This is a genomic window from Saccharopolyspora sp. NPDC045839, from assembly GCF_056431645.1.
On record NZ_JBWKKH010000055.1, the window covers coordinates 1 to 43,461 of the forward strand.

Annotated in this window: 34 protein-coding genes, 4 tRNA genes and 5 pseudogenes; 20 read left to right on the forward strand and 23 right to left on the reverse strand. The window is 66.6% G+C overall.

Going from position 1 to position 43,461, the window contains the following annotated elements; translation table 11 throughout:
• A pseudogene (locus AC07EQ_RS41090) lies at positions 1-135 on the forward strand (IS110 family transposase); the annotation flags it as partial.
• 278 nt (positions 136-413) lie between these two features.
• Here AC07EQ_RS41090 and AC07EQ_RS41095 read toward each other — a convergent pair.
• The 3 genes from AC07EQ_RS41095 to AC07EQ_RS41105 all read right to left on the reverse strand — a co-directional run bounded on the left by AC07EQ_RS41095 (position 414) and on the right by AC07EQ_RS41105 (position 2,563).
• A complete protein-coding gene (locus AC07EQ_RS41095; protein ID WP_478393206.1) occupies positions 414-683 on the reverse strand; it encodes a hypothetical protein in 270 nt (89 codons plus the stop codon).
• A gap of 224 nt (positions 684-907) precedes the next feature.
• On the reverse strand, positions 908-1,108 hold the full coding sequence (locus tag AC07EQ_RS41100; protein WP_478393235.1) for a transposase domain-containing protein: 201 nt from the start codon (positions 1,106-1,108) through the stop codon (positions 908-910).
• Between the two features lie 366 nt (positions 1,109-1,474).
• Positions 1,475-2,563: a GRAS family protein gene (locus AC07EQ_RS41105; protein WP_478393207.1), complete on the reverse strand. Its 1,089-nt coding sequence runs from the start codon at positions 2,561-2,563 to the stop codon at positions 1,475-1,477.
• A gap of 304 nt (positions 2,564-2,867) precedes the next feature.
• Here AC07EQ_RS41105 and AC07EQ_RS41110 point away from each other — a divergent pair, with 304 nt between their 5' ends.
• Entirely contained in the window at positions 2,868-3,530 is a 663-nt protein-coding gene (locus AC07EQ_RS41110; RefSeq protein WP_478393208.1) for a tyrosine-type recombinase/integrase, read from the forward strand.
• A 115-nt stretch (positions 3,531-3,645) separates the two neighbouring features.
• Here the strand turns inward: AC07EQ_RS41110 and AC07EQ_RS41115 are convergent.
• Together AC07EQ_RS41115 and AC07EQ_RS41120 are read right to left on the reverse strand one after the other, a co-directional pair.
• Positions 3,646-3,717 (reverse strand) — tRNA-Val (locus AC07EQ_RS41115).
• A gap of 57 nt (positions 3,718-3,774) precedes the next feature.
• Positions 3,775-4,185, reverse strand: coding sequence for a TIGR02611 family protein (locus AC07EQ_RS41120; protein WP_478393236.1), 411 nt, complete (start codon positions 4,183-4,185; stop codon positions 3,775-3,777).
• Positions 4,186-5,113: 928 nt separating this feature from the next.
• Between AC07EQ_RS41120 and AC07EQ_RS41125 the strand changes: the two genes are divergently transcribed.
• From AC07EQ_RS41125 to AC07EQ_RS41140, 4 genes are all read left to right on the forward strand, one after another.
• Positions 5,114-5,539, forward strand: coding sequence for an SsgA family sporulation/cell division regulator (locus AC07EQ_RS41125; RefSeq protein ID WP_093261194.1), 426 nt, complete (start codon positions 5,114-5,116; stop codon positions 5,537-5,539).
• A gap of 143 nt (positions 5,540-5,682) precedes the next feature.
• Positions 5,683-5,755: transfer RNA gene (locus tag AC07EQ_RS41130), tRNA-Gly, on the forward strand.
• A 47-nt stretch (positions 5,756-5,802) separates the two neighbouring features.
• Positions 5,803-5,874: transfer RNA gene (locus tag AC07EQ_RS41135), tRNA-Cys, on the forward strand.
• 1 nt (position 5,875) lies between these two features.
• A tRNA-Val gene (locus AC07EQ_RS41140) sits at positions 5,876-5,950 on the forward strand.
• A 278-nt stretch (positions 5,951-6,228) separates the two neighbouring features.
• On the opposite strand, the gene AC07EQ_RS41145 is transcribed toward AC07EQ_RS41140, so the two are convergent.
• From AC07EQ_RS41145 to AC07EQ_RS41155, 3 genes are all read right to left on the reverse strand, one after another.
• A complete protein-coding gene (locus AC07EQ_RS41145; protein ID WP_478393209.1) occupies positions 6,229-7,326 on the reverse strand; it encodes a helix-turn-helix domain-containing protein in 1,098 nt (365 codons plus the stop codon).
• Positions 7,327-7,446: 120 nt separating this feature from the next.
• Positions 7,447-8,511, reverse strand: coding sequence for an integrase core domain-containing protein (locus AC07EQ_RS41150; RefSeq protein WP_478393210.1), 1,065 nt, complete (start codon positions 8,509-8,511; stop codon positions 7,447-7,449).
• 703 nt (positions 8,512-9,214) lie between these two features.
• Positions 9,215-9,367: a hypothetical protein gene (locus AC07EQ_RS41155; protein WP_478393211.1), complete on the reverse strand. Its 153-nt coding sequence runs from the start codon at positions 9,365-9,367 to the stop codon at positions 9,215-9,217.
• Positions 9,368-10,024: 657 nt separating this feature from the next.
• Here AC07EQ_RS41155 and AC07EQ_RS41160 point away from each other — a divergent pair.
• The 3 genes and pseudogenes from AC07EQ_RS41160 to AC07EQ_RS41170 form a co-directional block, all read left to right on the forward strand.
• The gene (locus AC07EQ_RS41160) at positions 10,025-11,362 is read left to right on the forward strand and encodes a wax ester/triacylglycerol synthase family O-acyltransferase (RefSeq protein ID WP_478393212.1); all 1,338 of its coding nucleotides are present in this window, start codon (positions 10,025-10,027) and stop codon (positions 11,360-11,362) included.
• Positions 11,363-11,453: 91 nt separating this feature from the next.
• Positions 11,454-11,861 (forward strand): hypothetical protein, encoded by a 408-nt coding sequence (locus tag AC07EQ_RS41165; RefSeq protein WP_478393213.1) that lies wholly within the window; start codon positions 11,454-11,456, stop codon positions 11,859-11,861.
• A gap of 1,607 nt (positions 11,862-13,468) precedes the next feature.
• Positions 13,469-14,147 (forward strand): annotated as a pseudogene (locus tag AC07EQ_RS41170) (transposase family protein); the annotation flags it as partial.
• Positions 14,148-14,321: 174 nt separating this feature from the next.
• Here AC07EQ_RS41170 and AC07EQ_RS41175 read toward each other — a convergent pair.
• Positions 14,322-18,941 (reverse strand): HAD-IC family P-type ATPase, encoded by a 4,620-nt coding sequence (locus AC07EQ_RS41175; RefSeq protein ID WP_478393214.1) that lies wholly within the window; start codon positions 18,939-18,941, stop codon positions 14,322-14,324.
• 1,022 nt (positions 18,942-19,963) lie between these two features.
• Between AC07EQ_RS41175 and AC07EQ_RS41180 the strand changes: the two genes are divergently transcribed.
• A complete protein-coding gene (locus AC07EQ_RS41180) occupies positions 19,964-20,248 on the forward strand; it encodes a hypothetical protein (protein ID WP_478393215.1) in 285 nt (94 codons plus the stop codon).
• Positions 20,249-20,304: 56 nt separating this feature from the next.
• Here the strand turns inward: AC07EQ_RS41180 and AC07EQ_RS41185 are convergent, their stop codons facing one another.
• Both AC07EQ_RS41185 and AC07EQ_RS41190 read right to left on the reverse strand, forming a co-directional pair.
• Entirely contained in the window at positions 20,305-20,781 is a 477-nt protein-coding gene (locus AC07EQ_RS41185; protein WP_478393216.1) for an NUDIX domain-containing protein, read from the reverse strand.
• Positions 20,782-20,920: 139 nt separating this feature from the next.
• A pseudogene (locus AC07EQ_RS41190) lies at positions 20,921-21,163 on the reverse strand (manganese efflux pump); the annotation flags it as partial.
• A gap of 441 nt (positions 21,164-21,604) precedes the next feature.
• On the opposite strand from AC07EQ_RS41190, the gene AC07EQ_RS41195 reads away from it, so the two are divergent.
• On the forward strand, positions 21,605-25,936 hold the full coding sequence (locus AC07EQ_RS41195) for an HAD-IC family P-type ATPase (RefSeq protein WP_478393217.1): 4,332 nt from the start codon (positions 21,605-21,607) through the stop codon (positions 25,934-25,936).
• Positions 25,937-26,092: 156 nt separating this feature from the next.
• A complete protein-coding gene (locus AC07EQ_RS41200; RefSeq protein ID WP_478393237.1) occupies positions 26,093-26,299 on the forward strand; it encodes a three-helix bundle dimerization domain-containing protein in 207 nt (68 codons plus the stop codon).
• An 811-nt stretch (positions 26,300-27,110) separates the two neighbouring features.
• Here the strand turns inward: AC07EQ_RS41200 and AC07EQ_RS41205 are convergent.
• The gene (locus AC07EQ_RS41205) at positions 27,111-27,458 is read right to left on the reverse strand and encodes a hypothetical protein (protein WP_478393218.1); all 348 of its coding nucleotides are present in this window, start codon (positions 27,456-27,458) and stop codon (positions 27,111-27,113) included.
• A gap of 417 nt (positions 27,459-27,875) precedes the next feature.
• Between AC07EQ_RS41205 and AC07EQ_RS41210 the strand changes: the two genes are divergently transcribed.
• Entirely contained in the window at positions 27,876-28,151 is a 276-nt protein-coding gene (locus tag AC07EQ_RS41210; protein WP_478393219.1) for a hypothetical protein, read from the forward strand.
• A 573-nt stretch (positions 28,152-28,724) separates the two neighbouring features.
• Here AC07EQ_RS41210 and AC07EQ_RS41215 read toward each other — a convergent pair.
• The 8 genes and pseudogenes from AC07EQ_RS41215 to AC07EQ_RS41250 form a co-directional block, all read right to left on the reverse strand.
• Positions 28,725-29,027: an MmyB family transcriptional regulator gene (locus AC07EQ_RS41215; RefSeq protein WP_478393220.1), complete on the reverse strand. Its 303-nt coding sequence runs from the start codon at positions 29,025-29,027 to the stop codon at positions 28,725-28,727.
• Positions 29,028-29,291: 264 nt separating this feature from the next.
• A complete protein-coding gene (locus AC07EQ_RS41220; RefSeq protein WP_478393221.1) occupies positions 29,292-29,918 on the reverse strand; it encodes a hypothetical protein in 627 nt (208 codons plus the stop codon).
• Positions 29,919-30,037: 119 nt separating this feature from the next.
• Complete coding sequence (locus AC07EQ_RS41225) at positions 30,038-30,502, reverse strand: hypothetical protein (protein WP_478393222.1); 465 nt, start codon at positions 30,500-30,502, stop codon at positions 30,038-30,040.
• Positions 30,496-30,735, reverse strand: coding sequence for a three-helix bundle dimerization domain-containing protein (locus AC07EQ_RS41230; RefSeq protein WP_478393223.1), 240 nt, complete (start codon positions 30,733-30,735; stop codon positions 30,496-30,498). The genes AC07EQ_RS41225 and AC07EQ_RS41230 overlap by 7 nt, the downstream gene beginning before the upstream one ends.
• Before the next feature lie 250 nt (positions 30,736-30,985).
• On the reverse strand, positions 30,986-31,429 hold the full coding sequence (locus tag AC07EQ_RS41235; RefSeq protein ID WP_478393238.1) for a hypothetical protein: 444 nt from the start codon (positions 31,427-31,429) through the stop codon (positions 30,986-30,988).
• A 106-nt stretch (positions 31,430-31,535) separates the two neighbouring features.
• Positions 31,536-32,198 (reverse strand): annotated as a pseudogene (locus tag AC07EQ_RS41240) (alpha/beta fold hydrolase); the annotation flags it as partial.
• On the reverse strand, positions 32,086-32,847 hold the full coding sequence (locus AC07EQ_RS41245) for an alpha/beta hydrolase (protein WP_478393224.1): 762 nt from the start codon (positions 32,845-32,847) through the stop codon (positions 32,086-32,088). The pseudogene AC07EQ_RS41240 and the gene AC07EQ_RS41245, both read right to left, overlap by 113 nt.
• The gene (locus AC07EQ_RS41250; protein ID WP_478393225.1) at positions 32,844-33,062 is read right to left on the reverse strand and encodes a hypothetical protein; all 219 of its coding nucleotides are present in this window, start codon (positions 33,060-33,062) and stop codon (positions 32,844-32,846) included. The genes AC07EQ_RS41245 and AC07EQ_RS41250 overlap by 4 nt, the downstream gene beginning before the upstream one ends.
• 1,198 nt (positions 33,063-34,260) lie before the next feature.
• Between AC07EQ_RS41250 and AC07EQ_RS41255 the strand changes: the two genes are divergently transcribed.
• From AC07EQ_RS41255 to AC07EQ_RS41280, 6 genes are all read left to right on the forward strand, one after another.
• Positions 34,261-34,509 carry a hypothetical protein gene (locus AC07EQ_RS41255; RefSeq protein ID WP_478393226.1) on the forward strand — a complete coding sequence of 83 codons (249 nt, stop codon included), beginning with the start codon at positions 34,261-34,263 and terminating at the stop codon, positions 34,507-34,509.
• A 73-nt stretch (positions 34,510-34,582) separates the two neighbouring features.
• Positions 34,583-37,099 carry an FxSxx-COOH system tetratricopeptide repeat protein gene (gene fxsT / locus AC07EQ_RS41260; protein ID WP_478393227.1) on the forward strand — a complete coding sequence of 839 codons (2,517 nt, stop codon included), beginning with the start codon at positions 34,583-34,585 and terminating at the stop codon, positions 37,097-37,099.
• A 134-nt stretch (positions 37,100-37,233) separates the two neighbouring features.
• The gene (locus AC07EQ_RS41265; RefSeq protein WP_478393228.1) at positions 37,234-37,446 is read left to right on the forward strand and encodes a DUF4158 domain-containing protein; all 213 of its coding nucleotides are present in this window, start codon (positions 37,234-37,236) and stop codon (positions 37,444-37,446) included.
• Positions 37,425-38,027, forward strand: coding sequence for a hypothetical protein (locus tag AC07EQ_RS41270; protein WP_478393229.1), 603 nt, complete (start codon positions 37,425-37,427; stop codon positions 38,025-38,027). Before AC07EQ_RS41265 ends, AC07EQ_RS41270 begins: the two co-directional genes overlap by 22 nt.
• A gap of 33 nt (positions 38,028-38,060) precedes the next feature.
• Entirely contained in the window at positions 38,061-38,531 is a 471-nt protein-coding gene (locus AC07EQ_RS41275) for a hypothetical protein (protein WP_478393230.1), read from the forward strand.
• A gap of 737 nt (positions 38,532-39,268) precedes the next feature.
• Entirely contained in the window at positions 39,269-40,528 is a 1,260-nt protein-coding gene (locus AC07EQ_RS41280) for a hypothetical protein (RefSeq protein ID WP_478393231.1), read from the forward strand.
• Between the two features lie 18 nt (positions 40,529-40,546).
• Here AC07EQ_RS41280 and AC07EQ_RS41285 read toward each other — a convergent pair whose 3' ends face one another.
• From AC07EQ_RS41285 to AC07EQ_RS41295, 3 genes are read right to left on the reverse strand one after another with little or no spacing between them, the layout of a single operon-like run.
• Complete coding sequence (locus AC07EQ_RS41285; RefSeq protein WP_478393232.1) at positions 40,547-42,049, reverse strand: hypothetical protein; 1,503 nt, start codon at positions 42,047-42,049, stop codon at positions 40,547-40,549.
• The gene (locus tag AC07EQ_RS41290) at positions 42,046-42,381 is read right to left on the reverse strand and encodes a helix-turn-helix domain-containing protein (RefSeq protein WP_478393233.1); all 336 of its coding nucleotides are present in this window, start codon (positions 42,379-42,381) and stop codon (positions 42,046-42,048) included. The genes AC07EQ_RS41285 and AC07EQ_RS41290 overlap by 4 nt, the downstream gene beginning before the upstream one ends.
• Positions 42,378-43,277, reverse strand: a complete 900-nt coding sequence (locus tag AC07EQ_RS41295) for a tyrosine-type recombinase/integrase (protein ID WP_478393234.1) — start codon at positions 43,275-43,277, stop codon at positions 42,378-42,380. The genes AC07EQ_RS41290 and AC07EQ_RS41295 overlap by 4 nt, the downstream gene beginning before the upstream one ends.
• Positions 43,278-43,359: 82 nt before the next feature.
• On the opposite strand from AC07EQ_RS41295, the pseudogene AC07EQ_RS41300 reads away from it, so the two are divergent.
• Positions 43,360-43,461, forward strand: a pseudogene (locus AC07EQ_RS41300) (transposase family protein); the annotation flags it as partial.

Genomic DNA, 43,461 nt, shown 5'->3' on the forward strand with positions numbered 1-43,461 from the left:
GGCGCCGGGCACAACGCCGCCCTGCGCCAACTCGCCAACCGACTCGTCGGCATCCTCCACGGCTGCCTCAAGACCGGCACCCGCTACGACGAGACGACCGCCTGGTCGCATCACGCCGAGAACATCGCGGCTTGACATTTCAGCTCCTGGGATGTCTTTCAACGCGGTGATGTCCCACGGCCACACCTGGGAAGGTCCGTGCGCGACCAGCTCGGGTCGTGTCCGGGGGTCCAGCACCGCCGTCCGCTCGGCCTCGCTCAAGGTGCCCGGCGGCGGCGTGCGCGGCAGCCACGGCCCATGCACCGGGCCCCGCGGCCTGACCCGCCGGTAGTGGGTAGCGCGGGCGATCCCGGTCAGCTCACACGAGCGCTTCACCGACATTCCCCAGTCCCGGAATTCGGTGAACGCGGTGGTCATGACGTCCTCGGCGGCTCGTCGTTCTCCGCGCTCTCGGACAGTCCTTCCAAGAGCGCGTGCGCTTTTCCCATGATGTCCAGCGCCATCCGGGTCTTGCCCAGATCAGACTTCAGTTTCTCGTTCTCCCGGCGCAGTTTCTCCAACTCGAGCTGCTCCGCGGTCTTCTTCGCCCGCTTCGGCGCCGCCCCACCAGTCCCGGCGGACTGGGCGGTTAAGACACCGGCGTCGCGGGCGCGTGTCCACTCGATGATGTGGGAGGAATACAAGCCCTCTCGCCGCAGGATCGCGCCCTACTCACCATTGGGCGCATTCTCATACTCGGCAACGATCGCCAGCTTGTATTCCGGGCTGAACACCCGCCGCGACGGCCGCGCGGCAGGATCAGCCTGCCCGCCCGGCCGGCCTGTCATCGGATGAAGTCGACACGTCTATCAGGATCTCCGATCCCGCCCTCGCACTCGAACCCGGCACTCACACCAGGTGTCTCAACTCATCCTGACAAAGAGGGCACCAGTGCCATCCCCAGGTGCGGGAACAGACTCAAGGCGGGCACAAAATACACGCCGCAGAGGGATGGCAGCAGGCGCAGTCGTTGCTGGAGCCGACCGGTCTCCGTCAGGACCGGATGGCGTCCCTCCTGAACGACGGTCTGGCTATCGGGCGGCCCGGGAACCTCCGGCGCCCTGGGGATCTCGACGCACGGTCATCGTCCCCAGGGCGCCGGAGGTTGCGGCGTCAGCGTCCCCCTGGCCCATTACGTGACGTTCCGGGTGGGGAATTGGCTGACCGTCGACACATGTACAGCCGTGCGCGCTTCCAGCCGCTCCTGCATACCCGGATCTCACCCAGCCATAAAGAGTGCCGGCAACGGCACGGCCCGGCCGGAACCCGGAGCCGACATCCCGCTGTTCGTCGCCTCCTGCGTGTTCACCGAGCAAGGCCGCGCGTTCGGTTGTCCGAAGGCCGCGAGCGCCACTTGAGGTATGGATAAGCAACCGCGGAGAGCACAGACAGGTGCTCGGCAGGTGCGGTCAACCGCGTAGGCCCCCGGGATGTCTCATCCGGCAGGACGCGCGCCGATGACTGAGCAGACCGTGGCGTCGCGATAACCGAGCCGGACCTGCTCGGGCAGGACGCGAACCGTGAAGTCCGCGGGAAGCGAGGGTACCGGAAGCCCCGGGGCGTCACCGTAAGGCTCGAAGCCGCAGCGGCGCAGCCGGTTGATCCAGGTAGCGGCCGCCTCGTGCCGCTCGAAACGCTGGGCGTCGGTGCGCGAGCCGACGATGTTCATGACCTCGCGGGCGAAGAACGTCTTCATGTGGTCCTTCTCCTGCCGGGTGGCAGGCGCGGCCTCGATGGCGCGAAGGATGGTGCCGAAGAACCGCCATGAGTTGAAGAACCGCTGCGGGAAGGACACCTCATGGTGGTCGGTGTCGAACTCGTTCAGCACCACCCCGCACGGGACCAGCATGCGCAACCGCTGGAAGAACTCGTCCCGGGCGTCGTGACCGGGACTCGGGTCCTGCATGTGGTGGAGCGCCAAAGAGGCGTTGACCACCAACGGGACGTCAATGCGGGACAGGCTCATCCAGTCGTCATCGTCAAGTTCCTCAGCCACCTTCGCCACGGGGAGGAAGTCCAGATCGACACCGTGCTCGGCCGTGGCCTGCCGCAGGGTGCGCTCGGCTGTGGCCAGGCTTTCCCGGTCGGGGTCGACACCGATGACCGTGCAGTGACGCAATCCCGGGTTTCTGGCCGCGAGACCGTGCAGCAGCGCGCTCTCCTGGCGGCCGTGCCCAATGCCGACCGACATCAGGGCGAAGTCGTCCGCAGCGCCCACCTGCCCGGCGAGCAGCTCGTTGACGACCCGGCTCGTGTCCATGAACGGCAGGTGGGTGGTGAGCAGGTAGTACAGATCGATCTGCGGCTGGTCGTAGGCCTGTGTGTACAGGTTGGTCTCCGAGGGGCTGCCGTGCTCCTCGACACGGTTGACCAGTGCGGCACGGTAGAGCTCGTACGCCGCGTCCTGCGGCCGCACCTCGGGCCCGATCAGCTTCTGCAAGGTCTCCAGCGCGGGACGGGCCTGCGCGGGGCGGCCGGCGTGGATGTGGGCGACGGCGTCGCACAGCAGGGCGAACTTCTCCATGCCTGTCCGCGGCAGGGGCTCTGCGCCTGTCCGGGGCGGGGGTGCCGTGGTCTCCGTCGCAGTGGTGCTGCCGCCGATGAGATGGTGTGCTGCGCTGGCCACAGTCGTCTCCTTAGGGAACTTCGACCACCTGGGCACACCAGGTGATCCCACTTGGTCACTGACTTTCGTACAAGTCGGGAGCGAGGTCACGTGGAGTGCCCGTTAGGACACCGGAGAATGTGCAGCTGGGCAAATGAGGAACATCGTGACTGCGCCGAGACACTCATCCGTCGGTTTTCGAGGCCAACTCGACCACTGCCAGATGCGCCGCTACGACGCCCGGCACCGGCACAGCACCCTCGCGATGCTCGCCCCACCTTCCTCGCCGTCACAACAGCCATCGCTTGCCACCACCGACGAAGTCGACGAGCTGGCCGGGTTGCAGTGGATCCGCACCTACCTCGACGACGACTCGCGTATCGAGGTCGACCCGGAATTCGGCGCCCTGCACGAGGTTCGGGGGCGGCTCGAACTCGGTTCGCCGAAGACCCCGGCCAGCGTCCGCACCGCGCACCTTCCACCGTTCCTGGCTGACCAGCTTGCCGGGCACCGGGAGCGCAATCCCGACGCGCGGTTCGTGTTCACCGGTGCCGACGGGGGACTGCATCGCCGGTCCAACTTCCGCCGTCGGGTCTGGCTGCCCGCCCTCGCCGGGGACGAGGAGCGGGGGTGGACACCGCTGAACCAGGAGATGCACTTCCATGATCTTCGCCATACTCACGAGACGTGGCTGATCGAAGACAAGGTCCCGCGCATCCTGCGACTGGTGCGCCTCGGGCACAAGCGTAAGGACACGGACGACCTCTACTCACACGTGACTGATGTGATGGTCGAGGAGATGCTCGTCGTCCTGCAGCGGCGGTGGGAGCAGGACGGTGGATGGACTTGGGACGGCAGCCAAGGTCAGAGGTGGGCTGCGGCGTGACCATTTCGGATTGCGTGTGTGGTCAGGACGCTGTGCTCCCAATCTGCTCCCAAAAACACCGATGGCCTGTCGATGAAAATCATCAACAGGCCATCTGACCAGGCAAAACACACTGTGGGCGATACTGGGATCGAACCAGTGACCTCTTCGGTGTGAACGAAGCGCTCTCCCCCTGAGCTAATCGCCCTTGTTCTGTTGTTTCGTCCCCGTTCCCGGCGACGAGAAGAACAATACACGATCGTTTTCAGGGGCCGAACAGGGGGGAGGCCAACCACGTCCAGTGCAGGCCGAACCACCCGCCGACAGTGTTGAACAGCCCCAGCAGCCACAGCGTCGCGAGGACGACGAGGCAGGTGGCACCCATGATGGCGAGCTTCGTGGAGAGGTGCTGGCGGGCGAGCCACCGCACCCAGCGCTGGTAGTAGCGCTTGGCGAACATGTTGACCCGGTGGGCCCAGTGGAACTCGGTGGCGAGGATCCCGAGGCCGGCGAAGACGACGAGCCAGCCGGGGCCGGGGTAGGGGATCATCAGGATGCCGGCGAGGAGCACGGCGGTACCGAAGACGCCGAGCACGACGCGGTAGGTGATGTTGAGGCCCGGCTTGCCGCGGACGCGTTCGCGGAAGGCGTGCAGGCGCTGTCGCAGGGCGTGCAGTCTGGGCGCGCGGTGCTGGTCGGTGGTGGGTTCCGCGTCGGTGTCGCGGGGTCCCGACTTGGTCGTGTCGTTCAGGGCTGTCCACCTGCCGGTTGCGAACGGTCGTCGGTGCTGGACACCTCTCGTCGGGCGGTGGTCGCCCCGGTGTCCGATGTGCGTCAGAATACGGGCCGGGGCCGGTCGCGGCCGTCGCCGTGCGGCTGGGGTGTCAAGCGCGCAGTTGGCCGGTGCGGGTTCGCCCGCCGCGGTTCGGATGTGACCGGAATCATCACCGGTCGTGGGTGGCGCCGGGTCTTTTGGCCCTGTTGCCGGTCTTCGATCCTGGTCACAGTGTGACGCCACTCTCGATCGGGCGTTCGGGTGCACGCGTGACCGATAACGGAGACGGTTCGGACCATTAGCCCGATACGGGGAACTGTGGTGGCGAGCGTCTCAGCAACGTGTCTCGCTGCGAGAATGCCGGGTGGTCCGATCGCCTATTCTTAAGCGGACGTCAAGCGAGCTCGACGAAGCGGTAAACCCGGTGGTCAGGCCGGGCGCGGCAGCGGGTTCCGCAAGGCAAGGGCGACGGATCGAAGGCCGGTGCAAGAACGATTCGCTCGGTTACGGAACGTAGTGAAGTTCGGTCACTGAGTGGAGTGCTGGTCCTGCGGCTCAACGTCCTGGAGTCGAGTTCGTTCGCGGCGGATCTTCCTCCGGTGTGGACTTCGGTTCCGGTCCGTCTCGCAATGGGGTGACCGGATCCGTGTTCGCCCCGAAACCGGAGTCACGCGAACACGCTGCGCGTTCGCGTGGTTGCCCAGCGAATTGGGGCCTGCCCCGTACGGGTGATCTATGCGGGAGTTGCGAGCGTTTCAGCCCGATGAGGCGTCACAACTGTGTTGCTCGGTCGATAAGCGGACCGGGAAGGAGCGGAAAGGGGAGGACAATGCGTAACGATCACGTGACACTCCGTTCGACGGCCGTGTTCGATCTGTTGGCTCCGCAGGCACCTGCCGTGCCGGTTCAGGTCGAGCTGCGTTACGACACCCGGGATCCGTACGCGGTGGTGGCCGCGTTCCGCACCGGCCGCGCCGGCTGGGTCGAGTGGGTGTTCGCCCGCGACCTGCTCGCCGACGGGCTGATCGCACACGCGGGCGAGGGCGACGTGACGATCCGGCCGGTGGTCGACGACCCCGAGGTCGTGGCGATCGAGCTGAGCTCGCCGTCCGGCCACGCGGTGTTCGAGGCGTCCGCGCAGGAACTCGCGGACTTCCTCGACCGGACCTACGACGTCGTGGTGCCGGGCAACGAGAACCTGTGGGTCGATGTGGACGAGGCACTGACCCGGCTGCTGCCCCACGACCTGGGCTGATCCGGGGGGAAGATCGGCCCGGCGCGGCGGCGCGCCGGGCGATGGGACCCCCCTTTGATCGCGGTCGTGGGTGTGGTCTAGAGTTCACTGTGCAACGCGGCGGACGGGCCCGGAGGTTCTCCAGGCTTCGAAGTCGCAGGCAGGCGGACGTAGCGCAGCTGGTAGCGCATCACCTTGCCAAGGTGAGGGTCGCGGGTTCGAGTCCCGTCGTCCGCTCTGGATTCTCTGGCTGTCCAGCCGACTTCGGTGTGGATGCGGAGTCCGGCGGAGTGGCCGAGTGGCTTAGGCAAGGGCCTGCAAAGCCCTGTACGCGGGTTCGATTCCCGCCTCCGCCTCGCGCGATTAGCTCAGTGGGAGAGCGCTACCTTGACACGGTAGAGGTCACTGGTTCAATCCCAGTATCGCGCACCAGCAATATTTCCAGGTGAGAGTCCCTTCTGATGATCTTCATTAGTTGGGGCTCCTACTATTTTGGGAGCACGGTGGGAGCAGTTGATCTTGGCTTACTGTGTTCAACCAATCTGTGTTCATCGTTGCTGGGCGTGGGTGTGGCCGTCGTTTTGATCACGATGCGCGTCTCGCTGGCCGGTGCCGAGCGGGGCGAGTCGTGTCTGCCAGTGCCTCCCAGTAACCGATCTGTATCGAACTGGGCTGGGCAGCGCCCTTGCCGAAAACCGCGTCCGTGCAGGTCATGCTGCGCGGTGGTACTCGTGGAGGATGCCACCTAGTCGATCGTGTCGGCGTATGTTGAGGGGCTCGAGCTGCTCTGGATCCGTGACCGGTATGGGCAAGGGGCGTAGCGGGCGGGCGTACGCGATGCCTTGGTGAGGCCGGTGGGAATTGTAGAACTGTTCGAACTCGCGCAAGGCGTGGAGCAGGTGGCGCTGGTTCCAGATCAAGGTGCGGTCCAGCAGTTCGAGTCGGCAGGTCTGTATCCACCTTTCCATGATTGAGTTCATTCTCGGCATCTGGACGCCGCTGAGTACGACCTCGATCCCAGTATCCGACAGGACGGTCTCGAACAGGGCGGGGAACTTCCCGTCCCGATCCCGGATTAGGTACCGCGCCCGGCACCCGGTGTCTTCGAGGTCCATGACGAGATTCTTTGCGGCTTGGGTGACCCACGATGCTGTCGGGTGCGCGGTGGCGCCCAGGATCCGGATCCGGCGACTGGCGTGCTCGATCACCGCCAGAACGTACATTCGCGCGCCAGAAAGGGTGATCGTCTCGAAGAAGTCGCACGCCAGCAAGGCATCGGTCTGGGAGCGCAGGAAGTCGGCCCATGTGCTGGAGTTGCGTTCGGGTGCGGGGTCGATCCCGGCCGTCTGCAAGATCTCCCAGACGGTGGACGCGGCCACCTTCACGCCCAGGACAAGCAATTCGCCGTGAAGTCGGCGGTATCCCCAACTGGGGTTCTCCTTTGCCAGGCGTAGCACCAGAGCCCGGATGGAGCGGACGGTGCGTGGCCGGCCAGGGCGCTTCGGCTTGGAAAGGGCCGCGTGGCGGCGTGCGACCAGGTTGCGGTGCCATCGCAGCACGGTGTCCGGGCGCACCAGCAACCGCAGCCTGCGTAGCAGGTTCCGTGGCAGCCGGTGCAGTAGCGCCGCCAAGAACGCTCGATCAGCTGGGGCGAACCGCACCCTTTGCTTACCGAGTTGCCGCTCCAGCACAGTGATCTGATGGCGCAAGGCGAGGATCTCGACGTCCTTGTCTCGGTCGCTCATCGGCAGAAGGCGCAGCATGGCGAACGCATTCGTCACGCCGAGATAAGTCAGTCGCAGCAGCACGGTCGATCATCATGCTATGCCCACCGCCGGCCGCGTGAGAGCGCCAACTTAAGCGACGATGGACGACTGTAGGGTGCCAAAACTCGATGCACAGCGTTGACCTTGGTTTTCTGACGGTCATCAAGCGGCTCGGGTGTACTCGTTGATCAGTCCGTTGAGGACTTTTCGACGCCGGATGGGGGCGTCGATCGGGATCGTTGTCGTCGAAACGTGGTCCGGCGGGTGTTGGTCGAGGCTCTGGTGTGGGCGGTGGGAGTTGAAATGGTCCGAGTACTCGGTTAGCACTGTCATGGCGTGCCGTTCGTTGTAGATCAGGAGTCGGTCGGTGCATTCTTCGCGGACGGTGCGGATGAATCGTTCGGCGTAGCAGTTCGCCCGCGGTGTCCGCGGCGGGGTCTTGATGACCCGCAAGCCCTCGGAGGCGAACACCGCGTCGAACGCTGCGGTGTACTTGGTATCGCGATCACGGATCAGGAACCGAAACGATGCGGCTCGGTTGCCGAGGTCTATCAGCAGGTTGCGGGCGGCCTGCGTGGTCCAGGCACCAGTCGGGTGGGCGGTGACGCCCAGGACATGAACGGTGCGGGTACGGACCTCGATGACGAACAGGACATACAGCCGGCGGAGGCTGATGGTGTCGACGTGGAAGAAATCGACTGCGAGCAGTCCGGATGCCTGGGCGCGCAGGAAGCTGCGCCACGAGGTGTCCGTGTGACGGGGAGCGGGGCCGATGCGGGATTGTCGGAGGATGCGGCGGATCGTGCCCGCGCCGACGTGATGCCCCAAGCCGATCAGCTCGCCCTGGATGCGGCGATGGCCCCACCTGGGATTTTCTCGGGCCAGGCGAACGATCAGATCGCGGAGTTCGGGGTTGATCGGTGGCCGACCAGGCCGTGAGGGATAGGTCCACTTCTTGGTGATCAGACGCCGGTGCCAGGCCAGCAGTGTGCCGGGTGTGACGATCCGGGCCCGTCGCAGGGCGCGGGGGAGTAAGCGGACCAGCGCGGACAGAGTTGCTCGGTCCGGCCAGGATAAACGGGGTCGGCGCCCCAGCTGGCGGCGTAACACCGCCACTTCATGTCGCAACACCAGGATCTCGATGTCCTTGGCCGCCGTACGCCGGGCGGTCAGTCTCAGCCAGGCGAACACCGTCACCGACGCCAAGTACATCAGTCGAAACACCATGATCCGCGATCATGGCCTGATCGCGGAGGTCAACGAAACCCCTGGTCGCCGACCGAGGATAGTTATGGCACGGTACAGGCGGTAGCAGAAGCATCCGCCCGACCACCGCAGCGGCCACTCCAACGGTGTTGAGCGCTACTGTCATGGCGGCGATCCGGGCATCACCGAGATCGCCCGGGTGTGCCGGCCGGGCGCCGTCCGGCTTCCGCATGGTCAAGCCGCTTTGCTTCGCAGCTGCGGCAATGGTGTCAACGGCCCGGGCCGTGGCCGCGTCGTCGATGCCCTGAACTACCAGGCGTTGCAAGCCAGGGTTCCAGTACGCCAAGCGCACATCCGAATGACCGGCGAGTTGGTGTGCTATCGCGTTAGCTTCGCGCTTCGGTACCTCCCCGCCGTCCCTGCCGCGTGTGGCGAGGGGAACGTGCACCCACCCGTCCTGTTGCCAAACTGCTGGGTGTGAGCGTGGTACGACTGCGTCACGGACGACGTCTCTCGCTCGAGCTGCGGATGTCGCTGTGCCTGACGCGGCTTTCACGGCCCCTCCGGCCGCTTGAACCGCGGTTGCAAGGTGATCAGCCAATGCTAGCGAAGTGCCGATCACGACACCGACACCGGTGACAGAAAGACCCACCACTGAACGCAGGATCATTGATGCCACCCCCTTCCGGCCGGACTCCCGCGAAGGTCACCAGGAAGTCAGTTACTACTCGACGCTGCCGTCGTGTTCGACGGACGCCAGCTTGTCGAGCACGAAGGTGAGCACCTCCGCATGAGCGGCGAACTGTGCCCGGCGGGTTTCCCACTCGGACTCACCGTAGATGCCGAGGTTTTCGGCGGCCAGTGAGGGCGCATTCATACGCACCGCACCGCGAGAGATGCCGCGCCGGTTATCGAGATTCCCCCTTTTCGGTGACATACTCCCCGAGCGCCGACAGCGGCGTCGGCTCTCCCGTCGGCGAGATGTACGACCGCGCGTTGCAGCCCACCATGGCCTACGTCGCCAGCGCGGTGAGCGAAATGAGCCGACCGTCAGGACATCTCGGCCCAACAGAGCGCCGATGAACGTGCTCTTGCCCCGCTTGGCCTCGCCCACCACCAGCACCCGCAGTCATCTCACACCGACATGACCGCGGCGAGTCGGGAACAGCGCGGTTCATCAGGGCTGGCCACCGCGCCCACGAAGCCAACTCCGCAACACTTCGGCGGTCACGGAGGTCAACGATGCGCAGCAGTTTGCGTCCCTTGCCCCGGGGATGTACGACGAGATCGCCCTGGCTACACGACGACCGCGGGATGAGCCTCTGTCGGCCAACACGGGAGTTTCACAACGAGGTTGCTCGCGACCACTTCCCGACACACCCATCTGAGTGACGATCCCAGGATCATTTGCGGACTCCCACGAAAGTGTCCTCCGATAGCGATTTCGGAGCAGCAACGAGCACTGCTTGACAGGTCGCGGCGGCAGAACGAACACGATGTGGGGTAGGCAATGGCGAGGCAGACTATCAGCGCGTTGGACATGGTGTTCCTGTGCCTGGAGCGGGACCTCACGCCTATGCACCTCGGTGCCGTCGCGGTCTTCGAACCTGGTCGGCCGGTCGACGGAGCACGGCTGGCAGAGCTGATCGCCGACCGGGCCTCACGTCAACCCCGCCTGCGCCTGCGCGTCAACAAATCATGGCTCGTACCCGGCCACGCCCACTGGGAACCCCAGCCCGGCTTCGACGCGGAAAACCACGTAGTCGCACACCACCTGCCCGACCCGGGCGGGGAGCCCGAGTTGGAAACGCTGGTCTCCGAACTCATGAGCTCTCCGCTGGATGTTTCCCGACCGCTGTGGGAAGTCCACGTGATCACGGGTCTAGAGGACGGCCGCTTCGCGGTGTTCGTCAAGCTCCACCACGCGCTGGCCGATGGCGCGAGTGCCGTCGAGCTCGGCCTCGGCCTGCTGGACGGCTTCACCCCGAAGGACACCCCGCCCCAGCACACGAGCCCGCCAAGCAACCTCGGCTCCGCTGCCTCAATGCTGAGCAACCCGGGGAAAGCGCGTCAGATCTTCGACGAGACTCTCTCTGCCGCGACCGACTTCCTGCAGGTGTTGCGTCGGCCCGAGACGGTCGAGATCGCCACGTCCGTGCTCGGCCACCTTCGGCCGGCCCACCGCTCACCCTTGGCGGCGCCGCACACCGCTGCCAAGCGCGTCGACATGCTCACCCTGCCCCGAGCAGATCTTCGCCGCATCAAGCGTCGCTACGGCGGCACCACGAACGATATCGTGCTCACCATCGTCACCGGAGCCCTGCGGCAGTGGCTGGCCACCCGGGGACACCCGGTCCACGAACTCAACCTGCGCGCGCTCATTCCCGCCCAACACCGCCAGACCAACGACTCAGGCAACAACCAGCTCTCCGCCTACCTCTGCGACCTACCCGTCCACGAGCCCGACCCTTCCGCCAGGCTCGCACTGATCCAAAGCTCCATGCGCCGCAACAAGTCCAACGGGCCCACCCGCGGCGCCGGTGCACTGCCCGTGCTGGCCTCCCAACTGCCACCGCTGCTGCACCAGTTCCTCACTCCGATCGCCGCACACGCCGCCCACCTGCTATTCGACACCGTGATCACCAACGTGCCCCTGCCCGACATGGAGGGCTCCCTGGACGGCGCCCGCCTGCACCAGCTCTACCCCCTGGTGCCGTTGCCCGCCGGGCACGCCCTGTCCATCGCCGCCTGCCCCTACCGTGACAACGTCCATATCGGACTCCTAGCCAACCGAAGTGCACTGCCCGACATCGAAAAACTCCACCACGCCCTGCTACACGCCCTCGCTGAACTCGACGACCTCGCGCAATGACGCCCCGTGCGTCAACCTCGAGATCGAAGTCAGGCTTCGGCGGCGGGTTCGCTGGTCTGCAGGGCGCCGCCGCGCAGGGCGGGATCGCAGGGTGCTGGCGAGCCCGGGGCTGTCGCACTGGTTGAACCGGGAGATGGCCGCCTGTATCAAGCGCGCCGAGAGCGTGGCCGTCTCTCACAACTATGTGGCGAAACTGTGGCGCGACAACGGGGTGCGACCGCACCGGCAGGGCACGTTCAAGGTCGGCAAGGATCCCGAGTTCGCCGACATCGTCGGGCTGTACCTGGAGGAGCCCCGGGTACTTTTTGGCATCCGCCTCGTGGTTCGGGAGGGGCCAGCTGCGGGGAATCGGACGGTGCGTGTTCAGATGAGCCCTGAGCGAATCGCGAAGGGGACGGCGTGTGCGGCGCAGCCCGTAACGCGCCATGATCTGGTAGAGGATGTTCTTGATGGTGCGTTCGGAATAGGTTTATGCAGTTGGTCAGGCCGACACGGGTGAGGTCGTCCGTGGCGTGGAGGGCCACGCGGACTGTCGCCACGGCCGCGTCGTGCATGAAATACCTCCGTTTGGCGGTATGAGCCGACAGCTGATTAGGCGTGGTTGTGTATTTCCGCGGGCACAGATGAGGAGTCGGCCGATATCCGCAAGTGTGGGCGCAATGGCCGGGGCCGGTTGTGCTGATCGGCGGCCCGGTTGGACTGTCGCGGGCCGGCATGTGTCAGGTCGTGCTCCGCCGAGGTTCCCGTTGGCCGCCTTTCGGTCGACTTTCAGTCCCGGTCCCGGGCAAGCCGTGTAACCGCCGCGCTTCGCTTGTCGAAACGAGTACCCCGGCTCCTCCACTATGCCGCCCGGCATCCGCACGCCCGTGAGCACCCGGGTTCATGGGCGTTGCTCTAGTCGAGTTGGGTGATCGGCCCTGTCCGCATAGTCGAGTCTTTGTCAGAAATGACGACGGAGTCAAGGGAGAGGGGCAATGGACACCCGAAGTTGGCGCTGTGGCAACCGGCACCGCCGCTGTGCGTCGCCGGAGTGATGATTCACCGGATGATCTGCGCTATCTACACCCGTCATGGCGAGTTGCGGAAGAGGCGTCCGATAGAGTAAGTGCGGCCGTCATGCGGCGCCGGTTGCGAGAGGTTGCCTGGGCTGAAAGCGTGTCGGCATCATCAGCGAGCAGACTGAACCCAGTGACATCCGCATGAAATGGCGTTGGCGATTCTTCGGATTCTAGCGGAAATCTCTACGCAGGCGCGGCGATCACGGCCGTGTCTCGTGTCCGTCGGCGGCCAGGAAGGACTGGGGGCCGCAGTCCCGGGCAGTCGTCGCAGGTGTGGACGGCGTGGACGAAGCAGCTGCGGCAGATCGGCCCTTCCCAGTTTGCGGCCTTGGCCGCTCGGCGTCCGCAGCGGATGTACCAGCGCTCGAACTGTGTCCTCGTGTGTAGGTTGGGCTCATCGCTGGGGGCGTAGTCCATTCATGTCGTGGGCGGGTGAATCCTGGCTCTGGCTGCCGTTGACTCGGACCCTTCCACCCCAGGCAGGCCGCGTGCCGGGTTGCTGGGGCAGTCCCGCTCGCCGAGCCGGGCGCACAGGTGCACTTCGCCTCACCATCGGCGCCGGGGTGTCGCGTGGCCGGCAGATCCCGTCCGGCAGCGGCGCTACTGCGAGCTTTCACTGCCACCATCGGCGGGAAGATTTTTAGGCCGTTGCGAGGCCAGGTCGACAGTCCTCAGTAATCGGTAACGAATGGCAATGCGACGGAATCCAGCCTGTGGCCACGCTCTGGTAGGGGGAGGTAACCGGGCGGTGACCAAATGTTCCCTCGTAGTCTCTTGCCTGCCAGGCCGACAACCCTGAGTATTGCTACACGCATGGCGCTGAGATGGCTTCAACGGCTGGCGCTTGCGCCTGGTGAGGGATCGGGGACCTTCCCGGGGAACGGGGATGGGATGGGGCGGGCGACGGGGCGCCCGCCCCATTGCACTTGGCCTGGATCCGTGGATCGGGTAGGTCGGTGTTCCGCGGGTCGACAGGGAAAGTGCCTTCTGGGTCGGAAGAATCGGGGTGTCGAAGTCCGCGTTCACCGGATCCAAGAAAGCACTGTTGGTGAAGGTACCTGATGGTTGGTCTCGAGCCCAGGCTTTGTTTGATGATGAGAACTGCGGGTCGTGTGCGGGGCTGGTGCCGGTGATGGCGTTGGCTGAGCAGGCTGGGCTGTCGGAGCTGGTCTCGGGCAAGGTCGCGATCAACGAGACCGCGGTGGTTTCGGCCGGGGCGAATCCGGCGGGCAAGATCACCTCGACTGTTGCGGGTATGGCCGCCGGGCCGACAGTATCGACGATCTGAACGTGGTCCGCTCGGGAGGGATGCCGCGGCTGTTCGGTGAGGTGTACGCGCCGGCCACATTGGCCCAGCTCTTGCGGGAGTTCACCCACGGACACAGCTTGCAGTTGGCGTCGGTCGCGCGCCTATCTGGTCAATCTCGTTGCGCGGCCGGGCTTTTGCCCGGTATACCCACCCAGGCGTTCATCGACATCGATTCGCTGTTGCGGCCGGTCTACGGACGCCGCAAGCAGGGCGCCGGTTTCGGCCACACCAAGATCGCCGGCCGACAGGTGTTGCGTCGGGGCTTGTCCCCGCTGGCCACCACCATCAGCACTGCCGACGGTGCTCCGGTGGTGGCTGGGATCCGGTTGCGCGCCGGGAAGACCGGCTCCGGCAAGGGTGCGCCGCCGGGGCCACTGGCGAGATTCTGGTGTGCGGGGATTCGGCCTATGGCAACAGTGCCGGGGGGTGTCTGGGTTGAGATCAACGCGTCGCGGGACGGATGTCATCGGGCACGATCCGGATCGGGTCGGGGTCGCCGGGCTGGTGGGCGCGATGGAGGATGCCGAGGCGGAAACGGGGCTGGACGGCGAACCGTTCGCCACGGTCAGCGCGAGCCACCCGGACAATCCGGTCAAGGTGGCGCATCTTCCGCGAGGGCAAGGGACGGCATCTCCGGCGGCTGCCCGTTGGCATCGTCTCGGCGGGCGGGGCGGTCGTGTTCGTCCGGTTGGGTGTGGTCGGCCTGGACCGGCGTTTGCCTGTGTGTGAAGGAAAGGGCTCGATCTTCGCGGCCATCGTGATCGTGGGTTGTGGTTTCTGGGTCGGGGTGGTGGTGATCGGCCACGGTCTCGACGATGTTGTCGGTTTCTGACCGCATGTTCTGTTGGTGGCGTGTCCGTGGTTGGAGGAGGAGGCCGGCTGCGCTGGCGGCGGCGGTGCAGCCGACGGCGATGGCCCAGCCGTGGGGCAGTAGGGGTGTGGAGCCGAAGAAGTGGCTGAGGCCGGGGGTCTGCACGACGGCGGCCAGTGCCGCCATCGACAGGAGCGAACCGGCTACGACCAGTGGGGTGCGTCCGCGGATGACCAGGGTCTGGCCGAGTTGGGCGCCGACGAGTGCGACGAGTGCGACGGTGTCGGCGTGTCGTCGGGTTCCCGAGATTCGGCCGAGGACCCAGGCGGTGAACGCGGCTGTGGCGGTGATGATGCCGCGTCGGTAGATGTCGCGGTGCAGTGCGGCACCGAGGGAGGCGTCGGGCCCTTCCTCCAGGAGCATTTCCGGTGTGATCTCCGGTGGGGGGCGTACTGCGATCGCCATCGCCGGGATGACGTCGGTGAGGAGGTTGACCAACAGCATTTGGCGGGCGTTCATCGAGCCGCCGGGGGTGAGCAGGCCGGTGGCGACGGTGAAGAGGACCTCGCCGAGGTTGCCGCCTAGCAGCAGGGCCAGGGAGTCGCGCACTGAGGCCCACATGGCGCGGCCTTCGACGATGGCGTCCACGATCGTTTCGATGCGGTCGTCGGTGACCACGACGTCGGCGGCTTCCCGGGCGGCCGGTGTGGCGCGTTCGCCGAGCGCGATGCCGATGTCGGCGACCCTGATCGCGGGTGCGTCGTTTGCCCCGTCGCCGGTGACGGCGACAACGCGGTCGGTGCGCTGCAGTGCCTGGACGATGCGTGCCTTGTGCGCCGGGGTGGTGCGGGCGAAAACCGCGATATCGGCGGCCTTGGCGGCTAGTTCGTCGTCGTCGAGGGTGTCGAGTTCGGCGCCGGTCATCACCTGGTGGCCGTTTAGGATGCCGAGTTCGGCGGCGATGGCTTCGGCGGTGCTGGGGTGGTCACCGGTGATCATGATGATCTGCACGCCTGCCTGCTGCAGCTGGTCCACTGCGGCGGCTGCGGTGGGGCGGACCGGGTCGGCCAGGGCGATCAGGCCGGTGAGCCGGAGGTTGCGCAGGCGGGAGTCGTCGAGGTCGCGGCGGCCGGTGGCGGGCCGTTCGGCGACGGCCAGCACGCGGTATCCCTGGCGGGCCAACCGGTCGAATTCCTCTTCCACGCCAAGGCGTGCGTCATGGTCGAAGGCCACGTCCATGTCGTCGCGGCGCCAGTGGGTGCACTGGGCGAGCACGACCTCCGGGGCGCCCTTGATGCTGAGCAGGTGGTCGCTGCCGACCCGTCCGAGCACCATGTGGTAGCCCCTCGATGGTTCGAAGGGGAGCTCTTCGACGAGTTGCCATCCCGAGGTGCCTTCGCTGGGCTGCACTCCGAGGTCGCGGGCCCCATTGACGACCGCGCGGTCGGTGGGATGCGGCAGGAGTTCGCCGTTCTCGGCCGCCGGGCTGGCGCGCAGTGCTGCGGCGAGGATCTTTCTCTCCGCTGTGGATAGATTTGCGACGTCGCGGGTGGTGGCTCCGTCGGATATCCCGCGTAGGGCGATGCGTCCTTCGGTGAGGGTGCCGGTCTTGTCGAAGCACAGCACGTCCGCTCGGCCCAGTGCCTCGATTGTCGAGGAATTGTGTACGAGGGCGCCGCGTTTCGACAGTCGCCGGGCTGCGGCCAGCTCGGCGACGGTGGCGACGAAGGGCAGGCCTTCCGGGACTGCTGCGACGGCCAGGCTTACCGCTCGGCCCAGGGCCGCGCCGAAGGGTTGACGCCGGATGAGGTCGGCGACCAGTAGCAGTCCGCCGGCGCCGATGGAGATCGGCACGGTGACTTTGGTCAGGGTCCGCAGGCGCGCTGCCACCCCGCCGGGTCGGTCCGTCGCGTTGTCGGTGCCTGCCGCGCTGCCGGCTTCGGTGTCCTCTGCGGTGGCGACGACGGCTGCGACGGCGCGCCCGGCCGCGATCGCGGTGCCTTGGTAAAGCATGCAGCGCCGGTCGGCTACCGCTGCCGCGGGTGTGGCGGTGGTGGTTTTGGTGACGAGTTGGGATTCGCCGGTCAGGCTGGATTCGTCGACTTCGAGTCCGTCGGCTTCCAGCAGGCGGCAGTCGGCGGGCACGGCGTCGCCTGCCACCAGGTCGATGACGTCGCCGGGTACGAGTTCGTCGGCGGGCACGCGGGTGCGTTTGTCGTTGCGGCGCAACGCGACCGGGATCGCGGTGGCATCCAGGAGCTTGCGCAATGCGCGGTCGGCGCTGACTCGTTGCACGCCGCCGATCAGCGCGTTCAGCCCCAGCACGCCACTGATGATGACCGCGTCGGCGGTCGCTCCGATGGTGGCGGAGAGGGCGGCACCTCCGGCCAACGCGGGGGTCAGCGGGCTCGCCAACTCGTCCAGGCTCGCGAGTACCAGGCTGGTGCGGCCCTGCGGGGAGTGGTCCTGGCGTTCGAGTGCGCGCTGTTGCGCATCGCCATCGGTCAGGCCGTTGGGTGAGCTGCCGAGGAGTTCCAGCACCGTGGACGGAGACATGGTGTGCCAGGGCGTGCAGGCGATGTCGGACGGTACTGGGCGTTGACCCGCTTGCATGCCCCAATATGTTCCGGCGCCGAGGGCCAGCAGCGCACAGGTGGACACGGGCACGGCCGCGCGGGCCTGGCTGCCGATGGCGGGCCCGAGTGCGGCCAGCAGGGCGCCGCTGGCGGAGCCGATGACGGCGAGCTGGGCACTGCGCCGGCTGACGGTGCGGGCGGTGGGGATCAACCGCAGCAAGGCGCACGCCTCGCCCAGGCCAGGCCCGGTGATCAGGTGCGCGCCCCACGGGGGCGGTCCGTGGCCGGTGACGCCGATTCCGAGGTCGGCGGCGGCCAGGCCCGCACGACTACGCGTCGAGACCACGGCGACGCCGCGGCCTTCGGCCTGCAATCCCCGCACGAGCGTCGCGAAGTCCGCGTCGGCGGGTGCGACGCGATCGGCATCGAATTGCCCCGCAGGCCGCGGGTCCGGTCCGGCGAGCACCACCGAGCCCACCTCGCGGGCCGCAGCGAGAAGCTCGTCGGTCAGGGGCGCCGGTTCCTCCTCGATCTCGACGAGGGCAACTGGGTGCCCGTCGCGGTCGAGTGTGCAGGTTTGTACACCTCGATCGGTGCTTTGCCGAATCCTGTCTTCCAGTTCCACGTGCGGCAGATCCCCGGTTCGCGCTCTCGAGAGCGCCCACCCGTCGTGTTCCGCGTCGACGTGTGCCACCACACCGACGAGGGCGTGTGCCCGCTCCCACAACCCCGCGATGTCGACCTCGCCGTTGAGCGGAATCACCTCGCGCACCCGTTGTGTTCCGGTGCGCAGGGCAGTCCCGTCGATCACGACCGTGTCGATCCGGTCCAACCTCCGCAGAATTCGCGGATCGACCACCAGAGCATGGCGTTCGGAAACCGCGATCCCGAGCTGGGCCGCGAACGCATCCCGCCCGAGCCCGGCCGCTCGTGGCACCCCCGCCACCAGAAACCCCTGTGCGCGCTGCAGGTTGCGTGTCACCGCCAGGGTTCCGAGGAAGGCCGCAGGCCCGGCCACCGCCGACGAGTTCGTCACCCGCTCGATCGGTCCATTGGGCAGAGGCGCCGGGCGGGAACCCACGTCGACAGGCTCACACCGGTGGTACTCGGGCCGGTCGCCGAACTCGGCTTCCCGCCGCGCCCAGCTTCGCTGCACCGCCTGGGACTCCCGCACCAAGCAGAACCGATGCGCGGCATCGGACAACAAGGTCGTCGGCCGCTGGGCCAGGGTGTTCGCCGCAGCACTCCCGAGACCGAACAACAAATCAGTGGCCGCCCAGCCCACTCGTGCCTGGACGGCGCCACGGATGCCTTGCACGGCATCGGCGGTGGAGACCAACGCCGGAATCGACGGCGGCACGGCGGGTACCGGCAGCCAGCGGGCCGCCACGGCATAGCCCAAACCCGCCAGGTTCGCCCCCATCACGACCGTGTTGCCGAACACCCTGGCGACATCGCCTGGGCGCACCGCGCCGGTCTCGCGGCGGGGACGCTCGCCCATGCAGCTGGCCTGCTCGGCTTCTTCCACCGCGCTGACCAGTTCGGGGAGCTCGATCGACTCCGGATCGTGTGCGATGATCACCCGGCCCAGCGCCGCGTTGACCTCGGCCCACCGCACGCCAGGAAGCTGCGTGAGCCGATCGGTGATCTGCTCGGCCGCCGGTTCGGTCCCTGGCTCGTGCACGCCGCGCACCTCGATGTGTGCGCGCCCGTCCGCGGCCCACGCCCGCCGGCTGTCGCCGACACGCAAGACACCGCGCGCGACGGTCACCGCCGGCGCCGCGAGCTGCGACGCCAGAGCTCTCAACCCGCCGAGCGCGGGCATGCGCTGGTGGGGTCCGAGGGAGCCCCGGACCTCGCCGGTGCTGAACCGGAGGTTCCCTTACCGGCCCGCTGCACGACCACCGTGCCGACACCGATCGCGGCCGCCACCGGCCACTCGATCAACGACAATGCCGCCAGCGCTCCCAGGCCGCCGTAAAACGCCAACTGCCCAGGAGAGGGAAGGTTCTCCCGCACGCTGTTGACCACACCCGCGACATCCTCACGACCCGGGATGTGCACCTCCGGACGACGAAACTCCCCCATGCCAAATGGCAGCTTCACCGTCGCAGTCCGCGGGCCACCGGCCTTCCCCGACGGGCCCTGCGAGCGATCACCACGGGAACCACCGGAGCGTCCCGCTTCAGACTTCGCGTTCGGGGATCTTGTAGCCACGACGTCTCCTCAAGCAGAACTGACAACGGGTAAGCAGTGAGACTACGTTCGGTGAAGGTCCATTGAAGACTTCACAGCGGGGTTATGCACCGTTCGGGCGAGGGTGATCCCCGATGGATGGGGTATGGACAACAGAAGCCGTCGTGGCTTCGTCCCAGCCGAAGCCAAAGAGGCGACTCGCGTGCTGGTCGACCAGCCTGGCCGCCGATGGCTTCATGTCACTGGCCTTGGACGCAAGCGACCTTCCCACACCCTGGCGTGATGTCCGTTCGCTGACAATCTGATACGCATCACCAGCCTGGGCCGGCGACTCATGGTCGTCGGCGGGGGCCTGGGCGGCAGCAAAGGGTCGTGGGGGCGCGGCGTCGACGCGGAAGTCCTTTACCGCGTTCGGGTTTGTCGTGGGCAGGTGCAGGCTGGGGTCGCCGGGCGCACCCCGCACATCAAACGTTGTGGAAACACAACGTTTGAAGGGATCAAGTGCGGCAACGGCCCCGAGCCCCACACGTCTCGGCGCGCGGCGCGTTCGTCGTATCCAGGGGTAAAATCGTGCGGTTCGATTGGTCCGGTCCGGGCGATGCCGACGTCGGGGCTGGCCATGTGGAGCGGGGTCTGTTGTGAGGAGGAGGCATGGCTACCAAGCAGCGGAAGCCGGAGGGTGCTGGGGGGACGACGGTGAACCTTCCCGGTGTTACGGCGGAGTTCCACCGCCCGGATCATTACATCCCTACTCGTGATGATCTTGCTGGTGCGGCCGAGACTGTCCGGGGCTATCTCCCATCCGGCCAGATGATGGCCTTCTACGGTGGTCTTGGAGCGTTGGCGGTGTTGTCGGTGATCGAATGGCCGGTGGCGGCGGCGATCGGCGTGGGTGTCGCGGTCGCACAGCGCGCCGGCGGCGCGGCGTCGACGTAGTCCGGTTGCCACGGTCCAGGCGCGATCGAGCCGCTGAGAATGCTGCGACGGGACTCTCAGGCCACGTGTACCTGTGCGGGGTGTGTCAGTGCGTGCATCAGGCGGAGTTTCATGCTCGGGTGGATCGGGAGATCGTTTAGGGCGTCGGTTTCCGTCCAGGCGGCGTTGATCGTTTCTTTGTGGTCCGGGCGTGGTTCGCCGCGCAGCGGTGTGGCGTGGAAGCACAGCGCGAACTGCTGGCGCACCTCACCGCTGGAGTACACCATGACGTGCCCCGGGTCGGTATAGACGCCGGCGAGTCCGGTCACGGTGACGAGGACGCCGGCTTCCTCCTCCACCTCGCGTACCACGGCATCCAGCGCGGACTCCCCGACGTTGACCTTTCCGCCCGGCAGTTCCCAGTTGCGGGTATCGATGCGCTGTACCAGCAAGACCCGGTGGTAGAGGTCGCGTACGACCGCGAACGAGGTGGGAGCCAGCGAGTTGGCCACGGGGGCGTTCGGGTCGTGGTAGTACTCCGATTGCCGCGGCACAACAACGAGAGTAGACGGCTCGGCAGGTGCGACGCCTGCCGAAATGGCTCGAGGGTGGGCGAGGCGGTTTCAGTCGTTGACCGGTTCTTCCCGGGTTGGATCGTGCACGCCCCGCCGAGATGACGGTGTAGAGCCTGGTGAGGCCGAGCAGGAACGCGCCGGCCATTGTCGTGACCTCGCCGAAGCGCATCGCGGCCTGCTGCCCCAGCGTGAGGCCCAGCAGCGGCATTGCTGTCTCGAAAGACCCGAACACACAGGCGACTTTCAGCCGCCGTTGCGCGTCGACGCCTACCAGGCCGAGGGCGATCGACGTGGCGAAGTTGCCCAGCCCGGGCGACAAGGCGATGAAGATGAGTCCCGCCAGCGACAGCACGGCGCTCACGGTAGCGACGACGGCGCCCGGCGCAGGGCTGTTTCGGGGTTCGCCCGGCGTTGACCTGTCTTACGCTGGTGGTTCGGCAACGTGCTTGTGTGTCTGGGAGGCGGGTCGTGGCTACCGTGGCGCCGAACGCAACGTCGGGTGCGGGTGCGTGGCCGCAGCAGCGCTCGCGAGCAGCGACGGCCAGCCTGCCGCGTGGTTGGGGGGACGTGGCCGGTGCGGCCCGCTCGGTACGAGATGGCTTGCCGTCGCGAGAGTTCATGGTTTTCTGCGGCGGTCTGGGAGTGTTGTTGCCGCTGTCGGTGATCGAGTGGCCGGTTGCCGCGGCGACTGGTGTGGGGATGCTGGTGGCGCAGCGGGCCGTCGGTACGCGATCGCCGGAGCCCGGTTCGAACTGTTCAGCGGATCCGGCTCATACAGCATGGAACGGTTGAGCCTTTTTCGATGTTGCGTACCTTGGGCGCGTTGGCCTCGCAGATCGTGGCGCCGGTGGCGGCTGCCGCGCAGAGCATCGTGGGCTTGGGGCGGCGGCGGGTGTGGTCGTCGGAGGGGCGTGCGTACGTCGAGGTGCGCGGTGTTCATCGGCCGGGGGTTGAGGAGGCTGGCGAGCAGATCGTCCGGCGGTTGGAGAAGGTGCCGGGTGTTGCGTGGGTCGAGATCAACGCTGCGGTGGGGCGGGTGGTCATCGGGCACGATCCGGACCTGGTGGGGATCGCCGAGTTGGTGGGTGTGGTGGAGGACGCGGAGGCGGAAGCGGGTTTGGGTGCGGAACCGTTCGCCGCGGTCAGCGCGAGCCACCCGGACAATCCGGCGAGGGTGATCGCGGAGGCGATGGTGCTGGGGGCGAATTTGACCGGCGCTGCGGTCGCGTTGGGGGCCCGGATGCTGCCGTTGCCCGCGTTGCCGCCGTCTGTTCCGGCGCTGGTGTCGACCGGTGAGTCGGTGTCCCGGGTCCGGGGACCGCTGGAGACGGGGATCGGGAAGACCGCCACTGACCTGTTGTTCGGGTTCAGTAGTGCGATGGCGAACACGCTCGCGCAGCGTCCGGCGAGTTTGCTGGCGGAATCGGGGTACCGGTTCTGCCTGTTGCGGGAGACGCAGGCGGCGCAGCGGAGTTGGGCCCGGTGGGAAGCCGGAACGGGGACGCATCCTGCCAGTCACCGCAGTGCGCCGGTGGAGGTTCGGCCGCGCCCTGTGCCGTTGCCCGATGGCCCGGTCGAGCGTGTGACCAACGGTTCGGCTCTCGCTGGGCCGGCGGCATTCGCGGGCATGTTCGGGGTGACGCGGAGCTTTCAGCGTGCGCAGGCGATGGTGGTTGCGGGTGCGCCGCGCGCGGCGCAGGTAGGGCGGGGTGCGTTCGCGGCGCAGCTCGGGTACGGCCTGTCGGGGCGGACGACTCTGGTGTTCGATCCCCGGGTGTTGCGGCGGTTGGACCGGATCGACACGGTGGTGATCGACGCGGACGTGCTGCGTACTGGTGTTCGGCTGGTGCAGGACGTGATTCCCGCGGATGGCGGTCACGCGGTCGTTGAGCTGTGGGAACGTGCGCACCACTTGGTCGGCGTGACCAAGGTGGATGGCGCGCGGCGTGACGGTTGGTCGCTGTATTCGGTCGCTCGGTCGCGGTTGCGCGCTGATGTGCGCGACGCGGCGGGGCCCGGGATTGAGGTGTTCGCGCTGCGCCACGGTTCGCGCACTGTTGGGTGGGTCCTGGCCGCCGAGGAATTGGATCCTCTCGCTGAGGAGTTGGTCGCGACGGCTCGGAAGGTTGGGGCGGTGGTCCTTGCTGGTGGTGGGGGCCGGTTGGCGGCGCGGATCGGTGTTGATCGCGTGGTTGCGGGTGGGGGGCGGCTTGCGGGGGTGGTGCGGGAGATGCAGGGCGAGGGCAGTGTGGTCGCTGTGGTGTCCTCGCGTGCGCGGGCGGCGTTGGTGGCGGCGGATGTCGGGATCGGTGTGACCCGTGATGGTGTGGTTCCGTGGGGTGCGCATCTGATCGCGGGCGCGAGCCTGGGGGAGCCGTGTGCGTTGTTGGGCACGGTCCCGACCGCGCGTCATGTCAGCGTGCGCGCCGCGCAGCTGTCGTTGATCGGTTCGGTCAGCGGTGCGGCGTTCGGCGCGTTCGGGCCGGCTATCGGGAGCCAGGTGCGTGCTGGAATTCCGGTGGCCGTGTGCGCGGCGATCGCTCTGGGTGCTGGGACGTGGTGGGGGATGCAGGCCGCGTGGCGCCCGGTTCCGCGTGCGGTGCCGCGCACTGCCTGGCATGCGATGGCGCCCGGCACGGTGCTGGAGCTGCTCGATAGTTCACCGGAGGGCCTGACCGGTGAGGCGGCGCACCAGCGTTTCCCGGATCATGACGAAGGAGCGGACCTCGGCCGGATGGGTGTGCTGCGGGCGTCGCTGGAGGAGCTGGCGAGCCCGCTGACGCCTGCCTTGGCGGGTGGGGCCGCGATCTCGGCGAGCATCGGTGCGGTTGCGGACGCGACGATCATCATGGGCGTGCTGGGGATGAACGCGTTGATCGGCGGCGTGCAACGGATCACCGCCGACCGTGCGTTGAACAAGCTGCTGGAGGCCAGCGTTGTTCGGGTTGTGGTGCGCCGCAAGGAAAACACGACGCAGTTGCCCGCCGACCAGCTCGTGCTCGGTGATGTGGTGGAGTTGGTGGCCGGTGATGCTGTTCCGGCCGACTGCCGGCTGTTGGAGGCCGAGGGGCTGGAGGTCGATGAGTCGAGTCTGACCGGCGAGTCGATGTTGGTCACCAAGACGGTGACGGCGACTCCGGCGGTGCCGGTCGCGGACCGGACCTGCATGATCTACCGGGGCACCGCCATCGCCGCCGGGCGAGCGGTGGGTGTGGTGGTTGCGACCGGCGCGAACACCGAGGCAGGCAGCGCGATCGGGCCCGATGCCCGACGAGGTGCTGATGGTGTCGCGGCTCGCCTGCGGACTCTGGCCAAGGTGACGGTGCCGATCTGCCTGGGAGCAGGCGGGATTCTGCTCGTCACGGACATTCTGCGCGGGCGTCCATTTGGGACATCGCTGGGGCGGGCGGTGAGCCTGGCGGTGGCGGCCGTTCCCGAGGGATTGCCGTTCGTTGCCACCGTTGCCGAGCTCGCGGCCGCCCGGCGGTTGTCGAAACGCGGGGCGCTGGTGCGCAACTCCGCGACGATCGAGACGTTGGGGCGGGCGCAGGTGCTGTGCTTCGACAAGACCGGCACCCTCACCGAAGGGCGCATCGCGCTGCGGCGGGTCTCCGACGGCGCGTCGAGCCGGTGGCTCGAAGAAATATCCACAGTGGAACGCCGAGTTCTCGCGGGTGCCTTGCGGGCAAGTCCGTTGGTGGAGAACGGAGAACTGCTCCCGCATCCCACCGATCGCGCGGTCGTCGATGGCGCGCGCGGCGCGGGAGTGCACCCGGCGGAAGGTAAGGAGGGCTGGGCGCCGATCGACGAGATGCCGTTCGAGCCCTCCCGCGGCTACCACGCGGTGCTCGGTACTTGGCGCGACGGCAATCTGCTGAGCGTGAAAGGTGCCCCGGAGATCGTGCTGGCCCAGTGCACTCGGTGGCGCAGAGCAGATGGCGACGTGCCGCTGGATGACACCGCTCGTCGAGGCGTCGAGCACGTTGTGGAAAACCTCGCCCGGCAGGGCTACCGAGTGCTGGCGGTCGCCGAGCGGGCCGCCTCGGACCGCAGCGATCTCGACGAGTCCCGGATCCGGGATCTGCGGCTGATCGGGTTCGTCGCCCTGGCCGACCCGGTGCGGCCCACCGCGGCCGCCGCCGTCGCACAGCTGCAGCAGGCAGGTGTCGAGATCGTGATGATCACCGGTGACCACCCCAGCACCGCCGAGGCGATCGCCGCCGAACTCAACGCGCTCAACGAGCGCCGCATCATGACCGGCACCGAACTGGACAACCTAGACGACGAACAACTCGCGGCGAAAGTAGCCACCGTCGCGGTGTTCGCCAGGGTCAGCCCGGCGCAGAAAGCGCGCATCGTCGACGCCCTGCAGCGCAACGACCGCGTGGTCGCGGTAACCGGGGACGGCGCCAACGACGCCCCGGCGATCCGGTTGGCCGACATCGGCATCGCACTGGGGGAACGCGCAACCCCCGCGGCCCGTGAGGCCGCCGACCTCGTGGTCACCGACGACCGCATCGAGACCATCGTCGACGCCATCGTGGAAGGCCGCGCCATGTGGGCATCCGTCCGCGACGCGCTGGCCATCCTGCTCGGCGGCAACCTCGGCGAGATCGGCTTCACCGTCGCCACCGGGCTGATCAACGGCGGGGGCAGCCTCAACGCCCGCCAACTGCTGCTGGTCAACCTGCTCACCGACATCCTCCCTGCGATGGCGATCGCGGTAAGGCCACCTCCCACGATCACCGCCGAGATGCTCCTGGCCGAAGGCCCCGAAGCCTCACTTGGCGCGGCGTTGACCCACGACATCTACCGCCGCGCCGCGGTCACCGCCGGGGCAGCCATCTGTGCGTGGATCCTGGGCAGGGCGACCGGAACCCTGCGCCAGGCCAACACGACCGCACTCGTGGCACTGGTCGCCGCCCAGCTCGGACAGACCCTGGTCGTGCGCGGACGGACACCACTGGTCGTGGGGTGTGCGCTCGTCTCCCTCGCGGCACTGGCCGCCGTCGTCCAGACACCCGGCCTGAGCCAATTCTTCGGGGCCAGCCCGCTACTCCCGCACGGCTGGATGATCGCCGCGGGCATGGCGACCGCCGCCACCACCATCAGCCTCCTGCTCCAACAATGGTGAATCATCCGAGCGAGCGCGAGAATGTGCTCACCAACACTGTCGGGCCCGATGACGCGGGACAGCCCGAGCGAGTAAGCCGATGAAGCTTCAAAGAACAGTTGGAAGACATCACCAGCCGCGTGGGTGCGCGGCTTCCAGCCGGCGGGCGGTGAAATCATGAGGGGGATCGATCACGAGTGGCTTCAGCGAGAACTGGACTTGGTGCGAGAAGAGCTGTCCGGGCAACTCCCCGACGCACAGCCCGGACAGATCTCGCACGCGATCAACACCGCTGCCGCCGAGCTCGTTCCGCACGCCACGATAGTCGATTTCCTGCCGATCCTCATACGCCGACGCGCGCAGGAAAAACTGCGGATACGGTAATACTTTCCCCGCCGCGCTGGCCGCATTCGAGGACTTGACCGCCCCCGGATGCGCTGGAACTGCTGGGTTGGGCACCGGAGCCAGACCAGGTCTCCCGGTTGTCGCGGTCGGAGATCACGGCGGCGTTGCGGGCAACTTGCGGATACTCGGCGGGGTAAGCCTGGATACCCCGAGGGTTTGTTCTTGGATAGCAACGTTTAATGAGTGAAAGTGCCTTCTGGCCTGCGATGATCAGAGTTGCTGAAGCACTGATGTCGCATGGTTGGGAAGGCACTTTCGGTGAGATTGTCGCAGATGTGGTCGCGGGCTGCGGTGCGGTTCGATGATGCCAATCTGGTGTCGTGTGCGGGGCTGGTGCCGGTGATGGCGCTGGCCGAGCAGGCCGGGTTATCTGACCGGTCAGCGACGCGGTCAGGATCAAGAACCCGCCGATCGCGTCGACCGGGGTGAACCCGGCAGGCAAGATTGTCTCGGTCATCGCGGGGATGGCCGCGGGCGCGGACAGTATCGATGATCTGGATGTGATCCGGCATGGGGGGGATGAAGGGTCTGTTCGACGGGGTGTATGCACCGTCGACGCTGGGGTCGTTCCTTCGGGCCTTCACCCATGGTCACGCCCCGCAGTGAGCGTCGGTGGCCCGCCGGTTGTTGATCAACCTCGCCGAGCGGACACCGATGCTGGGTGGCGCGGATCAGCTGACCTTTGTGGACATTGATTCGCTGCTGCGTCGGGTAAGCGCTGCCCCTGTGCCCGGGCGATGGGTGCGGGGCGCGCGTTGTCAGATGGCCTGGTTGCGTCCGGACGCTTCGTTCAGTAGCTCGGTGGCGGTGGCTTATTCGGGTGCGGGTCCGTTGGGCGGCTGGCGCCGGTGTAGCGGGCGCCGGGCCGGGCCAGTCGTCCGCGTGCGGTGACCAGCGCGCACCGGGCCTCGTGCCAACGGCCGGAATTCAGGTGCTCGTCTGCAGCGCCGATCGCTTCTGCTGCGTCCTGCGAGATGAACGCCTGATCGTCATCAACCTGGGCCAGCAGCGCCAGGGCGTGTCGCACGTGGGGATGCGCCTGCGGCGCGCCTGCGTCGGCGGTGAGCACTTTCACCAGTGCCGTATCGATCGCTGCCTGAACCTGGCCAACGATTCCATCGGGCGTTGAGTGCGACATGGCAGACCAGAATATGCAACCGCCGCAGCGTGCCAGCCGCGACACACGCCCACTGTCGGGTTACGTGACCTGCAGCGACGCGCCTGGCCGGGGTGTAGCTGGGGCGGCGCGTCCACTGTAGACGTCACTGAGGGCGTGGGGTTGGGGTATTCGGCACACCTGCGGGGCCGGGCTCGTCGCCGGGCCCCGCAGGGCGTGGCCAATTCGGGGGACGGCCACGCACGGGCGCCGCCACGGTGTCCGGGGGATGGCGCCGCCCTCGCTGGGACCGTACCTCCGCCCACCCGAATGTTCTCGGTGGCGCGATCACGTTCCCGGGTCGGGTGGGACACACGCGCCTGCCTAGCACTTAGCGCTCATGGCCACCAGAATCAGTTGATCGTGCGCCAGGAAGGTGCCTTTTGTTTCGTGTGTCCCATGAGCAGCCCGCCGACCGGCGGGCGTTGCGGGCACCGGACGAGCGCGCGGCGCGCCGGCCGAGGCGAGGCCCGGTGGGCACAGCCCAGCCCCGCGGATCACCTGCCGCCGCGGGAGGAGTTGGCCGGGCTGCTTCCCGTGGACGATCTGCCGATACCTGGGCATCCGATCACTTACCCCGAGAAGAAGGTGAGGACCACGATGCGACTCCTGATCAAGATTGCGGATCTGATCGCTACCGTGGCTCTGTTCATCGGTTTTGCCATCGCCGCATGACCCATCGGCAGAAACGCACCACGTCATGACCGATTGATAAGGCTGGGGGACCGACCGAGCCGCACCTAGCATTAGGTCGAGATCTCAGCTTGGGGTTCGCCGCTGCCGGGTGAGTCGAGCGAGGTCGACCCGTCGTGCGGCTGCGAGCAATTCGAGGTAGATGGCGTCGCTCTGCACGTAGGTGCCACCCGGCGACCGCTCGTCGCCCTGCGCGTGAGGAGTCCGGTCAGCCGCTTCGAATGGGCCAGCCTGCTCTCGTGCCCGAGGGTGGGAGCAGAAGCGCGGCCGCGGGTGGCCGCACGGTGAAGTGGGGGAGCGGCATGTCGAAGTACTTGGTGCAGGGCAGTTACACCGCTGAGGGCACGAAGGGGGTGCTCGCTGAGGGCGGAACCGGGCGGCGGGAGGCCGTTGAAAGGGGCCTCAGGTCATGGTCGCCACGGCTATGGCGGTGCGGGCCAAAACTGACTCCAGCCGGCGAGAAGTTCACACACGACGTACGGCCGATCTTGGCTTTGCTGGCTGAGACGCAGCGCTGGTGTTTGCCGCCTTTGGCTCGCTTCCCGTCATTGGCACTCAGCCTCTCTCGTCCGCATCAAGCCGCTGAGAACCAATGACGGAGAGCAGGTCGAGGGCATCGGCGCTATCGGTTCCGAGTGCCGGGGTGAACCAGAGCAGGCGCTGGCGGCCGTCCTCGCTGAACAGGTTGAGGCAGTTGACCTCGAGCAGGCCGAGCGTCGAGTGGTTGAGGCGCTTGCGGTCGTCCCTGCGGAACGCGACGTCGTGTTCCGCCCAGAGACCAGCGAACTCGGTGGAGCGCTGCAGCAGTTCGTCGCAAAACCGGTGAGTGGCTCGCCTGGATGGAAGGGTCCAACTCAACTGGGGGTCACCTATGGGTCCGTCAGTCCAAATAAAATCAACGACCCGCCTCGGCAAGCCCCATCAGCTCCGGAGTTGCGGCGGGTAGGACCATGGTCGCGATCTGGACCGACCTGGGCAATCCTTCGTTATCTGGAAGTCGGTTCTCACCTCAGCCACATGAGCGATTTAGTTCTCCCGGGGGCGGGACTTACGAGTATCTAGAAGCTGTGAGGCACCGATCGTGCGTTGGGCATTGCGCTAAGGGCGCTCCGGGCGATCAGGTTAGACTTGTGCGGCTTGAATGATGGTGCGCCGTTGTTTGTGGTGTTGTTCGTAGTCGGCTACAGCGGCGTGCTCGTCGGCGGGCATTGTTCGTATGCGTGGAAGGATCTCGCTGACGCCCATCTCGTCATACCCGGCCCAGGGCTCGTCGCCGCGTAATTCGTCGATACGGCGTAGGATGCCGGTCCGAGCCCGATTTCGCGTTTCGTAGTCCTCGACCAGGTGCAGCTCGCGCTGGGACAGCTTGGGCAACTGCTCGGTAATCTCACCGACGGTGCGGCTGTCATAGCCGCTGATCGGCAACTCATCCGCCTTTGCGTCGAGGCCGGATGGCTCACCCTCGACCGGTGCTGTTCCGGAAACTGACTTCTCCGCGGTGCGGCCGGAGCGCTGTGCGATCACGGCACCCACGCCGATCGCCACCGCCACCGGCCACTCGATCACCGCGAATGCGGCCAGCGCTCCAAGACCACCGTAGAAGGTCGTCATCTCCCAGGAAGGGAGGTAGCCCCGAACGGCGTTGGTGGCGTCTGCGAGATCATCGCGAGTGGGAATGTAGTGATCGAGCTGGTGAAACTCGGCGGTAACACCGGGTAGGTGCACCGTCGTCCCCTGCTTGGCAGCCATGATCCCCCCTCATGTAACCCCTTGTCGGGGGTAAACCTTGAATCCCTATCACTAGGCTATCCTCGGCGACGCCCATGTGGCGCTGGCTGGCCCGCTCGCCTTGCTTTCCCGGCGGTCCGTCAATCAGCCGCAGCGAGAGACTCGAGCCGACCTTCAGATGTTGATCGACACGCTGTCGGCTGACGCCTTCGACCCCTCGGCCTGTCGATGACCGCGGGCCAGTACAGGCGCCCTCCTGTGAGGGCGGCCTGGTACTCGTCTGGGCGGCTGGTAAGCACGATTTTGATTCCGGCGGCGTCGCGGTCGATCGATGTCAGTGCCTCGCCCTGGATAGCGGGGGCCATCTCGTCCAGGCCGTCGAGGAACAACGCGATCCGGCTGGTGCGGATCAGTTCGGCGGTCGTGCCCGGCCCGCCGTGGGCGGGGGCGGACAGGCCGGGGTAGTCGCGGGCCAAGGTGGCCGCCGCCCTTCCAGCAACGGGCTGGCCTGCGGGTTTCACCCGCCCAGGGACAGCCACACGGGTACCGGCTGGTCGCAGTGGCGCGGCCAGTGTTTCGAGGATGTCGATCAGCAACATCAGCATCGCCGCGGTTTTGCCCGCTCCCGGCCCGCCGAGCACCACGATCCGCGTTGTGCACGTCGTTGAATGAGGATCGGCAGGTAGGTCGCCACCTTCGCCGAGGGCACGAACTCCGCCACGGCGGCATCCACTGCCGCCGACACCGGTGCCGGCGGCGTAGCCGGGAACTTGCGGGACAGTTCCCCGTTCACCAGCTTCAGCTCCCGTTCGAGCCATTCGTGATCAATGGTCTCCACGAGGCCCTCCTCTCCTCCAAGGCAGGATCAACGGACGAGTGGGGGCCTCCCCAGTGCAGAAAGTCCCTCAGGGGCAGGAGCGAGGTCGCGGCCCTACTCAGAACCCCGAGGGAACTTCGCCGGCCTCACACACCGCGCGGTGCGTGACACACCGCGCGGTGCGTGGCTGTCGGTCATGCCGGCCCCTTGCCCGGCTGCCGCACCGGTGGCCGGGGCAGTGGTGGCGAAAGCTTGCCCGAAGTCTCGTGGGTTAAAAATGGCCGACCTCAACGACGGCCGCCGCAAAGTCCTGCGGGGCTTCTTGTAGCACGTTGTGCCCGATCCCGGTAAGGATTCGGTGATCGTATTTTCCTGTGAATTTGTCGCGGTAAGATGACCCGTCTGCGGACGCGCCATCAAAGTCGCTGGCTATGGTGATCGTGGGTACGTCGATCACCGGGTTGTCGGCAAGTCTCTGTTCGAGGCCGTCGTATTGCGCGTCGCCATTCGCAAGTCCGATTCGCCAGCGGTAATTATGGATGACGATGCTGACGTGATCCGGGTTGTTGAAGGATTCGGCGGTGCGTTCGAAAGTGGCGTCGTCGAAGTTCCATCTCGGCGAGACGGTCTTCCAGATGAGTTTGTTGAAGTCGTGTCGGTTTTGGTGTAGCCGAGCACTCCTCGCTCTGTGGAAAAATAATATTGATACCACCATCCGTATTCGCTGGCTGGGGCAGTGGTTGCATCTGCGCTTTCGGGTTAGTGATCAGATAGTCGTTCGCGGAGACCAGTGCCTTGCAGCGCTCGGGCCAGAGTGCTGCAATTATGCAGGCTGTTCGTGAACCCCAGCCAAAACCGCCGAGGATCGCTTCATTGATCCTGAGTGAGTCCATTAAGGAAATGATATCGGAAGCGACTGCCGATTGTTGGCCGTTGCGGAATGTTTCGCTTGAAATAAAATGCGTGGTTCCATAGCCATGTAGATACGGGACGATCACCCTGTAGCCCGCTGATGCCAACACGGGGGAAACATCGACATAGCTGTGGATATCGTAAGGCCAGCCGTGTAGCAAAACCACCACAGGACCACTGGCGGGGCCGGCTTCGCCGTACGTGATATTCAGGACGCTGGCGTCGGTCTGCTTCAGCGACGGGAACGACGTGTTCGTTCCAGCGCCTGGCGGCGAGGGGGGTGCAGAGGCGGGTGTCGATGAGCAACGAGCAAGCGAAGCTGTCGTCAAGGCTGCTGTGCACGCCTGCGAGAACTGTCTTCTGCTAATCTTTGGACGCGCTCCTACGAACGTCATGTCCCTTGCGTCCCCCGCGATTTCCATTGTGGATTGTTCGGCGGTGTTCACGGTGCTGCTGCGCTTAGGCGTTGAGGTGTTGGCGCAGGAATTGCGCGGCTTGCGCGATCGCGGCGCGGGACGCCGGTGTGTCCGCGATCGGGTTGAGGAGCGCGAAGTCGTGGATCGTCCCGCCATAGCGCACCTGAGTCACCGGCACACCCGCCTGCGCGAGCTTGCTCGCGTATGCCTCGCCCTCGTCGCGGAGCACGTCGTCGTCGGTGACCACGAGCGCTGGCGGAAGTCCGCGCAATTGGTCGATCGACGCCTCCAGCGGGGAGACCGTCGGCTCCCAGCGCTGCTTCTCGTCGGGCAGATACGCATTCCAGAACCACCGCATCGCGGCACGCGTCAGCCAGGGGCCCTCCGCGTACTGCCAGTAGGAGCCGGTGTCCGGATTGGCGTCGGTGACCGGGTAGAACAGCACTTGTGCCGCGATCCGGGGGCCACTGCGTTGCTTGGCCATCAGGGTCAGCGCCGCCGTCATGTTGCCGCCGACGCTATCGCCGAACAGCGCGATCCGCCTCGGGTCGGCGCCGAAGTCCGCAGCGTTGGCCGCCACCCACTCAAGCGCGGTGTAGGCCTGCTCGTTCTGCACCGGATAATGCGCCTCGGATGCCGGCGTGTAATCGATGAACACAACTGCCGTCCGGACCGCGTTCGCCAACTCCCGCACGAGGCGATCGTGGGTGTCCTTGTCCCCGAGAATCCAGCCGCCGCCGTGCGAGTGGACGACCACCGGCAGCACGTCGGCCGTGTGCTGGGGTTTGACGATCCGAATGCTCACCTCGCCGGTCGGACCACCGGGATCACGCGGTCTTCGACGTCGGCGGGCAGCACCTCGACCGGGACGCTGACCTGGGCTGCCCGCAACACCTCACGCGCGTCCTGCGGCGAGAGCTCGTAGAGCGGCGGGCCTCCGGCAGCAGCCAGCTGGTCCAGCCATTCCTGCGTGCGAGGCTCGACGAGCGTAGTCCCGACGGGATTTGCGGCACGGCTCATCGTGATCTTCTCCCAAGGGTTGTCGGGCTCAACGCCCGTCACCAACGTCGATCCGGAACTGGCAAGCCCGGCACGTACCCGACAAGGCAGCCTTCGGCGGCTGGCAGTAGGTCCGCCGATCCGGCCGACGACTGACCGGAGGCCGCCCCGGCGGCCGCAGCGGCGGACGGCCAGCCGCAATCGCTGCACGCGCCCTTCCTGGCTCGGGCTTCCGCGCGCCCAGTGGACTGGAGGTGACCATGTAGGTCGCGGCACGGCGTCGAGGTCGCGGCGTTTCGAGCGTGACGTTCGTGCCGCCGGGGTGGTCGAACAGGCGTGCGCGGCTCTGGCGGCGAGTGGCGACAAGCTGTCCGGGAAGGCACGGGCGAGAAACGAGGGTCCTCCTCCAAGATCAAATGGCGATTTCATGGCGACGGGAACGCGCGGCAACGCCGGAACCTGTCGCAACGAGGAGGAACAAAGGCCGCTGACCTGCGGAGACACGCGAAATAGCCTGATCAGGCCCCGCAGCTCACTACCTTTGACACGGTAGAGGTCACTGGTCCAATCCCAGTATCGCGCACCAACTATATACCCAGGTGAGAGCCCCTTCTGATGATCTTCATTAGTTGGGGCTCCTACTGTTTTGGGAGCACGGTGGGAGCAGTTGATCTTGGCTTACTGTGTTCATGCGATCTGTGTTCATCGTTGCTGGTACAGGTGTTGTCATCATTTTGATCACAATGCGCGCCCCACTGGGCTGGCGCAGATTGGTGTGTTCCGTGTCTGGCAGTGCGCCCGGCACCTGGCCTGTGTCGGCCGTTGGCATTGCTGAGGTCGGCCCGACCGCCGGGAGACGGCCGCCCTGGTTGCGACAACGGATCTCCGGGGCGGTGCGTAGTGGCCCGACGGTGTCCTGGTTCCGTGTAGCCAGGGATGCGGAAACCGGACCCATCGTGACCGGGGCCGGTGGACTGAGGCCGCACCCATTCCGACGGGCACCAGCGACAGGCGAACGGCAGCAGGTGGATCTTGTGGATGGGGTTCAGCACTGATCGTTGACCGCTCGATCGGTGGGCTGTGTTGTCCGGTTGGCGGCTCTTCCGCCACGCCGGACACCGCCGATGGAGGCTTAGCTTGTCGCTGAGTTTCGCGGTGGGGGTCGCTCCGGCGCCTGGTCCACGCGGTCAACACGACCGAGGCAAGCGCGCTGGCGGCGATGGTGATCGCGTTGATGGACGCGGGGACCCGCCACCTGGGCGCACGCGATGAAGGTGCGATCGTTCACCAGCATCGCTGGCAAGGACTAGCCCTAACGGAAGTGGTCGATTGCTTCTTCGATGAAATCCACTCAACAAGTACGGATCACGGTGGCTTCTCGACTACTGTCGATCAACCGGTAGCCCGACAGTGGGAGATCGAGTACCTCGTGTGCTTGCTGGTTAACAAGGACGGGCAGGTGTGGTGATCGGATCGGCGGGAGCGGCGCACCGGTTATGTCAGTGACTAATGCGGACGGGCATCCTCGGATCTGGGGAAGGGTGCCGCCGCGCAACCTGAACTTCACTGGTCGTGAGGACCTGCTGCTCGCCATGCGTGAGCAGTTCACCGACTCGGAGAGCCCGGTCATGGTGGCGACGCTCAGCGGTCTGGGCGGCATCGGTAAAACTCAGTTGGCGATCGAGTATGTCTACCGGTATCTCGCCGAATACGATGCTGTGTGGTGGATCTCGGCGGACAGCGTTGAGCGTGTCTGGGAGTCTCTGGCCGAGCTGGCACACACTCTTGGTGTCGTGCTGGAAGACCGGTACGACCCGACAGCAGTCGTTAAGACTCTGGTCAGTGGCTTCCCGACGCCGCGCTGGCTCATGGTGTTCGACAACGTAAGCGGCACGAACGACGTGATGCCGTTCGTGCCCCAGGGACCAGGCCACGTCATCATCACCTCACGGCATGCGCGTTGGACACCGGCTGCGAGCCCCCTTGAAGTCGATCTACTCAGCAGAGAAGAAGGCATCGACCTTCTCCGGCGAAGCAATCCGGAGCTGACCGAGCATGACGCCGACCGGCTCGCCGAAGCTCTGTCAGACCTGCCGCTGGCGATCACACAGGCGGCAACGTGGCTATCCCAGACCGGCATGCCGGTCGACCACTATCTGGAGAAATTGGCGGCAGCTCTCAGCAGCCCGTCGCAGATGTCGTTCGAGAGTGCGCTCGGCGCGGCCTGGTCGATATCTCTGGATCGGTTGCGCGAAACGGATCCAGCGGCCTTACGGGTGCTGCAGCTTTGCGCGTTTTTCGAGGGCAGGCGGGTGCAGCGGGCGCTACTCCGGCCGGTTTCCGACACCGATGCGCCTCCTGAATTGGACAAGGTGTTACGCGATCCGCTGGCTCTGAGCCACGCCCTCCGCGCGATCAACCGGTTTGCCCTCGCACGAATCAACCATGGCGATAACACTCTGGAACTGCACGACCCGGTACGTGCCCGGATCAGGAAGCAGGTCGGCGACGACGAACGCACTGTCTTAACCCGGCTCGCAGAGGTCCTCGAGGGCCGCGTCGGCACCGACGTCGATTGGTCCACCGATGCGCCCGCCGAGGTCGACCTGCTCAAACGGGACGCGCTGGCCCAGGTACTGGCCGATCGCATCCAAGAGACCCGGCAGCGAGATCCGCGCACCTCACTACTGGTTCACCTCGACGGTGCATGGGGCACGGGCAAGAGCACGCTGCTGAACCTGCTGGGTAAGCGCCTGACCACTGCCGGATTCTTGGTGGTGTGGTTCGATGCCTGGCAACACTCCCGGTTGTCGCCGCCGTGGTGGGCATTGCTGACCACGGTGCGCCAACACATCGCCCGCGACCGGGGATGGTGGGCACGCCGGTGGCTTCACATGCGGGAAACTGCCGCCCGAGCGAGGCGTTCGGGCGCCCCGTACCTGCTTGCGGTGTTCCTGCTCGTTGTTCTGGCGGGCGGTATCTCGCTGACGGTCAGGTGGGGGATCGGGGCGGTGCAACAGCCCGTCGAGTTCCTCAAGGCCTCGGTGCCGGCGCTCGCCGCTCTGGGGGTGCTGTGGACTGGCGCGCGGATCGCCAGCCGGATGCTGCTGTGGAACTCGGCGAGGGGCGCTCGGTTGTTCGAGCAGTCCGACACCAACCCGATGGTGCGAGTCGCCGAGCACTTTGACTGGCTGCTGCGGCGCTCCCGCAAGCCGGTCGTGTTCTTTATCGACGACTTGGACCGGTGCAAAGACGAATACGTCGTCGAACTCCTGGAAGCCGCACAGACCCTGGTCCGGGACGCACCACGCGTGCATGGTGGTATCGACCGGCTACCTCCTGCCGCATATTTCGTCGTAGCCGCTGACGGCTCATGGCTGCGCCGCGCCTACGCCAGCCAGTACGGCGATACCGACACGCTGGGCTACCAATTCCTGGACAAGCTGTTCCAGCTCACCGTTCCAATGCCCACGCTGAGCACGACCTCTCAACGGCTCTTCCTTGGCAGGCTTCTTGACCTGGAGACAGATGCTGCCGTCGACCCGGGCCAGGTCGCCGAGGCGAGATCGCGGATTGAGGAAGCTAATGGAGACGAGGGACTGATCCTCGGCGCGCTGAACGAGACCGGGCCAGACGTACGCGACGCCGTCACCGCCGACGCAGCGCGCGCAGTCGCCGCGGCCGAGACCCGCGCACACACCGAGCACGCCCTGAGGAAGTTCGCGCCGCTGCTGAGCCCGAACCCACGCAGCACCAATCTCTTCTTGAATTCCTACACGATCCTCCGGGCCGTTCGTACGCTCGAGGGCATCACCGTTGACACAGACACGTTGGCTCTCTGGACGATTATCCGCATCCGATGGCCCCGTGTCGCCGACTTTCTCCAGCGCAATCCCGACGCTATCAAAGGAATCCGCGAACCGCTCTGGTGCTCGGAGCTGTTCCCCGCTGAACTCCACGAGATCGCCAATTCCGAGGAGCTCCGCTTGGTCGCCACCCACCCGCAAGGCGGCCCCCTGAGCGCCGCCGCGATCCGAGAGTGCTGTGGCACAGCCTAGAGATTCGGGGCTTGAGGAACATCGCGCTAGCCCTCGAGGCCCTGACCCTGCTCGTTGACGGCCTTGATCGTTTTGTTGAAGCTTCGCTGCGGTTCCGCCGCAGTGGGCGGATGCAGATCTGAAAGGCCAGTGAGTTGCCAGTTGAGTTCCTGTCCGATGAGCAGGCCGCGGCCTACGGCCGGCTGCCCGAGGTGTTGTCGCGGGCAGAGCTGGAGCGGTTCTTCTTCCTCGACGACGTCGACCGGGGCCTGGTGGAAGCCAAGCGGCGCGACCACAACAAGCTCGGGATCGCGCTCCAGCTCGTGACGGTGCGCAACGTCGGCGCGTGCAGCGCGAGACAGGCGTGATCTCGCAGGATCTGGCCGACGTGGTATCGCTGAAGACCTACATCGGCCCATGGATGGTGGTGGCGCCCCTCGGCATTCCGGGTGAGCGGCTCAGCTTCAACTCTGCCGAGTACAACGAGGTGGCCGGACGCTGCGACCGGATTGCGATCGCCGGTACCCGGGGGTGCATCGCCGCTGAACGCCCTGGAGTGATCATCTATCCGTCGCCGGAGTACCCGAAGGTCACCGAGGTGGCTCAGCACGTGTTCGACGCGAAGCGTGACTTGCCTGGCCGTCCTGGGGTGCCTGGGGTTGGATACCCGTTGACCTGGGCTGACCCGGAGACCCAGGAACGCAACCGTGAGGTGGACTGCCCGCCGGGTAGCGCGCCTCCGGGGTTGCAGTGCGATGAGTTCCCCATCGTCCAGTCGATGGAGGGCGCGGCCTCGGGGCTTTCCTACTCGACCCGAAACGTGGTGCCGGAGGCGAATCAATCCCAGGGCGGGCTGAACCGTAAGTATGCGGGGATGAACCGTATGCTGGTCGGCGACGACTTCTACGTGCTCGCGGTGTTGCCGGATGGACAGGACTCGTGGAACTAGGACGACGAATCCCTGCGCTCCCGCCAGGATGTCGTGTTCGAGGCGCCTGACGGCCAGTACCGGATCGAGGACCCGGGGCCTCCCATCGACGACCCGTTCCCGGATACCACCGGTGGGTTGATCACCGGCGAGGACCACTGGCTTGCGGTGATTACCGGTGTTGAGTACGGGCCTTTGGATGTCACCGTCGAAGTCAGGGACGCCGCACCGGAACACGTCGCCGGTGGCTGGGACACGGCCGCCGAGGCCAGCGTGTATGCCTCGCAGGGGGTGTTCAACGTGATGACCACTGGGTTGCGGCATCTGCACACTATCCAGATGCCCAGCCCTGGCTGGTACGTGGTACGGGCACACGCCCGCGGCCGCTACAGCAGGCTCCCGAAGCGTCATCATCCGGATGGGCAGGAAGAGCACATGCTGCAGATTTGGCCTGTACCAGGTCAGCAGCGGTCTGCTCTGCTGACCGGACCGGACGACTACGCCCGAGCCGCGTTCTCGCTGTAACCGCAATCCGGCTGTGGTGGCCTCGGCAGTCCGGGGCCACCACAGCGTTGCGCCATAACAGAACAGGTATCTGCCCGAGGGTGTGGACACCGACCAGCGGCCGAGGAAGCCCTCACCGTGCTTGGCTCGATGATCAAAGCACCGCCTCGCCGGCCACACCGCGATCAACACCCCTGCCTGGCCGGCATCGGCGTGGCCGCGCACCGCGTGATGACCTCGGTATCGCCGGTCGCCGCACCACCACCGGCACCATCACCTTCGGCGGCGCTAAGGATTCGGGTGGCAAGGTGGCCGAAGCCCTGTTGCACCCGAACAGCGCCAGCGGAAAGCAGATCCGCGGCAAGGCCACCGCAAACGACAGCTGACGACGGAAGTTTTCTCGTCTCGCACGGCGGCCGACCTTCTTGAGATCGGCCGCCCGCGCTGCGTTCGGGATTTGTGCATCCGGGCGGACATCGTGAGGTCCCCGACTGGTGAGATCGCGTATTCAACTATCGCGTGTTCGTCGTGGTTGTGACGGCGAGTGATCGCCTAACGTGTAGCGGTTTCAGGTCTCTTCCGGCTTGTCGTGACCGCGAGTAGCTGAGGTCGTCGGCGACCATGGGTATGTCGGGCGCGACGACCACTGAATCGCCCGGGGTCGAAAGATCAAGTTTTCTCGACGCCTCGGGCCCCAGCTTCTTCGGATAGTCGGCGGCTTCGAGTGGTAGGCACACGGCCGTCGATAGTCTGGCGCCGTGATCTCCCGCTACCACCTCAAGTGTCCCGGCTGCGAGGAAATGTTTGTCGCGCGGCTCGGGGTGGAGCCGACCCACGGGACTCGCTTCTATCTGCCGTGCCCCCTGTGCCGCCTGCCGATTCGAGGGTCGATGTCGGGCTCCGAGCTCTCGAACCACCGGATCGCCATCGACTGCGAGGTGCTGAGCAGCCACGACCCCGAGCCAGACGGCGTGTCGGTGATAACCGTCAACCCATTCGTGCCGTCGCTCTACGAAGCAGACTCGCTCGCTCCCACCGGGGCCTTCCCCACGATGACCCTCGTGCAGATCCTCGGTCACGACGTCTTCCTCGAGTTCGGGTCGGAGCGTCACCAGGCCCTCGAAGCCGGCCGAGCCCTGTGGCCCCAGGTCCGGATGCTGTTCCAGTACTACCTCCAGGGCAATGCCGAGATGTTCACTCGCATCGCAAAGAAGCATCTCGGGCTTGAGTGGGAGCCGAGCACGAGCCACGAGCGGACCACCATCGCGTACCAGGCGCTGGGGATAGCCACGACCATGATCACGGGGACCACGGGAAACTCCAGCGCGAGAGTGATCGACCGCTTCGCACGGAAGCACACCGCAGCGATGGACCGGCACACGGACCACCTCAGAGCCTTCCGGTGTCGGGGACAGGCATCCGCCGTGCTGGAGCGAGATCTGTTCACCGAACTCAACCGCTTCGTGGAGCAGCAGGAGTCGTGGGAGATGGGCCTGCTCGGCAGGTTCGTCGGCGCGGAGGAGAAGAGGGCCTTCGAGGAGCTGGTGCTGTTCCGGGACGAGTTCTCGACGGTGAGGGACCTCTACCAGCACGGATTCGAGCTCGCTTGTAAGTGCCTGTGGCCGTTGGTGGCAACTCAGAACACTGTGAAGCGTGGCAGCCCCGATGACTTCGGGGACGTCCACCCCCAGAGCGTGCCCGTGAACAAGCGCCCCAAGAGCCTCGAGAAATTCGACAAGCTGTCCAGCGCGTACAAGATCGCGTACGTGGCTCAGGTGCCTGGCTGGGAGTCGTTCGCGGTTCTGCTCGACAACCGTCGACGCAACACGATCGGGCACGCTACGGCGCACCACGATCTTCAGACGGGCCGGGTAGTCAGTGATGAGGACCCGGCAGGGATGACGTACCTGGAGTTCCTTAGCGAGACCCTCGGCGTCTTAGAGGCACTCTCGACGCTCGCCCAGGTCTTAAGAGCAAGTCGCGTGGCTTCATCGCCAGACTTTGACCTGCCGGAGTAAGAGTCCGAGACTCGCCCTTCAACCACGGTTGTGATCGCCTGGGGCGTAGCGGTTCCAGGTGGTTCCGGCTTGTGTGGCGATCTTGGTGGTGGTGACCGGGTGGTAGCCGAGCGCGTCGGCGACCACGGGTGTGGGCATAGCAAGCACGTGCTGCTGAATGGCCGCGGTGCGCCCGCTCGTGGTGGGGACGCCGAGCTTGGTCACCAACGCGCCGAGTGACCTGGGGTGCATCGGTTGTCCCGCGCGGCGGCCGGGGAATAGCCACCGGGAGTTCGGGTTGGTGGCGGTGTTCATGTTGTCCCGCTGCGCGATCCAGGCGAGTAGCAGCTCGGCGACCGGTGCCGGGACCGGTGAAGGTGGTTCGCCGAGACGCAGCAGGACCTGGTCGCCGTCCCGGGTGAGGTCGTCGACGGTGAGCCGGACGATCCGGCTGAGCGGTTGGGCGTAGAGCAGGACGATCACGCCTGCGACCCGGGACCGCAACGGCAGGTCGTGGCCGGCGAGCAGTCGGCCCAGCAACGCGATCCGCTCCGGCTCGGGCAGCGGAGCTTTGCGGGTGATCGTTTGAGCAGGCATCCGCAGTGGTCGGACGAGTTTGCTGGTCATGGCCCAGAGCAGGAATCCGCGCAGCCGGTTCCGTTCGTGCTCACCGCGGCCAGCGTGCCAGTCGTCGATGTCGGCCTGACGGCAGATCTCCAGGGTTCGTCCGTGGTCGGCCAGCCAGGTTAGGAACTGGGTGGCCAGCTTGACCTGGTCGGAGGCGAAATAGCGCGTGGAGGGGGTGAGTGGCTTCCGCGCGGCGTGGTTGCGCAGCCGGGGAAGGATCTCCCAGGTGGCGAACCGGCGCACGATCTGCTCGTGCTCGGGGACGCTGATGTCGTCGAGGTGCGCGCGCAGCCAGCGTTCGAACGAGCAGATCTGCTTGTCCACCGGCGGCAGGACGCCGCAGGACATGAGCAGTTCCCGCAGGTGCCCGGCGGCCCGCCAGGGCTGGAGGCGGTGGAACGACTCGTGGGTGAGTTCGATGTCGCCGTTGCCCAGGCTGCGCAGCAGCTTCACCGCCGCGCCGGTGTTCGGTGGGCGTCCGTCGAGCCAGATCAGCCCGGTGCGCGGGTTCTTCATCGCGACGAGCATCCGGTGTAGTGGAACCAGCTCGGGCCGGACCTGGCCGGTGCCGTCGTCCAGCAGCGCGGCGACGCGATCGGACAGGGTGCAGCGGGTGCAGAGGCGACCCGCGCGCAGCTGGCTTTCCTGGCCGCAGCGCGAGCAGGCGTAGGACGGGCGGAAACCGGCGCAGCCGGTGCAGATCGCGACGGCGTCGGCATGCCGGAGACCGGGAAGGATCCGGTGCTCGCCGCACTCGGGGCAGCGACCGTGGACGCGCAGGGCGCGGCACTCGCACGTGCGGCAAACCGGGCCGTCGGGCCAGACGGCGGCGAAGAAACCGAACCGGCCGCAGCGCGCGCAGGTCCGCTTGTGCCAGCGCTCGAGCTGTTCTGGCGTGCGGTAGGCGGGGCTCACTCGCCGGGCAGGATCCGGGCGGCGCGGGGCCGCAGCTTCGCGACCGCGGCCGACGGCGCGGGGCGGTCGTCGGTGGCGGTCTTGCGGACGCCGGCGTTCTCCGCGGTGGTGGCCACCAGGTCGGCCGGTGTGCAGCCGAGGATGTCGCAGAACGCGGACAGCACCTGCAGCGATAGCCGTTCGGGGGTGCCCGAGACCAGGCGGTGGACCTGGGACGCGGACAGATCGATCCCTCGCTCCTGCAGCAGCGGAACCAGCTCGGTGGCGGTGAAGACCCCGCGGGTGGCCATGATCTCCCGCAGCCGCCAGGTGTAGCCGACTTTCCGCTTCACGGCTGCGCCCCCGGGCTGGCCAGGGCCGCGGCGACCACGCTGTCGAGGTGGCGGCGCAGGGTGCGTTTGCGGAAGTCCGATCCGACGCAGGTGTAGATCGAGGTCGTGGACGCGTGCTCGTGACCGACTTGTTCCTGCACGAAGCGAGGGTCCCAGCCGTCCTCGATCAGGTGCGTGACGTAGGAGCGGCGCAGCGAGTGGAAGTCCAGCCCGTCATCCAGGCCGAGCTCGCGGCGGTAGGCGACGAACCGGGAGTCCAGCCGCTGGCAGCCCACTCGCGCCCCGCGCTCCGATGGCCAGGCCGCCGGGCTGCCCTCGGCGCCCAGCAGCGGCCGGATTTCGCCGAACCACTCGTCCAGGACATCGGGGGTCCAGTCCCAGACGGTCATCACGCTGCGCTGCTTGGGCGGTGACCCCTTCTTCGCCTTGCCGAACCGGACCCGGCACAACCCATACTCGCCGAACTCCGGCCCTGCGACGTTGCGGGCGAAGTCGGCCGCGTCCAGCATCCGGGTTTCGTTGCGCCGCAACCCGTAGGCGTAGGCGGTCTTGAACAGCGTCGCGTCCCGGAACGCCGGCAGCCAGCCCTTGCGGCCGAACGCGCGGATGCGCGCCACCTGGTCGTCGGCGTAGGCGAAGAACTCGTGCAGTTCCTTCTTCGTGAAGGCCCGCTTCTTCGGGTCGGCCTCGCTGGCCTGGACGTGCTCGGCGGTGTTCCACTCGTGCACGACCTGGATCGGGTGCGTGCCGAACCGCTCCTCGCACGTCGCGGTCCACTCGTAGGCGGGGTCGGTGACGAAGTGGCAGAACGCCCGCACTGCCTCGGAGTAGGACCGGATCGTCGAGCGCTTCAGCTCCCGCAGCGACCGCAGATCACCCAGCCACTCGTCGATCATCGCCGCCGACCACTGCCACGGGAACGCGTTGACGTAGTGGGAAAACGCCCGAACCGTGTGCTCGCGGCCCTCGACCGTCGAACGGGCCAGGTGGCGGGCGCTGGATTTGGGCACGGTCCAGGTGTGGCTGGAGTCCGAAGCGCCGCGGGTGAACTGCCGCGAGCACGGGCCCACGGTGGCGCGG

Excerpts from the sequence above, each read along its gene's own strand:
- AC07EQ_RS41205 (WP_478393218.1), bottom strand. The coding sequence starts at position 27,458 with ATGTCGCACTCAACGCCCGATGGAATCGTTGGCCAGGTTCAGGCAGCG.
- AC07EQ_RS41180 (WP_478393215.1), top strand. The coding sequence starts at position 19,964 with ATGGCTACCAAGCAGCGGAAGCCGGAGGGTGCTGGGGGGACGACGGTG.
- AC07EQ_RS41175 (WP_478393214.1), bottom strand. The coding sequence starts at position 18,941 with ATGCCCGCGCTCGGCGGGTTGAGAGCTCTGGCGTCGCAGCTCGCGGCG.
- AC07EQ_RS41105 (WP_478393207.1), bottom strand. The coding sequence starts at position 2,563 with ATGGAGAAGTTCGCCCTGCTGTGCGACGCCGTCGCCCACATCCACGCC.
- AC07EQ_RS41250 (WP_478393225.1), bottom strand. The coding sequence starts at position 33,062 with ATGAGCCGTGCCGCAAATCCCGTCGGGACTACGCTCGTCGAGCCTCGC.
- AC07EQ_RS41210 (WP_478393219.1), top strand. The coding sequence starts at position 27,876 with ATGAGCAGCCCGCCGACCGGCGGGCGTTGCGGGCACCGGACGAGCGCG.
- AC07EQ_RS41225 (WP_478393222.1), bottom strand. The coding sequence starts at position 30,502 with ATGCTGATGTTGCTGATCGACATCCTCGAAACACTGGCCGCGCCACTG.
- AC07EQ_RS41155 (WP_478393211.1), bottom strand. The coding sequence starts at position 9,367 with ATGAATGCGCCCTCACTGGCCGCCGAAAACCTCGGCATCTACGGTGAG.
- AC07EQ_RS41220 (WP_478393221.1), bottom strand. The coding sequence starts at position 29,918 with ATGGCTGCCAAGCAGGGGACGACGGTGCACCTACCCGGTGTTACCGCC.
- AC07EQ_RS41150 (WP_478393210.1), bottom strand. The coding sequence starts at position 8,511 with ATGGTGTTTCGACTGATGTACTTGGCGTCGGTGACGGTGTTCGCCTGG.
- AC07EQ_RS41235 (WP_478393238.1), bottom strand. The coding sequence starts at position 31,429 with ATGGTGGTATCAATATTATTTTTCCACAGAGCGAGGAGTGCTCGGCTA.
- AC07EQ_RS41110 (WP_478393208.1), top strand. The coding sequence starts at position 2,868 with ATGCGCCGCTACGACGCCCGGCACCGGCACAGCACCCTCGCGATGCTC.
- AC07EQ_RS41255 (WP_478393226.1), top strand. The coding sequence starts at position 34,261 with ATGGTGATCGCGTTGATGGACGCGGGGACCCGCCACCTGGGCGCACGC.
- AC07EQ_RS41200 (WP_478393237.1), top strand. The coding sequence starts at position 26,093 with ATGAGGGGGATCGATCACGAGTGGCTTCAGCGAGAACTGGACTTGGTG.
- AC07EQ_RS41295 (WP_478393234.1), bottom strand. The coding sequence starts at position 43,277 with ATGATCGACGAGTGGCTGGGTGATCTGCGGTCGCTGCGGGAGCTGAAG.
- AC07EQ_RS41125 (WP_093261194.1), top strand. The coding sequence starts at position 5,114 with ATGCGTAACGATCACGTGACACTCCGTTCGACGGCCGTGTTCGATCTG.
- AC07EQ_RS41195 (WP_478393217.1), top strand. The coding sequence starts at position 21,605 with ATGTTGCGTACCTTGGGCGCGTTGGCCTCGCAGATCGTGGCGCCGGTG.